The organism is Exiguobacterium undae DSM 14481, assembly GCF_000620805.1.
In the GTDB taxonomy this organism is placed as follows: Bacteria; Bacillota; Bacilli; order Exiguobacteriales; family Exiguobacteriaceae; genus Exiguobacterium_A; species Exiguobacterium_A undae.
Map to the genome: position 1 here is coordinate 1,322,749 of NZ_KK211187.1, position 57,671 is coordinate 1,380,419.

General features: G+C 48.2%; 57 protein-coding genes (2 of these 57 only partly in view). 54 read left to right on the top strand and 3 right to left on the bottom strand.

Going from position 1 to position 57,671, the window contains the following annotated elements:
* From pnp to P397_RS0107400, 13 genes are all read left to right on the top strand, one after another.
* A protein-coding gene (gene pnp / locus P397_RS0107340) for a polyribonucleotide nucleotidyltransferase (RefSeq protein WP_028106036.1) crosses the window boundary here: on the top strand, positions 1-2,022 show its 3' portion. The gene continues 198 nt to the left of window position 1, outside the view; 2,022 of the gene's 2,220 nt are visible here — the last part of the coding sequence; the start codon falls outside the window, past its left edge; the stop codon is at positions 2,020-2,022.
* A 77-nt stretch (positions 2,023-2,099) separates the two neighbouring features.
* Complete coding sequence (locus P397_RS0107345; RefSeq protein WP_028106037.1) at positions 2,100-3,323, top strand: M16 family metallopeptidase; 1,224 nt, start codon at positions 2,100-2,102, stop codon at positions 3,321-3,323.
* Positions 3,324-3,405: 82 nt separating this feature from the next.
* Positions 3,406-4,869 (top strand): UDP-N-acetylmuramoyl-L-alanyl-D-glutamate--2,6-diaminopimelate ligase, encoded by a 1,464-nt coding sequence (locus tag P397_RS0107350; protein ID WP_028106038.1) that lies wholly within the window; start codon positions 3,406-3,408, stop codon positions 4,867-4,869.
* Complete coding sequence (locus tag P397_RS0107355; RefSeq protein WP_028106039.1) at positions 4,866-6,125, top strand: lipid II:glycine glycyltransferase FemX; 1,260 nt, start codon at positions 4,866-4,868, stop codon at positions 6,123-6,125. Before P397_RS0107350 ends, P397_RS0107355 begins: the two co-directional genes overlap by 4 nt.
* Positions 6,125-6,787 carry a M15 family metallopeptidase gene (locus P397_RS0107360; protein WP_026832675.1) on the top strand — a complete coding sequence of 221 codons (663 nt, stop codon included), beginning with the start codon at positions 6,125-6,127 and terminating at the stop codon, positions 6,785-6,787. The genes P397_RS0107355 and P397_RS0107360 overlap by 1 nt, the downstream gene beginning before the upstream one ends.
* Before the next feature lie 153 nt (positions 6,788-6,940).
* On the top strand, positions 6,941-8,605 hold the full coding sequence (locus P397_RS0107365; RefSeq protein WP_026832676.1) for a ribonuclease J: 1,665 nt from the start codon (positions 6,941-6,943) through the stop codon (positions 8,603-8,605).
* Between the two features lie 68 nt (positions 8,606-8,673).
* A complete protein-coding gene (locus P397_RS0107370) occupies positions 8,674-10,848 on the top strand; it encodes a DNA translocase FtsK (RefSeq protein WP_028106040.1) in 2,175 nt (724 codons plus the stop codon).
* 234 nt (positions 10,849-11,082) lie between these two features.
* Complete coding sequence (locus P397_RS0107375) at positions 11,083-12,099, top strand: BMP family lipoprotein (protein WP_028106041.1); 1,017 nt, start codon at positions 11,083-11,085, stop codon at positions 12,097-12,099.
* A gap of 222 nt (positions 12,100-12,321) precedes the next feature.
* Positions 12,322-13,041 carry a GntR family transcriptional regulator gene (locus P397_RS0107380; RefSeq protein WP_026832679.1) on the top strand — a complete coding sequence of 240 codons (720 nt, stop codon included), beginning with the start codon at positions 12,322-12,324 and terminating at the stop codon, positions 13,039-13,041.
* Positions 13,042-13,168: 127 nt separating this feature from the next.
* Positions 13,169-14,242, top strand: a complete 1,074-nt coding sequence (locus tag P397_RS0107385; RefSeq protein WP_026832680.1) for a BMP family lipoprotein — start codon at positions 13,169-13,171, stop codon at positions 14,240-14,242.
* Positions 14,243-14,307: 65 nt separating this feature from the next.
* On the top strand, positions 14,308-15,837 hold the full coding sequence (locus P397_RS0107390) for an ABC transporter ATP-binding protein (RefSeq protein WP_026832681.1): 1,530 nt from the start codon (positions 14,308-14,310) through the stop codon (positions 15,835-15,837).
* The gene (locus P397_RS0107395; protein ID WP_028106042.1) at positions 15,834-16,907 is read left to right on the top strand and encodes an ABC transporter permease; all 1,074 of its coding nucleotides are present in this window, start codon (positions 15,834-15,836) and stop codon (positions 16,905-16,907) included. The genes P397_RS0107390 and P397_RS0107395 overlap by 4 nt, the downstream gene beginning before the upstream one ends.
* Positions 16,907-17,866, top strand: a complete 960-nt coding sequence (locus tag P397_RS0107400) for an ABC transporter permease (RefSeq protein ID WP_026832683.1) — start codon at positions 16,907-16,909, stop codon at positions 17,864-17,866. The genes P397_RS0107395 and P397_RS0107400 overlap by 1 nt, the downstream gene beginning before the upstream one ends.
* A gap of 110 nt (positions 17,867-17,976) precedes the next feature.
* Here P397_RS0107400 and P397_RS0107405 read toward each other — a convergent pair whose 3' ends face one another.
* Complete coding sequence (locus tag P397_RS0107405; RefSeq protein WP_012370689.1) at positions 17,977-18,225, bottom strand: ferredoxin; 249 nt, start codon at positions 18,223-18,225, stop codon at positions 17,977-17,979.
* A 262-nt stretch (positions 18,226-18,487) separates the two neighbouring features.
* Between P397_RS0107405 and P397_RS0107410 the strand changes: the two genes are divergently transcribed.
* The 8 genes from P397_RS0107410 to P397_RS0107445 all read left to right on the top strand — a co-directional run bounded on the left by P397_RS0107410 (position 18,488) and on the right by P397_RS0107445 (position 26,396).
* Positions 18,488-19,501, top strand: coding sequence for a helix-turn-helix domain-containing protein (locus P397_RS0107410; protein WP_028106043.1), 1,014 nt, complete (start codon positions 18,488-18,490; stop codon positions 19,499-19,501).
* The gene (locus P397_RS17160) at positions 19,501-20,931 is read left to right on the top strand and encodes a RecQ family ATP-dependent DNA helicase (protein ID WP_035414100.1); all 1,431 of its coding nucleotides are present in this window, start codon (positions 19,501-19,503) and stop codon (positions 20,929-20,931) included. Before P397_RS0107410 ends, P397_RS17160 begins: the two co-directional genes overlap by 1 nt.
* A 37-nt stretch (positions 20,932-20,968) precedes the next feature.
* On the top strand, positions 20,969-21,163 hold the full coding sequence (locus tag P397_RS17165; protein ID WP_035387602.1) for a hypothetical protein: 195 nt from the start codon (positions 20,969-20,971) through the stop codon (positions 21,161-21,163).
* Between the two features lie 71 nt (positions 21,164-21,234).
* Positions 21,235-22,119 carry a MerR family transcriptional regulator gene (locus P397_RS0107425; RefSeq protein ID WP_028106044.1) on the top strand — a complete coding sequence of 295 codons (885 nt, stop codon included), beginning with the start codon at positions 21,235-21,237 and terminating at the stop codon, positions 22,117-22,119.
* Between the two features lie 57 nt (positions 22,120-22,176).
* A complete protein-coding gene (locus P397_RS0107430; protein ID WP_028106045.1) occupies positions 22,177-22,767 on the top strand; it encodes an adaptor protein MecA in 591 nt (196 codons plus the stop codon).
* 179 nt (positions 22,768-22,946) lie between these two features.
* Positions 22,947-23,891, top strand: a complete 945-nt coding sequence (locus P397_RS0107435; protein WP_028106046.1) for a D-alanine--D-alanine ligase — start codon at positions 22,947-22,949, stop codon at positions 23,889-23,891.
* Positions 23,892-24,025: 134 nt separating this feature from the next.
* Positions 24,026-25,291, top strand: coding sequence for a Glu/Leu/Phe/Val family dehydrogenase (locus P397_RS0107440; protein ID WP_026832688.1), 1,266 nt, complete (start codon positions 24,026-24,028; stop codon positions 25,289-25,291).
* A gap of 115 nt (positions 25,292-25,406) precedes the next feature.
* Positions 25,407-26,396, top strand: coding sequence for a YpdA family putative bacillithiol disulfide reductase (locus P397_RS0107445; protein ID WP_026832689.1), 990 nt, complete (start codon positions 25,407-25,409; stop codon positions 26,394-26,396).
* A 74-nt stretch (positions 26,397-26,470) separates the two neighbouring features.
* On the opposite strand, the gene P397_RS0107450 is transcribed toward P397_RS0107445, so the two are convergent.
* Positions 26,471-27,436 carry an asparaginase gene (locus P397_RS0107450; protein ID WP_026832690.1) on the bottom strand — a complete coding sequence of 322 codons (966 nt, stop codon included), beginning with the start codon at positions 27,434-27,436 and terminating at the stop codon, positions 26,471-26,473.
* A gap of 152 nt (positions 27,437-27,588) precedes the next feature.
* On the opposite strand from P397_RS0107450, the gene prsW reads away from it, so the two are divergent.
* The 26 genes from prsW to P397_RS0107580 all read left to right on the top strand — a co-directional run bounded on the left by prsW (position 27,589) and on the right by P397_RS0107580 (position 48,592).
* Positions 27,589-28,248 (top strand): glutamic-type intramembrane protease PrsW, encoded by a 660-nt coding sequence (gene prsW, locus P397_RS0107455; RefSeq protein WP_028106047.1) that lies wholly within the window; start codon positions 27,589-27,591, stop codon positions 28,246-28,248.
* Between the two features lie 25 nt (positions 28,249-28,273).
* On the top strand, positions 28,274-28,930 hold the full coding sequence (locus tag P397_RS0107460) for a flagellar brake protein (protein WP_035387603.1): 657 nt from the start codon (positions 28,274-28,276) through the stop codon (positions 28,928-28,930).
* Between the two features lie 77 nt (positions 28,931-29,007).
* Complete coding sequence (cmk, locus tag P397_RS0107465) at positions 29,008-29,679, top strand: (d)CMP kinase (RefSeq protein ID WP_028106048.1); 672 nt, start codon at positions 29,008-29,010, stop codon at positions 29,677-29,679.
* A complete protein-coding gene (locus tag P397_RS0107470) occupies positions 29,676-30,275 on the top strand; it encodes a lysophospholipid acyltransferase family protein (protein WP_028106049.1) in 600 nt (199 codons plus the stop codon). Before cmk ends, P397_RS0107470 begins: the two co-directional genes overlap by 4 nt.
* A 93-nt stretch (positions 30,276-30,368) precedes the next feature.
* Positions 30,369-31,502, top strand: coding sequence for a 30S ribosomal protein S1 (gene rpsA, locus P397_RS0107475; protein WP_028106050.1), 1,134 nt, complete (start codon positions 30,369-30,371; stop codon positions 31,500-31,502).
* Positions 31,503-31,626: 124 nt separating this feature from the next.
* A complete protein-coding gene (gene der / locus P397_RS0107480; protein WP_026832696.1) occupies positions 31,627-32,937 on the top strand; it encodes a ribosome biogenesis GTPase Der in 1,311 nt (436 codons plus the stop codon).
* A gap of 17 nt (positions 32,938-32,954) precedes the next feature.
* Entirely contained in the window at positions 32,955-33,980 is a 1,026-nt protein-coding gene (locus P397_RS0107485) for an NAD(P)H-dependent glycerol-3-phosphate dehydrogenase (RefSeq protein ID WP_028106051.1), read from the top strand.
* 39 nt (positions 33,981-34,019) lie between these two features.
* Positions 34,020-34,196, top strand: coding sequence for a DUF2768 domain-containing protein (locus tag P397_RS17765; RefSeq protein ID WP_035387604.1), 177 nt, complete (start codon positions 34,020-34,022; stop codon positions 34,194-34,196).
* Positions 34,193-34,927 (top strand): hypothetical protein, encoded by a 735-nt coding sequence (locus P397_RS0107495; protein WP_026832699.1) that lies wholly within the window; start codon positions 34,193-34,195, stop codon positions 34,925-34,927. The genes P397_RS17765 and P397_RS0107495 overlap by 4 nt, the downstream gene beginning before the upstream one ends.
* An 85-nt stretch (positions 34,928-35,012) precedes the next feature.
* Entirely contained in the window at positions 35,013-35,285 is a 273-nt protein-coding gene (locus P397_RS0107500) for an HU family DNA-binding protein (RefSeq protein WP_012370671.1), read from the top strand.
* 142 nt (positions 35,286-35,427) lie between these two features.
* Positions 35,428-36,006 carry a heptaprenyl diphosphate synthase component 1 gene (locus P397_RS0107505; protein ID WP_028106052.1) on the top strand — a complete coding sequence of 193 codons (579 nt, stop codon included), beginning with the start codon at positions 35,428-35,430 and terminating at the stop codon, positions 36,004-36,006.
* A 22-nt stretch (positions 36,007-36,028) separates the two neighbouring features.
* Positions 36,029-36,736 carry a demethylmenaquinone methyltransferase gene (locus P397_RS0107510; protein WP_028106053.1) on the top strand — a complete coding sequence of 236 codons (708 nt, stop codon included), beginning with the start codon at positions 36,029-36,031 and terminating at the stop codon, positions 36,734-36,736.
* Position 36,737: 1 nt separating this feature from the next.
* Positions 36,738-37,700 carry a polyprenyl synthetase family protein gene (locus P397_RS0107515; protein WP_035387605.1) on the top strand — a complete coding sequence of 321 codons (963 nt, stop codon included), beginning with the start codon at positions 36,738-36,740 and terminating at the stop codon, positions 37,698-37,700.
* A gap of 92 nt (positions 37,701-37,792) precedes the next feature.
* Positions 37,793-38,209, top strand: a complete 417-nt coding sequence (gene ndk / locus P397_RS0107520; protein WP_026832703.1) for a nucleoside-diphosphate kinase — start codon at positions 37,793-37,795, stop codon at positions 38,207-38,209.
* Positions 38,210-38,348: 139 nt separating this feature from the next.
* Entirely contained in the window at positions 38,349-39,122 is a 774-nt protein-coding gene (locus P397_RS0107525; RefSeq protein WP_028106054.1) for a CheR family methyltransferase, read from the top strand.
* 21 nt (positions 39,123-39,143) lie between these two features.
* Complete coding sequence (gene aroC, locus P397_RS0107530) at positions 39,144-40,298, top strand: chorismate synthase (protein ID WP_028106055.1); 1,155 nt, start codon at positions 39,144-39,146, stop codon at positions 40,296-40,298.
* Positions 40,295-41,353 carry a 3-dehydroquinate synthase gene (aroB, locus tag P397_RS0107535; RefSeq protein WP_028106056.1) on the top strand — a complete coding sequence of 353 codons (1,059 nt, stop codon included), beginning with the start codon at positions 40,295-40,297 and terminating at the stop codon, positions 41,351-41,353. The genes aroC and aroB overlap by 4 nt, the downstream gene beginning before the upstream one ends.
* Complete coding sequence (gene aroA, locus P397_RS0107540; RefSeq protein WP_028106057.1) at positions 41,344-42,588, top strand: 3-phosphoshikimate 1-carboxyvinyltransferase; 1,245 nt, start codon at positions 41,344-41,346, stop codon at positions 42,586-42,588. The genes aroB and aroA overlap by 10 nt, the downstream gene beginning before the upstream one ends.
* A 53-nt stretch (positions 42,589-42,641) precedes the next feature.
* Entirely contained in the window at positions 42,642-43,904 is a 1,263-nt protein-coding gene (locus P397_RS0107545; RefSeq protein WP_026832708.1) for a tetratricopeptide repeat protein, read from the top strand.
* A 28-nt stretch (positions 43,905-43,932) separates the two neighbouring features.
* Entirely contained in the window at positions 43,933-44,460 is a 528-nt protein-coding gene (locus P397_RS0107550) for a ReoY family proteolytic degradation factor (protein ID WP_026832709.1), read from the top strand.
* Between the two features lie 189 nt (positions 44,461-44,649).
* Entirely contained in the window at positions 44,650-45,090 is a 441-nt protein-coding gene (locus P397_RS0107555; protein ID WP_028106058.1) for a DUF2487 family protein, read from the top strand.
* A gap of 104 nt (positions 45,091-45,194) precedes the next feature.
* The gene (locus P397_RS0107560; RefSeq protein WP_028106059.1) at positions 45,195-45,701 is read left to right on the top strand and encodes a ubiquinol-cytochrome c reductase iron-sulfur subunit; all 507 of its coding nucleotides are present in this window, start codon (positions 45,195-45,197) and stop codon (positions 45,699-45,701) included.
* A 3-nt stretch (positions 45,702-45,704) separates the two neighbouring features.
* Positions 45,705-46,376: a menaquinol-cytochrome c reductase cytochrome b subunit gene (qcrB, locus tag P397_RS0107565; protein WP_012370658.1), complete on the top strand. Its 672-nt coding sequence runs from the start codon at positions 45,705-45,707 to the stop codon at positions 46,374-46,376.
* 40 nt (positions 46,377-46,416) lie between these two features.
* A complete protein-coding gene (locus tag P397_RS0107570) occupies positions 46,417-47,208 on the top strand; it encodes a menaquinol-cytochrome c reductase cytochrome b/c subunit (protein ID WP_028106060.1) in 792 nt (263 codons plus the stop codon).
* Between the two features lie 56 nt (positions 47,209-47,264).
* Positions 47,265-47,870 (top strand): DUF1405 domain-containing protein, encoded by a 606-nt coding sequence (locus P397_RS0107575; protein WP_028106061.1) that lies wholly within the window; start codon positions 47,265-47,267, stop codon positions 47,868-47,870.
* 41 nt (positions 47,871-47,911) lie between these two features.
* Positions 47,912-48,592: a zinc metallopeptidase gene (locus P397_RS0107580; RefSeq protein ID WP_028106062.1), complete on the top strand. Its 681-nt coding sequence runs from the start codon at positions 47,912-47,914 to the stop codon at positions 48,590-48,592.
* Positions 48,593-48,660: 68 nt separating this feature from the next.
* Here the strand turns inward: P397_RS0107580 and P397_RS0107585 are convergent, their stop codons facing one another.
* Entirely contained in the window at positions 48,661-49,548 is an 888-nt protein-coding gene (locus P397_RS0107585; RefSeq protein ID WP_026832714.1) for a YitT family protein, read from the bottom strand.
* 173 nt (positions 49,549-49,721) lie between these two features.
* On the opposite strand from P397_RS0107585, the gene bshA reads away from it, so the two are divergent.
* The 7 genes from bshA to dinG all read left to right on the top strand — a co-directional run.
* The gene (gene bshA / locus P397_RS0107590) at positions 49,722-50,864 is read left to right on the top strand and encodes an N-acetyl-alpha-D-glucosaminyl L-malate synthase BshA (protein WP_026832715.1); all 1,143 of its coding nucleotides are present in this window, start codon (positions 49,722-49,724) and stop codon (positions 50,862-50,864) included.
* On the top strand, positions 50,851-51,996 hold the full coding sequence (locus P397_RS0107595) for a CCA tRNA nucleotidyltransferase (protein ID WP_028106063.1): 1,146 nt from the start codon (positions 50,851-50,853) through the stop codon (positions 51,994-51,996). Before bshA ends, P397_RS0107595 begins: the two co-directional genes overlap by 14 nt.
* A complete protein-coding gene (locus P397_RS0107600) occupies positions 51,957-52,928 on the top strand; it encodes a biotin--[acetyl-CoA-carboxylase] ligase (RefSeq protein ID WP_028106064.1) in 972 nt (323 codons plus the stop codon). The genes P397_RS0107595 and P397_RS0107600 overlap by 40 nt, the downstream gene beginning before the upstream one ends.
* 241 nt (positions 52,929-53,169) lie before the next feature.
* A complete protein-coding gene (panB, locus tag P397_RS0107605) occupies positions 53,170-54,009 on the top strand; it encodes a 3-methyl-2-oxobutanoate hydroxymethyltransferase (protein ID WP_028106065.1) in 840 nt (279 codons plus the stop codon).
* Entirely contained in the window at positions 54,006-54,836 is an 831-nt protein-coding gene (panC, locus tag P397_RS0107610; RefSeq protein WP_028106066.1) for a pantoate--beta-alanine ligase, read from the top strand. The genes panB and panC overlap by 4 nt, the downstream gene beginning before the upstream one ends.
* 2 nt (positions 54,837-54,838) lie before the next feature.
* Entirely contained in the window at positions 54,839-55,222 is a 384-nt protein-coding gene (gene panD / locus P397_RS0107615; RefSeq protein WP_026832720.1) for an aspartate 1-decarboxylase, read from the top strand.
* Between the two features lie 100 nt (positions 55,223-55,322).
* A protein-coding gene (dinG, locus tag P397_RS0107620; RefSeq protein WP_028106067.1) for an ATP-dependent DNA helicase DinG crosses the window boundary here: on the top strand, positions 55,323-57,671 show its 5' portion. It continues 465 nt past the right edge of the window; 2,349 of the gene's 2,814 nt are visible here — the first part of the coding sequence; it begins with the start codon at positions 55,323-55,325; its stop codon lies beyond the right edge, outside the window.

The following is a 57,671-nucleotide window of genomic DNA, read 5'->3' on the forward strand; positions in this document are numbered from 1 at the left end:
TTATATGCTGCCGGTAAAATTCCGGGTGGCTTCCTAAAACGTGAAGGACGTCCAGGCGAAAATGCGATTTTGACATCACGCTTGATTGACCGTCCAATCCGTCCGTTATTCCCAGACGGATTCCGTCATGACATTCAAGTCGCAACGACGGTATTATCGTCAGATGAAGATAACTCACCAGAAGTCGCAGCGATGATCGGGGCATCGATTGCCCTGTCGATCTCAGACATTCCGTTTGATGGTCCGATTGCAGGTGTGACAATTGGTCGTGTTGACGGTGAATTCATCATCAATCCGACATTGGCTCAGGCGGATGCGAGTGATATCGACTTGCAAGTCGCTGGAACAAAACACGCGGTCAACATGGTTGAAGCGGGTGCGAAAGAAGTATCAGAAGAAGCGATGCTGGAAGCGATTCTCCTCGGGCATGATGTCATCAAGACATTGATTGCCTTCCAAGAAGAAATCGTCGCAGCGGTCGGAAAAGAAAAATTTGAATACACGGTTTCTTCGTTTGACGAGACGCTTGTCTCACGTCTGAAAGCTGATGCACTGGCGGAAGTGACGACGGCCGTTCAAGTCGAAGAAAAACAAGCACGTGATATCGCAATCAACGAAGTGATTTCAAAATACATCGATCAGTACGCAGCAGATGAGTCTATTTCGGAAGCGCAACTGTCTGAAGTATCAGGTGTCTTGAATAAATTCGTCAAAGCTGAAGTCCGTCGTTTGATCACAGACGATAAAGTCCGTCCGGATGGTCGTGGTCTTGCTGAGATTCGTCCACTTGATTCAGAAATCGGTCTCTTGCCGCGTGCCCACGGTTCAGGTCTCTTCACTCGTGGTCAAACACAAGTCTTGTCTGTTGCGACACTTGGTGTTGCAGGGGATGCTCAAATCATCGATGGTCTCGGATTAAAAGCGGAAAAACGTTTCATGCACCATTACAATTTCCCGCCGTTTTCTGTTGGGGAAGCACGTCCGATGCGTGCACCGGGTCGTCGTGAAATTGGTCACGGAGCACTCGGTGAACGTGCCTTGTTACCGGTTCTTCCTTCGGAAACGGATTTCCCGTACACGATTCGTCTTGTGTCAGAAGTTCTTGAATCAAACGGTTCATCTTCACAGGCGTCAATTTGTGGATCAATCCTTGCGATGATGGATGCCGGTGTGCCGCTTAAAGCACCAGTTGCCGGGATTGCAATGGGCTTGATCAAAGAAGGCGAAAACTATTCGATTTTGACAGACATTCAAGGGATGGAAGATCATCTCGGTGACATGGACTTCAAAGTTGCAGGAACAAAAGACGGCGTTACGGCGCTTCAAATGGACATGAAAATTGGCGGCATCACGCGTCAAATTCTAGAAGAAGCACTTGAACAAGCACGTCTTGGCCGTCTGCATATTCTGGAACACATGAACTCCGTCATCGCAGAACCACGAACTGAACTGTCGAAATATGCGCCGAAAATCGTCACGCTGAAAATCAATCCGGATAAAATCCGTGATGTGATTGGACCCGGCGGTAAAGTCATTAACGGCATCATCGATGAGACTGGTGTTAAGATTGATATCGATCAAGACGGAACCGTCTTCATCGCGTCAACGGATCAAGACGGCATCAACCGTGCCCGTCAATTGATCGAAGACATCGTCCGTGAAGTCGTGATCGGCGAAGAGTTTGACGGAACGGTTCGTCGGATTGAGAAATTCGGTGCGTTCGTTGAACTGTTTAAAGGAAAAGATGCCCTTGTGCATATTTCAGAACTTGCGCTTGAGCGTGTCGGTCAAACAGAAGACGTCGTCAAATTAGGTGACAAGTTGAAAGTGCGTGTCACGGAAGTTGACGATAAAGGACGTGTCAACGCGTCACATAAAGTCCTCCTTGTTGAAGGCATGACTCCGGAAGATCGCGCATCTTACGAAGAAAAGAAAAAAACAGAGCGTGAAAACCGCCCGCCGCGTCGGGATACTGGATCTCGCCCACCACGTGACGGACAACGTCCACCACGTCGTAACTAATGAAAACAAGGTGGCTCAACGGTGCGAAAACGTGCATCGAGAGCCACCTTGTTTCATATTTGAAGGAGGAGCAAGTCATGATTGAACAGATTACATTACCAAACGGTGTCCGGATTGTCAGTGAACGGATGTCGAATACCCGCAGTGTCGCCACCGGTATTTTCATTAAGGCCGGCTCACGTACGGAAACGATGGAAGAACACGGGATCAGTCATTTGATTGAACACATGATGTTTAAAGGGACCGCACAGCAATCCGCGAAAGAAATCGCCGTTTATTTTGACCGGCTTGGTGGTAATATTAATGCATTCACGAGTAAGGATCAGACGTGTTATTATGTCAAGACATTAGATGAACATGCGCGGGCTGCATTTGACGTTCTGGCGGATATGTTCCTGGACTCGAAGTTTGAAGAAGAGGAACTGGAAAAAGAAAAACGTGTCGTCATTGAAGAAATCAAGATGTATGAAGATACACCGGACGACCTCGTTCACGAACTGCTAGCGATTGCGGCATATGGCGACGATGTCATGGCACGTCCCATCCTCGGTACGGAAGAGAGTGTCCTAAAAATCAATCGTCAGATGATTATGGAGTATGTCAAGGAAGCGTATGCTCCGGATCAAATCGTCATCTCACTGGCGGGGCATGTGACGGATGAATTGATTGCTCAGGTCAAAAACCGCTTCAGCATCATCGAACCGAGTCAAACGACCCGCCATATCCAAGCTCCCATTCTCAAAAGTGATACCGTGCGGAAGGAAAAAGACACGGAGCAAGTGCATGTGTGTTATAACTTCCCATCCATCGCGTCGGCCGACGACCGTCTACCGACGTTGGCTTTGTTAAACAACGCTTTCGGAGCGACGATGTCCAGTCGTCTGTTCCAATCGATTCGCGAAGACCGTGGTCTCGCGTATTCCGTCTTCTCGTATTACACGACATTTGACGACCATGGGACGTTTACGATTTATGTCGGGACATCAAAAGAAACACTGGAAGAGGTCGAAACCGTCTTAGCAGCTGAAATCAAGACGTTATTGGCCGATGGTCTGACAACAAAAGAAATCGAGGACGGCATCGAGCAATTAAAAGGATCGCTCATCCTTGGAAATGAGAGTACATCAAGCCATATGAACCGAAATGCGCGAAATGAAATTCATTTAGGGACACATCCGACGTTAGAGGAAGTCCTGGCGGAAGTGGAACAGATTACAGCAACGGACATTCGGGAAATGATCACACATATCTTCAGTCAACCGCCTGCAAAAGCGTACATCTTGCCGGAAATTGAAGGATGAGACCTTGAAACAGAACGGAGCTTCCCCTACACTGAGATAGCATGTAATTGAAAAACAAGATGTTGAGAAAGAAGGAATACCCTTGAACTTAGCTGAATTAATCGGAGTCATTCAGACTCAAAAAATTGAACGTATGGTAGATGCGCACGTGGTCTCCTTAACAACAGATTCACGAGATGTGAAGCCAGGGACGTTATTTGTCGCCATTAAAGGATATACAGTGGATGGACACGATTATGCGCAACAAGCCGAGGCACAGGGGGCCGTTGCGATTGTCTCAGAACGTCTGCTCGACGTGACGATTCCTGTTATTCTTGTACGGAGTACGACACGAGCCATGGCAGAACTGGCTGGTAAGTTTTATGACTATCCTTCTGAAAAGATGCGGATGATCGGCATTACGGGCACGAACGGTAAGACGACAACGACGACGATTGTGCGTGACGTTTTGGCCCAGTTGGGACGAAAAACGGGAATCATCGGAACGGTTGAAGTGAAGATTGGTGACCGGGTCGTTCCGAGTCGGAATACGACACCGCAAAGTTCCGAACTCCAAGCCTTTTTCCATCAGATGCAACAAGAAGGTGTCGAAGATGTCATCATGGAAGTCTCTTCCCATGGATTAGAGCTCGGACGGGTGACCGGTACGGACTTTGATGTCGCCGGGTTTACGAACCTGACACACGATCACCTCGATTTCCATAAGACATTTGAAAATTACGCCCGTGCTAAAGGGCTGTTGTTTGCCCAACTCGGACAACGGTTATCTGATCAAAAGGTTGCCGTCTTGAATGCGGATGATGAAACAAGTGCCATGTTCGAGATGATGACAGGTGCTCGTGTCCTGACTTACGGGATTGATCAACCGGCCGACTTGCAAGCGAAAAACATTACACAGACCCTGCAAGAAACGACATTTACGATGGTGTACCAAGAACAGGCGATCGAATTGACCGTTCAATTCATCGGTCGATTTAATGTCTACAATTTATTGCTTGCGACAGGCATCTTGTTATCGATCGGGTACAGTTTGACTGAGATTTCGAATGCGATCACTCAGATTCAACCTGCTAAGGGACGGATGCAACGTTTACCGATTGAAGGGTACAATATTTATGTCGATTATGCGCATACGCCGGACGGAATTGAGCAATGTCTCAAAGCATTAGTCGATGTGCCAAAAGAAAACATCATCTTTTTAATCGGGACAGGTGGAAACCGGGACGTGACCAAACGTCCGATGATGGGACAACTCGCGTCGACGTATGCGGGAACCGTCGTCATCACGACGGATGATCCACGTTTTGAATCCTACGAATCGATTACGAGCGGTATCGCTTCCGGCATGTTACATGATCAGTTTGTTGAAATTGGAGATCGGGAGGAAGCAGTTCGTTATGCAGCCAGTCTGGCCCGTCCGGACAACATCGTGATCTTGGCAGGAAAAGGGCATGAAAAATATCAAATCATTGGGGATGAAAAAACACCCCTCGACGAAGAACAACTCGTCAAAGAGATGATACGCCAATTGGAGGAAAAGAAGTGACTTACCAACAACTAGAATTAGAGCAGACACAATTTGAAGCCTTTGTTAAAACACATCCTAAAGGGGATTTGTTACAATTGCCGGCCTGGGGATCCGTGAAAGCGGCAACCGGTTGGACACATGAACGGATTGCCGTCGGTACGGCGGACGGACAACCGGTTGGGGTAGCCCTCCTGTTGTTTAAACAAGTTCCGAAACTGCCTTTTACATTATGTTATGCTCCGCGTGGTTTCGTCGTCGATTACAGTGATCAAGCGGCTGTTGCCGCTTTACGGGATGCGGCGATCCAGGTTGCGAAAAAACGAAAAGCGATCGCCATCAAACTTGATCCGAACGTCGATCGAACAGAGTATCCGAACTTGTTACAAGAGATGCAGACACTTGGCTTTAAACATAACGGATTTGGCGGCGGTTTTGATTATGCACAACCCCGCTTTACGATGGAAACGAGCCTGGAAGGAACGGAAAAAGAAATTTTTGATCGATTCCATTCGAAGTTCCGTTACAATGTCCGGTTGGCTGAACGAAAAGGGATCGTCTGTTATGAAGCGTCACGGGCGGAACTCAAGACGTTCGCTAAACTGATGGTCGAAACAGGCGAACGTGACGGGTTTTCCATTCGCGGATTGGATTATTTCGAGAATCTATACGACCACTTGCATCCAACCGGAGACGCAGCGTTGTTCCTGACGAAACTCGATGTCGTCCGAGCACTTGAAAATACAGAAGCGGCCTTACTCCAAGCGGATAAGGAGCTAACGAAAATTCATCGTCAACTCGAGAAAGAGACGGTTGAGAAAAAGCTCAACAGCTTAAACAATCGATTGGAACAGACGACAGCTCAGATGGTCAAAGCAGAAAAATCGAAAACCGAGTTATTGACCATTGCGGCGAAACATCCGGACGGTGTGATTTTATCCGGAGGTCTCTTGACATTGGCCGGTCGACGTTCGTATTACCTTTACGGGGCTTCATCAAATGAATACCGGGAGTTCATGCCGAATCATTTGATGCAGTGGACGATGATGCGTCATGCCAAGGCAAACGGTGCTCTTTCCTACGATTTTGGCGGTGTCAGCGGTTCGACGGATCCGGACGATCATTACGCCGGATTGTATGCCTTTAAATCGGGCTGGGGCAGTGAGATGATCGAAAAGATTGGTGAATTTGATTACGTCTTGAACAAGCCATTGTATCTCTTGCTGGAAACGGGCTTGCCAATCCTTCAAAAAATTCGGAAGAAGTTACGCCGTTAATGAAACGGGGGACAATCTTCATCTGGATTTTGTTCCTGTTCGTCATGTTTGCCGTAGGTCTGTTTCTTGCTGCATCGACTGATCGGATGCCGAGTATTCTGGTGGATCAGCCGGATTTAGGAATTGACAGTTGTCCACGCGACCAAGCAGGAGAAAATCGTCTCATTAATGACAGTGCCGAAAACTTAAAAAATCTTCATCCTGCAGTTGAGGCGGGCGCAAAAGATTTGATTCGCCTCAGTCACTCCTGTTACAACATCGATATTCGGATTACGCAAGGATATCGGACAAAGAAACAACAGGACGCTTTGTATGACCAAGGACGTTCCCGTGCTGGAGAAATCGTCACCAATGCGCGTGGTGGCGAATCGATGCACAATTACGGTCTTGCTTTTGACTTCGTTCAGATGGTAGATGGGGATATCTCCTATGATCTGGAGTACGACGGAAACAATTCCGGGAAAAGTGACTGGCGGGAAGTCGCGGCGGTCGGGAAGGCACTTGGCTTTGAGTGGGGCGGTGACTGGAAACGATTTGTCGATTATCCGCATTTTGAAATGACGTTTGGGTATTCCCTTGACGATCTTCAAGCGGGTGAACGACCGAGCCGGCAAGAAAAAGCAAACCGGACGGAAGAAATCGAGACGCTTTTGGCGCCATAAACTAACATCGTGTTGCCCTTTGGATAGGCAATACGATGTTTTTTTTTCGTTTTCATGGTCCCTGTTGTTGGCAGAACGGCAAAGTTCGGCTAGAATAGTGATAGTGATAAGTGGACGGCTCACGAAAAGTGAATATAAATAGGAGGTCATGTTGTGTCAAAGAAAAAGACGGAAAAAGTAAGCGTCTTTGCTCTTGGTGGAGCCGGTGAAATCGGTAAGAACATGTACGTCGTCGAACTCGACGAGGACATCTTCGTAATCGATGCCGGATTAATGTTCCCAGGAGACGAGATGCTTGGAATCGACAAAGTCATTCCAGACATCAGTTATTTAAAGGAAAACAAAGAACGGATTCAAGGGATTTTCATCACCCATGGTCATGAGGATCATATCGGAGCGCTCAGTTACGTCTTACGGGACTTAAAAGTACCTGTTTACGGGACACGTTTAACACTTGGATTAATTGAAATTAAACTAAAAGAAGCCGGTTTATTGAAAAAGGCAGATCTTCGTCCAATTGATGCCAAGACGAAATTAACCGTAGCGGGACATTTCATTACCTTTTTCCGCGTCAATCATTCGATTCCGGATGCCGTCGGGGTATGTATCCAGACATCGCAAGGCGCAATCGTCCATACCGGAGACTTCAAGTTTGATTATACGCCGGTTGACGGGAAACAAGCGGATTTCGGGAAGATCGCGGCCATCGGTCAGCGTGGTGTCCTTTGTCTGTTGTCTGATTCGACGAATGCCGAACGTCCTGGTATGTCCGGCTCAGAATCAACAGTCGGTTCTGAATTAAACGATGTCATTTACGAAGCACCGGGTCGTGTCATCGTCGCATCGTTTGCGTCAAATGTACACCGGTTGCAACAAGTGTTTGCAGCAGCAGAAGCTAACAATCGTAAAGTAGCGGTTGTCGGTCGCAGCATGGTCAATATCGTAGAAGTGGCGCAACGTTTAAACTACTTACGATTTAAACAAAAAACGTTGGTCGAACTGTCTGATATCAACCGTCTGGATGACAATCAAGTCGTCATCTTGACGACGGGTTCGCAAGGGGAACCGATGGCAGCACTCACGCGCATGGCGCGTAATGCCCATAAACAGGTGAACATTCGTCTGAACGATACGGTTGTCGTCGCGGCTTCACCGATTCCGGGAAATGAGAAGTCTGTCTCGAAAACGATTGACCTCTTGTTCCGCGCGGGAGCGAACGTCATCTACAATCAACGGAAAGTCCACGTATCCGGTCACGGTCATGCGGAAGACTTGAAATTAATGCTGAACTTGATTAAGCCTAAATTCTTTGTGCCGATCCATGGTGAGTTCCGGATGCAAAAAGCACACAGCCGTTTAGCCCAAACTGTAGGTGTCAATGCCAACAATATCTTCATCATCGAAAATGGGGATGTCGTTGAATTTGAAAAACGAAAAGCACGGATGTCACGTAAAGTGAACGCCGGGAACGTCTTGATTGATGGAATCGGTGTCGGAGATGTGGGGAACATCGTCCTTCGTGATCGTCGTCTCTTATCGCAAGATGGTGTCGTCCTCTGTGTCATCACCATCAGTCGGAAAAATAAAACGATCGTTTCGGGACCAGAAATCATTTCACGTGGATTCGTCTATATGCGGGAATCTGAAGATATGATCAATGAAGCCAATCGAATCGTTGCGAAGCAACTGCAAGGGAAATTGAATGGTGAACTCGATTGGACTGAAATGAAGTCGCTGATTCGTGATAAGCTCAGTTCTTATCTGTATGAACAGACAAAACGCCGTCCAATGATCTTGCCGATTATCATGGAGATTTAACAAGAAGAGCGACTCAGAAAGGCCGATCCATGGTCAGCTGGGTCGTTTTTTTATCAGGAGGTATACACATGGCAACAACGAAAAAGGGACCTGTCCGGAAGGCGCCGGCTCGAAAACGCCCGCCCGCGAAAAAACGCCCGCCGGTCAAGAAACAGCGTCAACCTATCGAGTACCGTACATATGCCGCCATCATTGCGGTTCTTTCGTTGCTCGCATACGTGCTGGCACTTGGGCGGTTTGGACGGGTCGGCGAAGTACTGGCTCAGTTTGCGCAAGATCAAGTCGGACAATTTGGTTCACTTCTTTACGGACTATTGGGAGGAATCTTGTTACTCGTCTTGTCGAATCAGCCACGTTACGCTAAATGGGCCTGGTCGTTTCTGACTCTCGGCAGCTTGATTTGGATTGATTTAATCCTTGGACAACCACGCGGTGCCGTCAATGCCTGGCTCTATCAAGGTTCCTCTTATTATATTTCGAGTTTTGGTGCGTTTATGATCGGTCTGTTTCTGATAGCGAGCGGCATTCATTTACTTCAGCCGTCGTTTTTTAGTGAGTTGCTGTTTGGAATCAAAGAACGCATTCAAGAATTCCGGCAACGGGAACGGAGTGTTTCACCGAAACGAGAACGTCCGTTGAAACGGAAGCAAGAGGAAACGAAACCGGAACAAAACGAAACCGTGGCTGAGCAAAAGAAGACACTGAAAAAACAAGCTGTCCGAGAAACGGTACCCGAGGAAGCGCCGGTCAACCTCCAGGATGTCCCGATCATCGGTTTTGCCGATCATATCGAACCACAGGCAAAAGAGACACAAGGTCCGTTGACGATGACCGAGACACCGGACGGTTATCAACTGCCGTCGCTGGACTTATTGGCGGAACCCGTGACAAAAGATTTGTCGGGGGAAAACAAACGTCTGAAAGACAATGCGACAAAATTGATCGCCACTTTAAAATCATTCGGAATTGGAGCCAAGGTCTTGAAGATCCATCTTGGTCCGAGTGTCACGAAATATGAGATTGAACCCGACCAAGGCATCAAGCTCAGTCGGATCACCGGACTGGCCGACGATTTGGCGTTGGCGCTAGCAGCCAAAGATATCCGGATTGAAGCACCGATACCAGGGAAGGCAGCCGTCGGCATCGAGGTACCGAACCGCGAAGTCGCGATGGTGTCACTGCGAGAAGTGCTGGGGGCGGAAAGCGTTCAGGCTGATCCAGATCGACTGCTCGTCGCTCTTGGTCGAAGCATTTCGGGAGAAACGGTCACAGCAAAGCTCAACAAGATGCCGCACGTGTTAGTAGCCGGCTCAACGGGATCCGGAAAATCCGTTTGTATCAACGGGATGATCGTTTCGATTTTGATGCGGGCACGACCGGATGAAGTCCGTCTGATGATGATTGATCCGAAGATGGTCGAATTGAATGTCTATAACGGCATTCCGCATCTCCTTGCACCGGTCGTGACCGATCCGAAAAAGGCGGCACAAGCCTTAAAACAAGTCGTTTCAGAGATGGAGCGGCGTTATGAAATCTTCAGTCAAAACGGAGCCCGAAACATCGAAGGGTACAACGCGTTGATTGATAAGATGAATGCAGAAGAAAAAGTCCATCAGCGTTTGCCGTACATCGTCGTCATCGTCGACGAGTTGGCCGATTTGATGATGGTCGCGTCGAACGAAGTCGAAGATGCGATCATGCGACTCGCGCAGATGGCCCGGGCAGCAGGCATTCATATGGTCATTGCGACACAGCGTCCAAGTGTTGACATCATTACGGGTGTCATCAAAGCGAACATTCCGTCACGAATTGCGTTCAGCGTGTCGAGCGGAACGGACTCGCGGACAATCCTTGATACAAGTGGAGCCGATAAACTACTCGGACGAGGCGACATGCTGTTACTCGGAAACGGAATGAATAAACCCGTTCGTGTCCAAGGGGCCTTCTTATCAGATGAGGAGGTCGAGACGATCGTCAACCATGTCATCTCGCAACAAAAAGCACAATATGTCGAGGCGATGATTCCGAAGGATGTACCGGAAGGTGAAACGGAAGTCGATGACCCATTATACGATGAAGTCGTTCAGTTCATTCTGACCCAAGAAACAGCATCAACTTCGATGATCCAACGGAAATATCGGATTGGGTATAATCGCGCCGCCCGACTGATTGACGCATTGGAAGAAAATGGACTGATCGGTCCGTCTGAAGGATCAAAACCACGACGCGTCATGGGACGTTGAGTAAAAAAGAGGAGGGAGCCGGCATCGGATCTGTCCTCTTTTTTTGTTCAAAATCCAAAAAATAAAAACTTAAACCGTTTTCATAAAAATAGTTGTCAGACGTCTGTTGATTTTAGAAAGGATATTTGTCATACTCAGTCATATGAGTTGGCGTACCAGATAACGGTACGTGAGCGACTTTTTCACAAATAGATAATGAAAGCGCTCACATAACAGGAAGAGGAGATGGCTAGAATGAAAAAACAGTATGCGTTCGTATCTGCGATGACAGTCGCAACAGTTGGTTTGGCAGCATGTGGAGGATCGGAAGAAAACAGTTCGAGTAAAAAAGATCAGTTCTCGGTGGCGATGGTTGCCGATAAAGGCGGAATCGACGACAAATCGTTTAACCAGTCGGCATGGGAAGGGCTGCAAGCGTACGGTCAAGAACATCAGCTTAAACAGAATGACGGCTACTCATATCTTCAGTCAAAATCACAGCAAGACTATCAACCTAACTTGTCGCGCCTCGCACGTGGTGGCGAAAGTCTGGTCTTCGGAATCGGGAATACATTTAATGAAGACATTGAAACGGTAGCCAAACAATTTAAAGAGACACAATTCGCTATCGTCGATAACGTCGTCCCTGGCGATAACGTTACATCGATTACATTCAAAGAAAATGAAGGCGCCTACTTGGCTGGAATCGTTGCCGCCATGGAAACAAAAACAGACCACATCGGTTTTGTCGGCGGAATGAAGATGGACGTCATCGAACGGTTCCGTGCCGGATTTGAAGCTGGAGCAAAATCGGTAAATCCAAAAATCAAAGTGGACGTTCAATATGCGGAAGACTTTGCTGCACCGGAGAAAGGACAAGCAATCGCGGCCGGCATGTACGGAAAAGGCGCGGATATCATTTTCCCGGCAGCCGGTGGTACAGGAAACGGTGTCTTCACAGAAGCGAAGAACCGTAAGAAAAATGGAGAAGCGGTTTCAGTTATCGGTGTGGACCGCGATCAAAAAGAAGAAGGAATGCCAGAAGACGTAACATTGACGTCTGTCATCAAACGCGTTGATCGTGCCGTTCAAGATACAGCCAACGCAGCAAAAGACGGCAAATTAAAAGGCGGCGAAACGATTCGTTACGGATTAAAAGAGCAAGGTGTTGACTTAGTGGAATCGGACAAGCTGTCGAAAAAAACGTTAGAGAAGGTTGAACAAGCAAAAGAAGCAGTCATTGAAGAAAAAACAACGGTCCCTGAACAATAAGAGACGGGAAGAGAACGGGTATTCTTAGGTAGAATGCCCTATTTTCTTCCAATCTTATTTGCGTTATGAAAAGGGTTACAAAAGCGCCAGAAGTCAGACTTCTAACCTGTTACAAAATGATTGCAGGATTGTGTCCGGCATCATATACTTATCTTGGCTGGAGTTCTCATACGTCAGAAGTCTGAGCACTGGTTACAACTAGATAGAGGATGGAGATGCGTCATGTCGATTAAATTAGATCATCGTTTGCTTTATTTACGTGTGATTGAAAAAATCAAGTCCGACATCGATGACGGCGTTTACAAGGAAGGCGAGAAACTACCTTCAGAGTTTGAACTTTCAAAGCAACTTGGCGTTAGTCGAGCGACTCTTCGAGAGGCTTTACGAATTCTTGAAGATGAGAACATCGTCATCCGTAAACACGGTGTCGGTACGTTTATCAATGCAAGACCACCATTTACTTCCGGAATCGAAGAACTCTACAGTGTCACGGAGATGATTGCGCGTGCTGGTATGATTCCGACATCCGAAGTGTTGTCATCAGAAATGGTGCAACCAACCGAACGGGACCGGGAACGCTTTCAATTAGGTCCGGATGAACTGGTTTATCGAATCGAACGAATCCGCTTTGCGGGAGATGTTCCTGTCGTCTATTGTGTCGATAAGATTCCAAGCCATTATATTAAAAATGAAGAACAGTTTACGTCTTCGACATCACTGTTTGACGCACTAGAAAAAGAATTAGGACGCCGTGTCACCCATGCGGTCACGCATATCGAGCCGCGGATCGATCCAAAAATCGCTGAACAACTACATACGGATCAACCGCTACTCGTACTGCGGCAAACGCATTATGATGAACTCGATCGATCCGTTCTTTATTCAGCGAACTATTTCCGTGCGGATAAGTTCGATTTCCACGTCATCCGTAAGCGTGTCTAACCACTCGTTTTAGGAACTTTACTGAAAGCGCTTCCGCCTACCTACGTAACGCTCCTCATCACCAGCCTCAGGTGCTTGACGTAGTCAGGAACTTTGTATGACCATATTCGAAAGGGGATTATTTCAGATGAAAAAGAAGTCACTTCTCGCACTAGCAGCAACAGGTTTAGCAATGAGTTCGGTACTCGCAGCATGTGGCGGTAACGACGAGTCAAAGGATTCAGGCAGCGGTAACGAAAAAGAAGGCTTCAAAGTAGGTATGGTTACAGATACAGGCGGTGTAGACGATAAATCGTTTAACCAATCAGCGTGGGAAGGGATTCAAAAATTCGGTAAAGACAACGACTTAAAAGAAGGTACAGGCTACAAGTATCTTCAGTCGGCGAAGCAATCGGATTACCAACCGAACCTTCAGCAATTGGCACGTGCGAAATACGACTTGATCCTCGGAATCGGGTTCTTGATGGCTGAAGATATCGGAAAAGTAGCGGATCAGTTCAAGGACAACAACTTTGCCCTCGTTGACATGGTTGTCGACAAACCAAACGTCGCGTCAATCGTCTTCAAAGAAAACGAAGGATCATTCCTCGTTGGTGTTGTTGCTGGTCTGACAACAAAATCAGATAAAGTCGGTTTCGTCGGTGGCGTTAACTCTGACTTGATCAAAAAGTTCGAAAATGGATTCAAAGCCGGCGTCAAAGCCGTTAATCCGGATGCTGACATCGAAGTTCAATACGCAGAAGATTTCAACGCTGCTGAAAAAGGACAAGCAATCGCATCAGGTATGTACGGTAAAAAAGTTGACGTCATCTACCACGCTGCTGGCGGAACAGGACAAGGTGTCTTCACAGAAGCGAAAAACCGTAAGAAAAACGGTGAAGATGTTTGGGTAATCGGTGTTGACCGTGACCAAGTCGAAGAAGGTATGCCGGAGAACGTCACGTTGACGTCGATGGTCAAACGTGTTGATACAGCTGTTGAGCAAGTATCAAAAGATACGAAGGACGGCAACTTCCCAGCAGGTGAAGTCGTAGAATTCGGATTAAAAGACGGCGGTGTTGATATCGCACCTTCACAAGACAACATCAAAGAAGATGTCTTGACAAAAGTAGAAGACTACAAAAAACAAATCATCGATGGCAAAATCACAGTTCCTGGAACTGACGATGAGTTTAAAGAATACGAAGCAACACTTAAATAAACTGGAAGCGGGGGTCGCTAGTACTGCGGCCTCCCCTTTTAAACTAAACATGGGAGTGGATTTTCTTGGAATACGTCATTGAGATGCTAAACATACGAAAAGAGTTTGGCAGTTTCGTCGCAAATGATAACATCACGCTCCAGCTTCGGAAAGGTGAGATTCACGCTTTACTTGGTGAAAACGGTGCCGGAAAATCGACGCTGATGAACGTCTTATTTGGTTTGTATCAGCCTGAGGCTGGAGAAATTCGTGTACGTGGCGAGAAAGCAAACATTACGAGTCCAAACGTCGCGAATGATCTTGGGATCGGGATGGTGCATCAACATTTCATGCTCGTTCAAAATTTCACGGTCACAGAAAATATCATCTTAGGTGCAGAGCCGAAAGCAGGGCTCAAAATTGATCGGGCGACGGCGCGGGAAAAAGTGCGTCAAATCTCAGAACAATATGGTTTGGCAGTTGATCCGGATGCGAAGATCGAAGACATTTCGGTGGGGATGCAACAGCGTGTCGAAATTTTAAAGACCCTTTACCGTGGCGCTGATATTCTAATCTTTGATGAGCCGTCAGCTGTTTTAACACCACAAGAAATCAAAGAATTGATTCAAATCATGAATCGACTGATTGCGGAAGGGAAATCGATCATCTTGATTACCCACAAGCTGAAGGAAATCATGGAAGTCGCTGATCGTTGTACAACGATTCGCCGCGGAAAGTATATCGGCACTGTCGACATCGATGAAACGATGACCCAATCAAGATTAGCTGAAATGATGGTAGGGCGTGAAGTAAACTTTAATGCGGAGTATTCCAAGGCAAATCCACAAGAACTGGTACTGGATATTAAAGATTTAGTCGTCAAAGACAGTCGGGGCATCAAAGCCGTTGACGGATTGAACCTTGATATCCGCGCAGGAGAAATCGTTGGGATCGCCGGGATTGATGGAAATGGACAAACGGAATTGATTGAAGCGATTACCGGTCTTCGTAAAGCGGACAGTGGTGAAATCTTCCTCAACAACAAGTCGATTAAAAACTTGAAACCACGGAAAGTGACAGAGTCAGGTGTCGGTCACATCCCGCAAGACCGTCATAAGCATGGTCTTGTCCTTGACTATTCAATCGGTCATAACATGGTGTTACAAACGTATTATCAAAAACCATATTCGAAAGCCGGTATCATGAACTATGGTCAAGTCATGGAGAAAGCAAAAACCTTAATCGAGAAGTTCGACGTCCGAACTCCAAGTCCGGAAACGTTTGCCCGCGCCTTATCAGGCGGGAATCAGCAGAAGGCGATCATTGCACGAGAAGTAGATCGTTCACCAGATCTGTTGATTGCGGCGCAACCGACACGTGGACTTGATGTCGGGGCGATTGAGTTCATTCATGAACAGCTTGTATTGGAACGTGAAAAAGGGCGCGCAGTCTTATTGATTTCGTTTGAGTTGGAAGAAATTCTTCAAGTGTCGGACCGAATTGCTGTTCTTTACGAAGGACGGACCGTTGCTTTCCTCGATCCAAAGGAAACGAATGAGATTGAACTCGGCTTCCTGATGGCTGGCGGTAAGAAAGAGGAGGTTGGTCGTTCATGAAATTAGAACGTTTTTACGGGATATTAATTCCGATTCTTTCCATCATTTTAGGGATGGTCGTTGGTGCGATCGTCATGCTTGCTGGAGGATACGATCCGATTGCCGGATTTGATCAATTGTTTTATGGGATTTTTGGTGAGCCATACAGTATTGGGGAAACATTACGTGCTGCTGCTCCGTTGATTTTTGCCGGTCTTGCGGTGGCCTTTGCCTTCCGGACCGGGTTATTCAACATCGGAGTTGAAGGACAAGTACTTGTCGGCTGGATGGTTGCCGTCTGGATCGGGATTGAGTTTGACTTGCCGACAGCAATCCACTTACCGCTTGCATTGATTGGTGCGGGACTTGCCGGTGCACTCTGGGCCTCGATTCCGGGGATTTTAAAAGCGCGTTTTCATGTGCATGAAGTCATTACATCGATCATGATGAACTACATCGCACTTTATGTGACGAATGATATTCTCCGGAATGTCATCGGTATTGAAAATGAACGGACGGAATCCGTCAAAGAAACGGCTTCGCTCGCTTCACCGTTCTTGCAAGAATTAACAGACTTCTCTCGTCTGCATAACGGAATTTTCATCGCCGTTCTAGCCGCACTCGTCTTTTGGTTCATTCTTTGGAAGACGACACTCGGTTACGAGTTACGAGCTGTCGGCTTCAATAAGAGTGCTGCCGAGTATGCCGGTATGGGTGTCAACAAGAACATCGTTCTGTCGTTCGTCATCTCGGGTGTATTTGCAGGACTTGCCGGAGCAATGGAAGGATTAGGAACGTTCCAGAACATGACGTTGAACGCATCGTTTACCGGTGTCGGATTCGATGGGATCGCCGTTGCCTTACTCGGAGCAAACAATCCGATCGGAGTCGTTCTGGCTGCCTTACTGTTTGCGGGTCTCAATATCGGTGGTCTCTCGATGCAACAAATTGGAATACCGCCTGAATTAATCAAAATCATCATTGCGTTCATCATTATCTTCGTAGCTTCTGGTTACGCAATTCGTCTCTTGATCGAGAAGTTTACGGTCAAAAAGACAGAAACCAAAAAAGTGAAAGGAGCCGATAAATAATGGGCTTTCTAGAAGTACTTTATATTATCGTACCAATTGCACTTGCCTATTCGGCTCCGTTGATCATTGCAGCACTCGGTGGGATCTTCAGTGAACGTTCAGGTGTCGTCAACATCGCGCTTGAAGGATTGATGGTCATGGGTGCATTCTCCGGAATCGTTTCTGCCCTGACGTTATCGAAAATGGGACTGGGTGCGGCAAGTCCATGGCTTGCGATGCTGATTGCAATCGTCGTCGGCGCCGTCTTCTCGCTGTTCCTCGCGATTCCAGCGATTTTATTCCGGGCCGACCAAACGGTTCTTGGAGTAGCGATCAACATGTTGGCAGTAGGTCTGGCGATTTTCCTTGTCCGCGCCTTGTATGACAAAGGTCAGACGGATTCGATTCCAAACCGGATCTCGAAGGAGAACGTCCCGTTCCTCTCTGATATCCCGGTCCTCAAAATGTTTTTCGCAAACGTCTATTACACATCGTACATTGCGATTGCTTTAGCGTTTGTCGCCTGGTATGTCATCTTTAAAACGCCGTTTGGTCTCCGCCTTCGGTCAGTCGGGGAACACCCGATGGCTGCGGATACGATGGGAATCAATGTCACGAAAATGCGTTTCATCGGTGTCATGATCTCTGGTGGCTTCGGTGGTCTTGCCGGTGCAGTCTATGCGACATCGATTTCCTTGAACTTCAGTGTCACGACGATTCTCGGACAAGGGTTCTTGGCGATCGCGGCGATGATTTTCGGAAAATGGAATCCGCTCGGAGCGATGGGCGCAGCCCTGTTCTTCGGATTCGCTCAAGCGATTTCCATCATCGGGCAACAGTTGCCGCTCCTCGATCAGATTCCACAGGTCTACTTGCTGATCGCACCGTACCTGTTGACGATTCTGGCGCTTGCCGGTGTTGTCGGTCGTGCCGATGCGCCAAAAGCAGTCGGTGTGCCGTATATCAAAGGAAAACGTTAACAATCATTTACAGGACATCACTCGGCGGCAGGGAAACTTGTCACCGGGTGATGTTTTTTATGTGCCATAAAAAAAGCAACACCTGGTGAGGTGTTGCCGGAGTGTTGATTCTATTCGTATTTTAATGCGTCGCCTTCAAATGATTCGTCGGCTACTTTGATGGAGTCGGTCGGGCATCCTTCGAATGCATCGATCATATCATCAAACAAGGCTTCTGGAATTTCAGCTGTTCCCTTGTTATCATCTAAAATGACATACGCCAATCCCTCATCATCATAATCATAAATATCCGGTGCAGCTGCACCACAAGCACCACATGCGATACATGTGTCTTTGTCAACAATTGTAAATTTCGCCATCATTCATTCTCCTCTCTATTCGAAAACATCAGAAGCTAAGTACTGTTCTCATCTATAAGTCATTGTATCGGACTCATGCACGCATTTCAATGAAGAAGAGGTAGAAGTATCGGAAGATTACGATGCTTGAGGAAAAAATAAGACCTCGTATAAGACTGGATGGATTCAAAATGGTGGAATTTACGCAAGAAATGTAAAATGAAGTACAACAGGATTTGTATTCAAAGGTCCGAACAGGGTGAAGGTGGAAGGGGGGCGACATATGGAACGGACGGTGTTGAAACAAGTAGTGCTGGAAGCGATTATTCGATTACGAAATGAACGGACGGACCGGAGTCTGTACCATATCTTTCAAGGGAAACGATCGGCTACGTCTTTACAAGACGCTCATTTTTATGAGTTGGAATCCGTTTTTGGGATGTTGCCCTTTAAAAAAGAACGGTTTGAACAAGTTTTGGCAGAACTTGAACAAGACGGTTGGATTGAAAAACAGCAGACGTTGCTAGTGACGGAGGAAGGCCGACGTCATGTCCGTTCACCTTTCCTGATCGATGATTTAGGCGGCGAGTTACGCGGCTATCCGGTCGTGTTATGGAGACGGATCAGTTTACTGTTGCAAACTGTCATTTGTTTAGAACAACGAATTTCCTTTGTCCCGGTTCAACAAGACAGTGCGACAAAAGACTGGGTTCGCAACCAGCTGTCCTCCTTAACGGAACGGTCGGCTTGGCTTCGTGCCGTGTATCAAGAACTCGAGCAGGCATTGATGCAATTGAGCGAACGAGAAGCGATTTTAATCAGTTATCGGTTGTCCGGACGAAAAACCGGCTTGAGCTATCCGCAATTAAGCGGATACCTGGAAGCGGATACCGGATCCTTACAGTTGGAATTTCTGATCGCCTGGCGTAAATGCATCCGGCACCTGCCGGAAGCGGGACTGCTCATGTCCTACGGAATAGACATCGATCAGTCGAAGATGACACAGTCGGCTAAAAAGACATGGGAGATGCTGAAACAAGGATATGCCGTGCCTCAGATTGCTGAACGGCGGCACTTGAAAAAAAGTACGATGGAAGACCATTTGGTTGAAATTGCGATGTACGCCGCTGTTTTTCCGTTGAATCAATTTTTATCAGAGGAAGAATATCAGGACGTCGTGCGAGTGTCTGATCGGTTGCAGACGTTCTCCTTGAAGCGGATTAAACAGGAGTTGACCCATGAGATCGATTATTTTCAAATTCGGGTCGCACTCGCGAGAAAGGTGGTTAATCGGTGATGGAAAAAGTACTAAGACGTTTTTTTCGATACGACCATTTTCGGACCGGGCAACAAGAAATCATCGAATCGGTTCTTTCCGGTCAAGATACGCTGGCGATTTTGCCGACAGGTGGAGGAAAATCGATTTGTTATCAGCTACCGTCCTATCTTCAACCGGAAGGATTAACGTTGATCTTATCACCGTTGCTGTCACTGATTGAGGACCAAGTCATGCAAATCAAACAACGCGGAGAGCGGTCCGTTGCCAAGTTAACGTCACTCGAAACACGTGAACAAAAAGAGCAGGTGTTACATCAGTTACCGCGATTACGTTATCTGTATCTCTCGCCGGAGCAATTAGCCGTACCGCAAGTCAAGCAACGTTTAGCTGACGTGAAAATTAATTTGTTTGTCGTAGACGAGGCCCATTGTATCTCGCAGTGGGGGCATGAGTTCAGGACAGATTATGCCAAATTGGGTCATGTCCGGCGTCAACTCGGGAATCCGCCGTGTTTGGCATTGACTGCGACCGCAACCAAACGGGTGGAACAAGACATCGTCGAGGGACTCCTGTTGCAGCAACCGAATCGAATCCGCCACTCGGTCAATCGTCCGGAAATTCAGTTGATTGTTGATCAGGCGGAACAAGACGATAAGGACCGGCTTTTAGAGGCATGGTTAAAAAAAGTCGAACGACCTTGTGTCATCTATACGACGACGCGCCGGGAAGCGGAACGGATCGCGCAACAGATCACAAATGCAGCCTATTACCATGCCGGGCTGGAAGCAGAAGACCGGCAATTGATTCAACAGCAGTTTCTATACGATGAAATCGACTGTCTGGTCTGTACGAGTGCTTTTGGCATGGGTGTGAACAAAGGGAACGTCCGAACCGTCATCCATTACACGATGCCGGCGACGATCGAAGCGTATATGCAGGAAATCGGACGTGCCGGACGCGACGGAAAACCATCGACTGCCATCTTGCTTTATGCACCGGGTGATCAACGCCTGCAGCATTTTTTGCTCGAGAAGCAATATGCCCCCTCCCTCTGGATTGATCAAGTGGTGGAGGGACGCCGGCGGCATGAATCGTTTGAGACGATGGAACACCGTTTAGGTCTCGATCCAGACGATCCCGCCTACCGCTTACTCAAAGTTCAATTGATGGACGGTAAAAGTCGATCGGACATCATCGACTGGCAGGAAGCCCGAAAAAAAATACGTTTACGTGAACTTATGCAGATGATAAATTATATTCAAAATACATTATGTCGGCGTGCCTTTATCTTGCATCATTTTGATGAGACAGCTGTTGTGCAAGACCGATGTTGTGATCTTTGCGGTAACTTGACGGAAGATAAACCAATCATCCAGACGGAAGACGACCAACTGAACTGGAAACGCCGATTAGAAGAAGTCTTTTTTTCATCCCGTCATTCAGTGTAAACTAGTAGTATCCTTATTTTTAGAAAAGGTGATGAAATTGAGTAAACACGATCAACGAAAAAATCGGCAAGATGAACAACGGACCACATTGCCTCCACGTTCATCACGCATTGAACACGTTCGCAATGAACGTTTGAAACAACCATTTGCTAAAAACCCCTTGGCCATTACACTGACGGTTCTTATGATTACGATCATCATCGCCTTCGTCTCCATCGGTTTCATGATGTAAGCGCACATTGTGAACGGAGATTTTTTTCCTTTACGGGTATACTAAAGGGAAGAAGAAAGGAGGCACGATGCATGGATCGTGGGAAATACAATATCAAAGCAGTTGCTGCATTGGTGGGACTCAATCCGACGACCATTCGTGCTTGGGAACGACGTTATCAAGTACTGGATCCAGATCGAAGTGAATCGGGTCATCGGATTTACAGTGACAGCGATGTAGCGAAGCTTCGATGGATTGTCGACAAACAAAAAGAAGGGTTATCGGTTTCGAAAGCCATTCAACTATATGAAATGCCGGTCAATCGAACAGAAGTCCCGACTGATTATGGGATTGAACTACGAGATCAACTGTTCGAGGCCTTGACGAACTTTGAGGAACGACATGCACACGACATCATGAACAAAGCCTTTTCGATGTTTAGTTTTGACAAGGTGATCCAGGATATCGTCGGTCCGCTTTTACATGAGATTGGGATGAAGTGGGAAAAGGGTGCGATTACAATTGCGCATGAACATTTTGCGACGGCTTTTTTACGCGCACGTCTCTCGACATTATCCCTTCAAATGCCGATCAATCCCTTTTTACCGCGGATTTTATGCGTCTGCGCACCGGAAGAGGAACATGAACTAGGGTTGCTCTTTTTTACACTCTATTTACGCCAGTCCGGGTTTGACGTCATCTTTCTTGGTGCCGGTATTCCGGTACAGGACCTTGTGACTGTAACGAAACAATTAACGCCCCGAGCCGTCGTCTTGTCCTGTACGATCTCGGATCATCTAAAGGACTTGGACGAAGCCATCGCTCAGATTCAACTGGAAGTGCCGCAAACCGAAATTGGTTTAGGTGGTTATGCCGTCGATCAGCATCCTGAAAAGTACGGTGATTTGTTGCTCGGATCGCACGATGCGGCTTGGAAAAGTTGGTTAAGTCGACTCACTCCAACAACTGGTGTATAGTGTGTGTCATATTGAACGGAGAGTATGTACTCTGCCGAGTGACTGGAGGAGTCAATTATGAGGTTTGAACAATTTAAACAAGGACATTTACGGGTATTCGTCTCAAGACAAGAACTGTCCGTCCACGACGTTCGACCGGAGACCTTGGCTGTCGGCAAAGGACAAGCCTTATTGCGCAATCTGTTGGAAGAAGCGGAATCGAACTATGGATTCCAGGCCGTTGGGACATTGGAGTTTTTCGTGACGTTTTTCCCGAATGACGGCATGCTCGTCGACGTTCGGCGTGAAGGCACTGTCCCGGAAGAAACATTTGAAGAATTTGATCAAGTCGAAATCCGGATGACCGTGGATATCGTCCATCATGTGTTGTATCAACTGGATAACTTTGAAGACGTCATTCAGGCAAGCCACGGCTTACGGCGTCATATGGATCAGACAGAGACCGGTGGTACGCTGTATCTGTTTGAAGGTACTTATTATCTGTACTTCCAAGAACAGATGAAACAATCGGTGGAACGAACCGTAACGACGATTTTATCGGAGTATGGTCAACCAAGCCCGAAAAGTCCACTCGTGATGGCAGAGTATGGTCAGACGATTATGGCGGAACAAGCCGTTTCGACCCTTGCGACAACCTTTTCGCAGTGATGTTCAGTCACATTGTTTTGAATAAGTGCGGATGATTCTTTCGGAAAAGCCACTTCACCGAGCTGTTGTCGGGAAGTGGCTTTTTTGTATCCGTGTAAGGATTGCGACCATTTTGTATTTTTTCGTATAAAAAGTGATGGTATGATAAACAGTGAACGTAAGATGAAGGAGTGAACAGTATGAAGGTGGCAGTATTATTTGGCGGGATTTCTGGAGAACGTGAAGTTTCATTAAATAGCGGGAAATCAGTTGTGGAAGCATTGGAAAGTAAAGGGCATGATGTCGTGGCCGTTGATTTTCATCCGGAACGGGCGGAAGAAATCCTGACGCTTGACGTGGAGGTGGCCGTGATCGCCCTCCATGGTAAATTTGGAGAGGACGGTCGTGTCCAAGCGTTGCTTGAAATGGCGGAAATTCCGTATACCGGTTCAGGTGTATTGGCTTCAGCTCTTGCAATGGATAAGGCACGTTCAAAAATCCACTTTGAAAAAGCAGGAATCCGAATTGCCCGTGATGTCTTGATTGAGCGGGGGGACGATATCGAACAAAAAATGACGCAATGGGACCACCAGTTTCCATGTGTCGTCAAACCAGCACAAGAAGGATCTTCGAATGGCTTGACGATTGCGATGGATGAACAGATGTTGCGTCAAGGGATTGAACTGGCTTTTCAGGCGGACGATGCCGTGCTGATTGAGCAATTCATCAAAGGACGCGAAGTGACGGTCCCGGTGATCGGTTCGAAAGGTCAGGAAAAGGCCCTGCCTGTCATCGAAATCATTCCAAAAAATGAATTTTATGATTATGAATCGAAATATGCGATCGGTGGATCGGAACATATTTGTCCGGCACAATTTGACGCGGCGACGACTCAGACATTACAGGAATGGGCGATTCTCGCGCACCAAGTATTGGGCTGTGCCGGCTATTCGAGGACAGACTTTCTTGTCCCGGAATCCGGACAACCGGTCATTTTAGAAACGAACACGTTGCCAGGTATGACGTCGACGAGCCTGTTCCCGGATGGCGCACGGGCAGTCGGGATTGAATATCCGGAACTTGTCGAGACATTTATCGAACTCGCACTCGAACGACATCAGTCCGCTGCAAAGAAACGAAAATAAATGAAAAGAACCAGACGATAGAAAGCGCTTACAAATATAGTGGCAACCCCTTTCATTACGGTTCAGAAAAGGGTATACTTTATCCGAACAAGGAAACGGCATAGGGGATGCCACTTATGGGGAGGAACGTTGGAATGATCACTGACCAACAACACGCAAATCATCGCAAGAATGTACTCGAAGCTACACAAGAAATCGTCAAAGAAGCACTTGAGAAACTCGGTTACCCGGATGAGATGTATGAACTGTTAAAAGAACCGCTTCGCATGCTGACAGTTCGGATTCCGGTCCGCATGGATGACGGATCAACGAAAATCTTTACGGGCTATCGCGCGCAACACAACGATGCCGTCGGTCCAACAAAGGGCGGAATTCGTTTCCATCCGAACGTGACGGAAATCGAAGTCAAGGCATTGTCGGTTTGGATGAGCTTAAAAGCTGGAATCGTCGACTTACCGTATGGCGGTGGTAAAGGTGGTATCATTTGTGATCCGCGCGAAATGAGTTTTCGTGAAATCGAACGTCTCAGTCGCGGGTATGTTCGGGCGATCAGTCAAATCGTCGGACCCACAAAAGATATTCCGGCACCGGATGTCTTTACGAACTCACAAATCATGGCATGGATGATGGATGAATACAGCCGGATTGATGAATTCAACTCACCTGGATTCATCACAGGGAAGCCGCTTGTTCTCGGTGGTTCGCATGGACGGGAAACCGCGACGGCAAAAGGTGTCGCCATCATGATTCGGGAAGCTGCCGCGAAAAAAGGCATTACCCTCGAAGGCGCACGTGTTGTGGTACAGGGATTCGGAAATGCGGGAAGCTTCTTGTCGAAGTTCATGCATGATCTTGGGGCGAAAGTCATTGCGATCAGTGATGCCTACGGTGCGTTACATGACCCGAACGGTCTGGATATTCCATACCTACTCGATCGTCGCGATTCGTTTGGTACAGTCACGACGCTCTTTAAAAATACGATTTCCAATAAGGAACTGTTAGAGCTGGAATGTGATATTCTTGTTCCGGCGGCCATTGAAAACCAAATCACGGAAGATAATGCGCATGATATTAAAGCGAGTATCGTCGTCGAAGCGGCAAATGGACCAACAACCAATGAAGCAACGAAGATTTTGGCAGAACGCGAGATTTTAATCGTGCCGGACGTTCTCGCTTCAAGCGGTGGGGTAACGGTATCTTACTTCGAATGGGTTCAAAATAATCAAGGGTATTATTGGACGGAAGAAGAAGTCCACGAAAAGCTTGAGAAAGTGCTTGTAAACTCCTTTAATCAAGTCTATCAAACAGCACAGACACGTAATGTCGATATGCGACTAGCCGCCTACATGGTAGGTGTCCGGAAAATGGCGGAAGCGTCACGCTTCCGCGGTTGGGTCTAAATCAGACGAAGCTCACTTCATCTTGAAGTGGGCTTTTTTTGTAATGTTATTCCTTTCTTCAGTTCAAAAGATTTGCTAAGATGATAAAAAAGCAAGTGGAAGAGGCGAAAGACATATGTTGGATTGTATCATCATTGGCGCAGGTCCCTGTGGGTTGTCGGCAGCGATCGAAATGCAGGACCGAGGGTTATCGGTCGAAGTGATTGAAAAAGGAAATATTGTAGAAGCCATCTATCAGTACCCGACCCACCAAACCTTTTTTTCGAGCAGTGAAAAACTGGAAATTGGCGGTGTTCCTTTTATAAATAAAGAATTAAAACCAAGACGTCAAGATGCACTCGTCTACTATCGGGAAGTAGTCCGGCGTAAAGGGGTCATCATCCGACCGTTTGAGACGGTAGAACACGTCGGACGGACTGCAGATGGATTCGAAGTCAAATCGGTCCGTGGAGGGCAAGCGGTGACGAGAAGCGCGCGTTCCGTTGTCCTTGCAACCGGTTATTATGGATTACCGAACAAAATGAACGTAGCCGGTGAAGACATGCCGCACGTTTTTCATTACTTCAAAGAAGGTCATCCGTTTTACGGTCAGGATGTCGTCGTGATTGGTGGCAAGAACTCCAGTGTCGATGCAGCGATTGAACTTGAAAAAGCGGGGGCCCGTGTGACGATGCTGTACCGTGGAGAGGCCTATAGTCCATCCATCAAACCATGGGTATTGCCGAACTTCGAATCGCTGGTACGTGCCGAAAAAGTGAAGATGGTGTTTGATGCGACGATCGAAGAAATCACGAACACGGACGTCATCTATTCCATTGGCGGTGAACGGTTGGCGATTAAAGCTGATTTTGTGTTTGCGATGACCGGTTATACACCGGATGTCGGATTATTTGCCGATGCCGGAATCGACATCGATCCGGACACGGGGATTCCGGTGTTTGATGAAGCAACGATGGAATCAAATGTCGATGGCATTTATATCGCCGGTGTCGTTGCGGCCGGGTATGACGCCAATAAGATTTTTATTGAAAACGGTCGTTTCCACGGCGCTTTGATTGCGGACAGTCTCGTGCATCGACTGGAGCGGGAGACAGCACAACCATAAAAACCAGACATCAAAGGGAGAGGCTGACCACTGTTCAAGTGGAGGCCTCTCCCTTTTGTATAAAAACCGGTGATTCATTCGACCCGGAAGGATTCTTCGAGCGCGTGATGCGTGGCGCCGATTTCAAGCTCGATCATTAATTTAAGGCGGGCTTTTTGCGAATTCAAACCGTTTGAAAAAATCAGACCGAGTTCCTTGAGCTGTTGACCGCCACCGGCATACCCGTATACATCCTGAACGATGCCGTTGAAACAGCGGCTGACGATCACGATCGGCATTTTTTCGGTCAATGTTCGAATGGCGTCAACGATGCCGGGTGGAACATTCCCTTGACCAAGTACTTCCAGCACAAGACCGTCGTAACCGAGTTCGCCGACGGCTAGCAGCAGATCGGGTTCCATGCCGGCGTACACTTTTAAGACCGAGACCCGTTTGCTTAACGTCGTCACCATATGCGTCGGTTTTAAGAGCGGGGTGTTAAACAAATACACATGGTCTTTTGTGACCATCCCCAAGTTTCCGAAATGAACTGATTTAAAAGTATCGACGGAAGACGTATGCGTTTTCGTGACGTTAAAGGCAGAATGAATTTCCCCGTTGAAGACGACGAGTACCCCTTTGCCTTTTGCTGCGTCACTGACGGCAACACGAAGTGCCGTGATCAAATTGAATTCACCGTCCGAGCCCACTTCATTCGAAGAACGCATGGCGCCGGTCAGCACGATCGGAATCGGGGCACCGAGTGTCACTTGGAGAAAATATGCCGTCTCCTCTAACGTATCCGTACCATGAGTGATGACGACTCCGTCATATCCGGCTTGTAATTCATCTTTGATGAAGTGCGCCAGTCTGAGCATGATGTCCGGTGTCATGTGGGGAGAGGGAAGATTGGCAAAGTGTCGTGTCGTGATGTCGGCGATATCTGTTGCCCGCGGCAGTGAGGCGTCCAGTGGATTGATATCATTCGGTAAAACGTGACCGGAATGGTTTTGAGCCATTGCGATCGTTCCTCCAGTGTGAATCAAAAGTAATTTTTTCATAATGCGGTCACCGTCGGGTCGACAGGAAACCTTCACCTTCTTTCCGTTCATTTTCATTAACATTGTACCCTTTTTTTTAAGAGATACAATGGGTGCGGTTTTCTTTTCTGCGAGAAACCTTTATTCTAAGAGAATAGGAAGGGGGAGGAGACGTGTTACCAATCGTTTTCTCAGGAATCGCCCCAGGAATTGCATTGTTGACGTACTTCTACTTACGACATGAACATGAATCGGAACCGGTCGGTTATATCCTGCGAAGTTTTATTTTCGGGATTTTACTCGTTTTTCCATTAATGTTCATCGATTATATCATCCAGAGTGAATTCGGGGGACTCGAATCCGTGCGACTGATCCGATCAGCCGTGACGGAAGAATTTGCAAAATGGTTCGTTGTTTTTTATACGGTCTATATCCACCAACGGTTTAATGATTACTATGACGGAATCATTTATGCCGTCGCCTGTTCGCTGGGTTTTGCCACACTGGAAAACATTCTTTACCTGATGGTCAATGGGACGGTCGAACATATGATTTTCCGGGCGCTGTTACCGGTTTCCGGACATGCCTTATTTGCGGTCATCATGGGATTTTTTATGGGGAAAGCCAAGTTCTCTGCTCATCCTTACCGGTGGTTGGGGGTCTCGATTTTAATACCGATGATTGCACATATAATCTTTAATTTGTTAATATTGGAAAATGGTGGCATTTCAATCATTCCGATTTTATTTATGGTGATTTTATGGACGATCGGATTGTACCAAATCCGAAGTGCCAATCGATTGAACCAGCGTTATAACAGAAAAAGCAATTGAATAGAATGAATTAGGAGAGAGTGACATGATACAAAACGGGGATTTAGTAATGATAACCAATCAAGAGGATCGTCAAGGACGGACGAAAGTGACGGCTGTGACGAATCGTCTGATTTGGATTGAGGCACCAAGTGAGGTCTCGACGTTAAAAACATTTATCTTATCGGATCATGAGCCAGTTGCCTTTTACTTTTTTAAAGAAAAAGGAAAATTATACGGATTCGAAACAGAGGTCGTCGAACGTCAAAATGATCCGCTGCGGGGACAACGTTATGCGCTGAAACGTCCGAGTGAAGAATTGATTCAGCGCGTCCAGCGCCGGCAATTTGTTCGCGTGCCGCAACTGCTGGATGTGGCGATCCACCCGCATAAGACAGAGTTTGAACCCTTCACCTCGGTGACGTTGGATCTATCGGCCGGTGGTATTCTTGTGTTAGCGAACCAAGTCCCGGTTGATGTCAAACAAGAGCTGGAGTTGACCTTCTTGTTGCCGACAGGGGACGGTGCCACCCATACAGTGGATGTCTTGGCGGAGCTCGTCCGCGTCGATTCAAGAGAAACGCGTTATGAACTGGCGTTTCAATTTACCCGAATCAATGACCGGAGCCGCGAACTTGTCCTGCGGCACTGTTACCAAGCGCAGATGAAAAATTCGCGACGAGGCACGAATCCATTCACGTGAGCCCTTTTTTTTGCTATGATAACGGTCGAAACTATACACCATGTGACATGGTGAACACGGAAGGAACGAATCTACTCATGAAGAACATTCAAATTGCCCTAGACGGACCTGCAGGTGCCGGAAAAAGTACGATTGCGAAACAGTTGGCAGCGCAGCTGGATTATGTCTATATCGATACCGGTGCGATGTATCGTGCGATCACGCTGGCAGCACTCGAACAAAACCTGAATTTAGAAGACGGACAAGCGCTTGGTGAGCTGATGAAGTCACTTGACCTCCGTCTGACACCGGGGGACCAGGGACAACGTGTCTTCATCGGAGAACGGGAAGTGACGGAAGCCATTCGGACGAACGAAGTGACGAACAACGTATCGTTTGTTGCACGTCAAGCAGAAGTCCGCACGGCCCTTGTCGTGGCCCAGCGGAAATTAGCAGAACGCGGCGGAATCGTCATGGACGGTCGTGATATCGGAACAGTTGTTTTACCGAATGCGGAACTAAAAGTCTTCTTGACGGCATCCGTCGAAGAACGGGCGAGTCGCCGTCATCGTGAAAACATCGCGCGGGGCATGGACAGTGATTTGCCGTCGTTGCAAGCAGACATCGCTTTACGTGATAAACGGGACAGCGAACGGACCGTTTCTCCCTTGAAACAAGCAGAAGACGCGATTTATCTCGATACGACAGAAATGAACATTGATCAAGTCGTGACGCGTCTGACAGAACTGGTAGAAGGTGTCCTCCAATGAAACGGAATGACTTCGTCTATCGACTTGCCCGGTTGATTGTCCTCATCATCGCAAAAACGGTGTTCCGTTTGAAAGTGACGGGAAAGGAAAATATTCCGACAGAAGGATCGCTGTTGGTCTGTGCGAATCATAGTTCGAACTGGGATCCCGTCTTTTTAGTCAGTGCGATTCCAACGAGCCGCTCCGTCCGTTACATGGCGAAGGAAGAATTATTTAAAATTCCGGTCTTGAAGCAGATCATGATTTCTGCAGGTACGTATCCGGTAGGGCGTGGACAAGGTGACCGTCAAGCCTTAAAGCGGACGATTGAATTACTGAACACGGACGAAACGGTCGGTATCTTCCCGGAAGGCACCCGATCAGCTCCCGGTGAGTTTACTTCTGCCCAACCGGGTGTCGGATTTTTTGCCTTACGTTCCCCGGCACACATCCTGCCGATTGCGATCATCGGTGATTATCGTCCGTTTCGACGCATGTGGGTCGTAGTCGGCAAACCTGTTGATATTACGGATTTAAGAGATCAACGAGGCGCAGCGAAGGCGATTTCTGAACGAATTTTAGAAGAAATCAAAACCGTCTACTTCAATCACGCGTAATGCCTTGACAAATAGTCAGAATTGTAAGAAGTTAGAAGAAGGATAAACGTATTCATACGTTTCTTGTACTCATCGTGAGGAGGTTGTGTTGGAATGGTCGAAGAAATGAAAGATATGCCTGATTTTGAAATTCATCGGGACCAGGTAGTAACCGGAATGGTCGTGAAAATTGAAGACAAGCAAGCACTCATTGATATCGGATACAAAACAGAAGCAATCCTGCCGATCAGCGAAGTTTCGAGTCTCCATCTGGAAGACATTCGAGGTGTGTTAAAAGTCGGTGATGAACTACAAGTAAAAGTGAAGAAAATTACAGACGAGGAAGTTGTTGTCTCAAAACGTGAAGTCGATGCCTTGCAGGCATGGGGAAAAGTCGAAGCGAAATACGAATCGGGTGAAATCTTTGAAGTTGTCGTGAAGGACATCGTCAAAGGAGGACTTGTCGTCGATATCGGCGTTCGTGGATTCATCCCGGCATCACTCGTAGAGCGGCATTACGTGGAAGATTTCTCTGATTATATCGGTCGTTCGATTGAAGTCAAGGTCGTCGAGTTAGACCAAGAAAAAAATCGCGTCATCCTTTCGCACAAAGCTGTGGTCGAAGGTGAACTGAACGCGAAGAAAAAAGAAACACTTGAACAGTTGGAAGTGGGTCAAATCTTAGAAGGAACCGTCCAACGCCTGACAGATTTTGGTGCCTTTGTCGACATCGGCGGTGTCGACGGGTTGGTGCATATCTCCGAGATGGCCCACCACCGCGTCGAACGTCCGTCTGATATCGTCACGGAAGGACAAAAAGTCGAAGTGAAGGTACTCGGCGTCGATCGTGATACGGAAAAGGTCAAGTTATCGATCAAGGAAACGCAACCCGGTCCATGGCAACAGATGGAAGGGAAAATCGAAGCCGGTGATATCGTCAAAGGGCGCGTCCGACGGATTGTCCAATTCGGTGCTTTCGTCGAACTTGCACCACAAGTCGAAGGACTGCTTCACATTTCGCAAATCGCAAACCGTCACATCGGTTCGCCGTCAGAAGTGTTGGAAGAGGGGCAAGAGATTGAAGCGAAAGTGCTTGAAGTGCATCTTGCGGAGCACAAGATTTCCCTCTCGACCCGGGTGCTGGAACAAGAAGAATCATCGGAAGATGATTATTCACAGTACACGGATCAAAATGAAGGCTTCTCAGTTGCGGACCTCTCTGAAAAAGAGTCCGATTCAAAAGAATAATCGATTGGAAGTGGACACGATTCGTGTCCACTTTTTTTATGTTACGGATAGATATGGTATAAAACCGCTTGATTTGATACAATAGAACGGCTATGAAGCGAGAGAAGAGAAAGAAGGTGTTGGGATGGCAATTCCAGTAGTGGCGATCGTAGGTCGCCCAAATATCGGAAAGTCGACGATTTTTAACCGGGTGATTGGAGATCGGGTTTCGATCGTAGAAGACAAGCCAGGCGTTACCCGCGACCGTATATACGGAACTGGAGAATGGCTGAATCGTCATTTTCATTTGATTGATACAGGTGGAATCGAAGTCGGGGATGAGCCCCTACTTCAAATGATGCGTCATCAGGCGGAGCTCGCCATCGATGAAGCAGACGTAATTATTTTTATGGTTAACGGACGTGAAGGCATTACGGCGGCGGATGAAGAAGTCGCAAATATGTTGTTCCGTTCAAACAAACCCGTTGTCATTGCGGTCAATAAAGTCGATAACTTTGAAATGCGGGATTTGATGTATGAGTTTTATTCGTTAGGATTCGGTGATTTGTATCCGATTTCCGGAACGCATGGTTTAGGACTCGGAGATATGCTTGACCGTGTGCTGGAACTGGCACCGGATAAAGAAGACATCGAATACGATGAAGATACCATTAAGTTTGCCTTAGTCGGACGTCCGAATGTCGGGAAATCAAGCATGACGAATTCGATTCTCGGAGAAGAACGTGTCATCGTCTCAAGCATCGCCGGTACGACACGCGATGCGATTGATACACCGTTCTCACGGGACGAACAAGAGTATGTCATCATTGATACAGCCGGTATGCGTAAACGCGGAAAAGTCTATGAGTCAACAGAACGATTCAGCGTCATGCGGGCTCAAAAAGCAATCGAACGGGCAGATGTCGTCTGTGTCGTATTAGATGGCGAAGAAGGCATCATCGAACAAGATAAAAAAGTCGCGGGATATGCTCATGAAGCCGGACGCGCAATCGTCATCGTCGTCAATAAATGGGACGCTGTCGAAAAAGATGATAAAACGATGAAAAAAATGGAAGAAGAAATTCGCGAAGAATTCCGATTCCTGGATTATGCACCAATCGTTTTCGTCTCGGCGAAAACAAAACGTCGTTTACAGACGTTACTTCCTGTCATTAAACAAGCGGCGAAGAGTCACGCACAACGGATTCAGACAAGTGTCTTGAATGATGTCATCGTCGATGCAGTAGCGATGAATCCTGCACCAACAGATAAAGGGGTTCGTTTACGCATCAATTACGCGACACAAGTCGCATCACGACCACCGACGTTCGTTCTGTTCGTCAACGATCCGGAATTATTGCACTTCTCATATAAACGTTATCTGGATAACCGGATTCGTGAAGCCTTTGATTTTACAGGAACACCGATTCGGATTCTGGCACGTCAAAAACAATAAGGACAAGGTGAATCATGATGAAAAAAATCGCAGTCATTGGAGCCGGGAGTTGGGGAACGGCACTTTCGCTCGTTTTAGCAGATAACGGTCATGAGGTCGTCCTCTATGGCCGCGACCAAAAAAATGTGGATGCCATTAATCAAAATCATGAAAATACGCAGTTCTTACCAGGTGTGACGTTGCCGGTCTCACTCCGGGCCACAACCGATTTAAAAGAAGCAGTTGTTGGGGTGTCGCATATTTTGATCGTGACCCCTTCTTCTGCGATTCGTTCCGTTTCCCGCCAATTAAATGGCTTGTTGACGGATCCGGTCGTATTGATTCACGCGTCCAAAGGGATTGAACCAAAAACACACTTGCGTTTATCCGAACTGATGGAAGCGGAAATTAATCCGTCCAAGCGCTCTGCCATCTGTGTCTTGACGGGACCTTCGCATGCGGAGGAAGTCGCATTACGTAAACCGACGACGGTGACGGTTGCTTCAACTGATATGGAAGAAGCGGGACGTGTCCAGGAATTGTTTACGAATGACAATTTCCGCGTATACCTGAATGCCGATATCATCGGTGCTGAGCTAGGCGGGGCATTTAAAAATATCATTGCCTTAGCTGCCGGTATGGCAGACGGTCTCGGGTACGGCGATAATGCGAAAGCGGCGTTGATTACTCGGGGAATGGTTGAGATCGCTCGACTTGGTACGTTGTTTGGCGCCAATCCGATGACCTTCACCGGTCTGACGGGCATGGGTGATTTGATTGTCACCTGTACATCCGTCCACAGCCGCAACTGGCGGGCGGGCAATGCGATTGGTCGTGGTGAAAAGCTGGAAACCGTCCTTGAAAACATGGGGATGGTCGTTGAAGGTGTTCGTGCGACGCAGGCTGCTTATGATTTGGCGGAGACGAAGCAATGTGAATTACCGATTACGACGGCACTTTATCATGTCTTGTTTGACGGGCATACCCCGGCAGAAGAAGTACAGAAGCTGATGCGTCGTCCGCAAAAAAATGAGATTGAACATCTGTTTACGATCAAAGATTAACGGAGTGGGGTGGAAACCTTGAGTCCAGGATTAATAAAAATGTGGATTTCGTTCGCCGGGATCGGTTTGTTTGCCATCAGTGTCTTATTGGTAACGATCAGTCGAACGAAGTTATCCGGAGCTTGGCAGTTTTTGATGTCGACTCTCGCCTTTCTTTGTTTTATCGTGGCGTCGATCATCATGGTCTTTATCGTCATGGCAGGACCAAGCGCATGAAAAAAATAGCGATTATCTTGATGCTCGTCCCAGTGATGTTGCTATCCGGTTGTTTATTCCCGGATAGTCAAAAACCGTCGAATCGTGTCCCGTATCCGGAGCAAATTCGGACGGTCCAAACTGCGGTCGAAGCCTATCAAAAAGATACAGGTGTTTTACCAATCAAAACCCGGGAAGCCGATACGCCGTTGATGGAACGGTATCAGATCGAACTCGGTCGTCTCATTCCGCGATATATGAGTGATCCGCCTCCGAACAGTTTTGAAGGTGGCGGAACCTTTATTTATCTGCTGGTCGATGTTGATCAAAAACCGACCGTCAAGTTGATGGACTTACTCGTAGCAGAGGAACTTCAAAAACTGCAAGTTCGGATTGATACGTACCGGAAGAAAAATGAGAAGTATCCGTTTAAAGGATCGATTGGTAAAAATCAGTTTACGCTCGATTATAAAAAACTGTTTATTAAAGAAGAGCCGACTGTTCCGAGTCCCTATTCGGATGAACAGCTCTCGATCTATGTAGACGGACAAGGGCAACTCTTTATCAACTATTTGCCTGAACTCGAAAAAGCGGTCCAAACCGCGAAGAAAAAGCCGAAAGTCGGTCAAGATATTCGTCATTTGCTCTATGATGACCAACCTTTTGTTCCCGCTTACTCTCAAAGCTATACAATTAACAAAAAAGGCGAACCTGTGTTTTCTGAGGAATCGATCGAAGAATCAGAAAATTGACGGTAATTCTAACGAAAATGTTGTAATATCAACGTTTATAAGTTATGATTAGCCTCGAAGAAGTGATTGGGAGGGGGTGAACGTAATGAACAAAACTGAACTCATTCAAGCAGTTGTCGAAAAATCAGGTCTGACTAAAAAAGACGTGACGAAAGTTGTTGAATCAACATTCGAATCGATTACTGAGACACTTCAGTCTGGAGAAAAAGTCCAATTGATTGGCTTTGGTAACTTCGAAGTCCGTGAACGCGCAGCTCGTAAAGGTCGCAACCCACGTACAAAAGAAGATATCGAAATCCCAGCAAGCAAAGTACCTGCTTTCAAACCAGGTAAAGCATTGAAAGATGCTGTCAAGTAATCCGGCTACATAGTCGTTCGAGGAATTCCTCGGACGGCTTTTTTTGTGGGCATTGAGAGACGAGAAAAGAGATTGATTATGGTATATTAAAAAAGAAGAACATCCATCAACGAGATGGCACTGGAGATCGGGGGGTAAAAGCATGAATCATCAAGAGCTGCTCGTGGAAGAAATGATCACCGCACTCACTACGAAACAAACAACACAATTGGCTCGACATGTGGATTTCCCTTCCATCGATCGTGAACAGATCAGTTGGTTGATCGATGTCGCCCAAAATGAAACGTTCGCATGGCAATCGCTGGTCAAGAGCGTTCATCATGCGCAAGTTGCCTTGTTGTTGCATGAGCGTGTCGGGGAAACGAAAAGAGGCTCCAAAGAACGGCAATTGCTTGTTTTAGCAGGTGATTTGTTCTCGAGCTACTTTTTTGAGGAGTTAGCGTCTCTTCCTCAAACGGCCCTTGTTTCATTAGGACGGACCGTTCAGCGTGTCAATGAAGCAAAGTGTGCGCTTCATGAAGAAAACTATGTGTCGACCGAAGACTACGTTTTGCTTTGGTTGACGGCAGAATTTGGTCTTGTTCAAGGGTTGGCAACAATCAGCGGCAAAGACTGGTTAACCGAGCAGGGACAACGATTGATCCGGAAGCGGGCACAGGTATTGAATCCTGGTGCGCAACAACTGTTATTATCACATTTGGAACAGATGGCAGTAGCGTAATATCTTTGAAAGGGTGAACTGCGTGCAGACACAAGAAAAAGAGAAAAAAGTATATGAAGTATTCCAATCAATTTCGACCAATTATGATCAAATGAATTCCATCATCAGCTTCCGCCTGCATAAATTATGGAGAAAAGAGACGATGCGCCGGATGAACGTTTTTCCGGGAGCCAAATGTCTCGACTTATGTTGCGGAACGGCAGATTGGACGATTCAATTAGCAAAAGCAGCCGGACCGACGGGTGTCATCAAAGGTCTTGATTTTTCAGAGAACATGTTGGAGGTCGGCGTTGATAAAGTCGAAGCACTGGGCATGAAGAATGTTGAACTGATTCATGGGAACGCGATGGAGTTACCGTTTGGTGATCATTCATTTGATTACGTGACGATCGGATTCGGATTACGAAATGTGCCCGATTATCTTCAAGTGATTAAGGAGATGCATCGTGTATTAAAACCGGGCGGGACGGTTGTTTGTTTAGAGACAAGCCAACCAACTGCGCCGTTGTTTAAAGAAGCCTACTCGCTGTACTTTGGGAAAATCATGCCGCAAGTCGGCCGTTTGTTCGCGAAATCGTACGACCAATACAACTGGTTGCAGGAATCAACGGAAGTGTTCTTGGACCGCGTTGAACTAAAACAATTGTTTGAACAAGCCGGTTTCATGCAAGTGGAAGTGAAAGCATTTGCAGGTGGGGCGGCTGCGATGCACCTCGGAAAGAAGTGGTGAGATGTCACTGCATTCAATTTATCGTGATGTAACAAAAGAAGTAAACCTCGTCGATCGCTTCCTGGTCAGTCACATCGCCTCCGACGACCCGACGATTGATGCCGCAGGCCAACAGTTGTTGCAAGCAGGTGGAAAGCGGATTCGACCAGCCTTTGTCTTGCTTGCTTCTAAATTTGGTCAAGCCAACCGTGACGAACTGGTTCGTGTCGCGGCAAGTCTGGAATTGATTCATATGGCTTCACTCGTTCATGATGATGTGATCGATGATGCGGAACTACGGCGGGGTAAACCGACCGTCATGCAACATTTTGATGAAGAGGTCGCACTTTATTCCGGCAATTATTTGTTTGGAGAAGCCGTCAAACTGATTGGGGAAGTCGGAAAACCGGAGCTGGTTCAAGTGATGGTCCATGCGATGCGTGAGATTTGTGAAGGCGAAATCGAACAGATTTACGATCAGTATGATTGGGAGCAATCCATTAAACGCTACATTAAGCGGATTGAGCGGAAAACAGCGATCCTGATCGAAGCAAGCTGTCATCTAGGGGCAATTGTCGCCAACTGTTCGCCGGCAGATACAAAAGCTTTACGTCAATTTGGACGTGACATCGGTCTGGCTTTTCAAATTGCAGATGACTTGCTTGATTTTACGGCGAAACGGACCGAACTCGGGAAACCGGTCGCCGAGGACTTGCGGCATGGACACAAGACGTTGCCTGTCTTTTATGCAGCGGAAAATCCAAGTTTCTTTCAGGAACTTCAGAAAATCCAGTCGATGCCGACACATCAAGAAGTAGCGCCAGTGCTTGAGCTTCTTCACCAAACGGATGCGTTGGAGCGAACGCAACGCACGGTCGACTTGTATATCCAACGGGCCATTCACCGGCTCGACCACCTCCCTAAATCCTCGGCCAAACGTTCCCTCGAAGAAGTGGCACGTTATGTGGGAAAACGAAAAGGGTGAAAAACTGTAAAAAATTTCTTGCCGCTCGTCTCATTACACAGTAAACTAGCTATGTAAGCGCTTTTATCTGTATTTCATAGGGGGAACTAGTAATGGAGCAAACATTCTTAATGGTAAAACCAGACGGCGTTGAACGAGGATTGATCGGGGAAATCATTGCTCGCATCGAACGTAAGGGGTTTGTGATTCGTGAGATGAAGATGATGCAAGCAACGGAAGAATTGGCACAAGCACACTATGCAGAACATGCGGAAAAACCATTTTTCGGAGAGTTGGTCACTTTCTTGACATCAGGTCCGGTCGTTGCGTTGCGTGTTGAAGGTACGGACGTCGTCACCGTCTCACGGATGATGATCGGGAAAACAAAACCAACAGAAGCAATGCCGGGGACGATTCGTGGGGACTTCGCCAACACGATGAGTGAGAACGTCATCCACGGCTCGGATAGTGTTGAGAGCGCGGAGCGTGAACTCAGTCTTTGGTTTCAAGGACAGCCTCTAAACGTATGATGGAATCAAAACGGTTGAGCCAGTGCTCAATCGTTTTTTTTGTTTTTTGGAAAGGAAATGGCTTTATGCTAAAATAGAAAACAAGACAGGGGTCAAAGTAAGACGTGACCCGACAGAGAGAGGATTTGTGAGGTGGATTATGCAAGATTATGAGCTTTTCATCCAACGTTTCTTAAAAAAATCAGGAATTGATTTAGGACAATATAAAGAAGCACAGATGAAACGACGATTAACCGCATTACGTGATAAAAAAGGGCACAGTACATTCGCGTCTTATATGCAAGCGATGGAAAAAAGTTCAACATTGTACGAAGAGTTTTTGGACCGGATGACGATTAACGTCAGTGAGTTTTTCCGCAATCCAATCCGCTGGCAACAGTTGGAGCAAGATATCTTACCGGTGTTACAAGCGCGGGCGCACGGACGGATCCGGACGTGGAGTGCTGCTTGTTCGACAGGAGAAGAACCGTATTCGTTGGCGATGATTTTAAACGAAAAAATGGATCCGGCTCAGTTTACGATTCAAGCGACGGATCTCGATGACATCGTGCTCGAAAAAGCCAAGCAAGGTCGCTACGGAGCGTCGGCACTAAACGAAGTGGTGGAATCCCGGAAGAAACGATACTTTATCGAACAAGACCAACAGTTCGAGGTCGTACCGGAAATCAGACGCCTCGTTCGATTCAGCAAACATAATTTATTAGGCGACCGTTACGATACGGGATTTGATCTCATTATTTGTCGTAATGTCCTGATTTATTTTACAGAAGACGCGAAAGCGCATGTCTACCGCTCTTTTGTCGAGGCACTGAAGCCGGGCGGCATTTTGTTTGTCGGCGGGACGGAGCAAATTTTCCAACCCGAACGATTTGGTCTGAAAATGAGACAAAGCTTTTTCTACGAAAAAATTTAACCGGATGAAGGGATGGAACATATGCGCTACATGACAGCAGGAGAATCACACGGTAAAGGATTATCAGTCATCATCGAAGGTGTTCCTTCTGGGTTAACGATCGATTTTGAACGGATTCAACGCGAAATGAAACGACGTCAAGGTGGATACGGGCGAGGACGACGGATGCAAATCGAGCAGGATTCGGTGGATGTCCGTGGTGGGATTCGGCACGGCTATACGACAGGCGCACCGATCAGTCTGTTCATTGAAAATAAAGACCATACACACTGGACACAAGTCATGCAGGCTGAACCGTTGACGGAAGAACTGGAACGTCCGCGGACGTTGACTCGACCAAGACCGGGACATGCCGATCTCGTCGGAGGATTAAAATTTGGTCACCGGGATTTGCGGGATGTCCTGGAGCGTTCATCCGCTCGCGAAACGGCAGCACGTGTCGCCGTCGGGGCAATCGCCAAACAATTACTCGATCAACTCGGTGTCGATGTCTTCTCGCACGTCCGTTCGATTGGCGGAGTCGATGCTTCGGTCGTGAATCCGATGGAACACCGGGAGACGATTGAAGCCTCTCCTGTTCGTTGCGCTGACAGTACGGCAGCCGATCACATGATGCAGGCGATCGATCGAGCCAAAAAAGATGGGGATACGTTAGGGGGAGAAGTCGAGGTCGTCGTGACCGGTCTTGTTCCCGGTATCGGTTCGTTTACGCAAAATGAAACGAAACTCGACAGCCGGATTGCCCGGGCAGTCATCAGTGTCAACGCGATGAAAGCCGTCGGATTCGGAGACGGGTTTGACCTGGCGCGCCGTAAAGGGAGCACGGTCCAAGATGAGATTCTCCATGATGAGACCGGATACTTCCGCAAGACGAATCATCTGGGAGGAATCGAAGGTGGTATGTCGACAGGGATGCCGATTCGTGTCCAAGTGGCGATGAAGCCGATTCCGACGTTGTATCGTCCGCTTCAGTCCGTCGATATTGAGACGAAAGAACCGTTCGTCGCGCAAATCGAGCGCAGTGATGCCTGTGCCGTTCCGGCGGCGGCCGTCGTCTTGGAAGCTGTCGTAGCAGTGGAAGTGGCGGGGGCAGTGCTCGAGATGTTCGGCAGTTCGACGCTCGAACGTCTGAAACAAAGTATTACGGCTTATCGGGAGGAGGTGCGTCTCTTTTGACGCATCTGCAGATCCAGGCAAGCCGTCCTTATACGGTATACATCGAACCCGGTGCCGTCAACCGGTTGACGGAAGTGCCGGCAGCCCATGAGGCAGATCAATTTTGGATCATTACCGATCAAAGAGTGGCGGAATTACACGGGACGACGTTACACGAACAACTGGAGCAATGTTTTCCGGAGAAGACACGGTTACTCAGCCGTGTCGAACCGGGAGAAACAAGCAAGTCTTTGTCGGTGTATCAAACGTTACTCGAGGACGGCGTCAAACAAGGCGCGACACGACGCACCTTGATTTTGGCGGTCGGCGGAGGGATGATTGGTGATTTGGCAGGGTTCGTGGCTGCAACTTTTTTGCGGGGGGTGCCGTTTGTCCAAATTCCGACGACCTTGCTCGCTCATGATTCGAGTGTCGGGGGAAAGGTTGGATTAAACCTGCGTTGGGGTAAGAACTTAGTAGGGGCATTTTATCAACCGTCTGCTGTTTTATATGACGTGACGTTTTTACACACTTTATCTGACCGCGAATGGAGAAGCGGTTTTTTTGAATTACTCAAACACGGTTTTCTGGCTCGCCCGTCGTTTGCTCCTGCTCTTTTGGGCCTCGACTTGGAGGCGGTCAAACAGTTACCGATGGAGGAGTGGCTTGCATCAGGCATTGCCGTCAAACAACGCATCGTCGAACAGGATGAGCGGGAAAGCGGCATCCGTGCTTTCTTAAATTATGGTCATACATTCGGGCATGCCGTCGAATACGCCAGTCCCGGCTTGTCCCATGGGGAAGCAATCGGAATTGGTCTGGTGTTCGCGTCGTTGCTGGAAGATAATGAACGGCAGGCGGAGCAGTTGGTTGGGCTGATGAGACGACTGGGAATGGTGTTACCGAAACGACATCCATTCGAGGTCTATTTGGATTTCATGAAACGAGATAAAAAAAATAATGCATCGATTCGATTTGTCTTACAACGGCAGGGTTCATTTACCTTGGAAGAAATCGAGGAAACACGACTACGTGATACGTACGATCAAACGGTGAGGTGTTTACAATGGGATTAAGAGGAACAGTCAAGGTACCAGGTGATAAATCGATGACGCATCGCGCCTTTTTAATGGGTGGGATTGCAGAAGGCACGACGGTCATCACGAATGCGTTGATGGGAGCAGATTGTCTGGCTTCTCTCGCAGCAGTAGAGGCAATCGGTGCTCGAGTGGAACGAACGGAGCAAGACATTCAGATTACAGGAACAGACCAGTTAAAAGCGGCCACCATCGATTGTGGGAACTCAGGAACGACGATTCGTTTACTGAGCGGTATCTTAGCCGGCGGTCAGGAAACCTACACGTTGACGGGAGACGCTTCGTTGCAGAAACGTCCGATGGATCGGGTCACGGTTCCCTTGACGACGCTTGGTGCGACAATCGAGGGGAACTATGCCCCGTTGACAATCCATGGGCAGCATTTAGTCGGGACAAGCTACACGTTACCAGTTGCCAGTGCGCAAGTGAAGAGTGCGGTTCTGCTGGCTGGATTGTTTGCGACCGGAGAGACGACGGTCATTGAACCCGTGTTGTCGCGTGATCATACAGAACGGATGTTGCCGAAGTTTGGGGTTGAAGTCACCATTCAAGAGCAGGAGCACGGGCGGCAAATCCGCTTGCAGGGACCGGCTCGTCTGCAGGCGACGACGATCGATATTCCCGGCGATCCGTCTTCGGCTGCTTTTTGGTGGACAGCGGCGACACTCGGGCAAGACAGCTCGATTACGACGGAACATGTTTTGATGAATCCGACGCGGATTGGTTTTCTTCAAGTGTTACGCCAGATGGGGGCGAGTGTCGAAATTTCAAACCGGCAAGAAACGGCCGGAGAAGAAACGGCAGACGTCACCTTAGCGACGACATCACTTCAGGCGGTGACGATCGAAGGCGAACAAATCCCGTCGTTGATCGATGAAATTCCGTTGCTTGCGCTCCTTGCGACGCAAGCGGACGGGCGGACGATCATTCGGGATGCAGCGGAATTACGGGTCAAAGAAACGGATCGAATCGAGACCGTGGTGACGACACTCCGCCAAATCGGCGCGACGATTGAAGCGACGGAAGACGGGATGATCATTGATGGTCCGACACCGTTGACAGGTGCGACCGTCGACAGTGCCGGTGACCATCGTCTGGCGATGATGTTGACGATTGCTTCGACATTACAGCCGGAAATTCAAGTACTCGGGAATGAAGTAGTTGAAGTCAGCTACCCAACGTTTTATGATGATTTAAAGACCTTACAACAATAAGCAAACCTCTCCGTGCAATAGAAATTGAAATAGAAGAAAGTGAGGCGTTTGCCTTGAACGAAGACGTATTAAAACAGATAGTCGAAAGCCTGGAACACGGTCACACGTCAGAAGCCTTGGTGGCACTCGAACAACTCGAGAAAACAGGAACGGACGAAGACCGACTGGCAGTGGCGGATCTTTATATCGAACTGGGATTATCCGATCGTGCGGTTGACATACTCGCGCCCCTGTATGTCGATTATTCAGGAAATGCCGGCGTTGCCTTGTTGCTCGCTGAATGTTACATCGATTTGGACCGGGAAGAAGAAGCCATCACCGTCCTGGAGCAGGTGGATACATCCGACATCGAAAACGGTCCGCGGACATTGGTTTTGTTAGCGGATCTTTACCAGTCGCAAGGACTCGATGAAGTGGCGTTAGCCAAATTGAAGGAAGCACGGGATTTGGCACCGGATGAGCCGTTGCTCGCATATGGACTGGCAGAATTGTACATGACGTTAGGCGCCTTTGATCAGGCGGTTCCGTTGTTTGCTGAAATTGCCGCCAATCCCGTTCTCCGCGAAGAATTGCCGCTTGATGCGCTCTACGCAGAATCGTTGGCGATGATCGGAGAATTCGAAGAGGCGATTCCGCTGTATGAACGTGCCGTCGCTGAACGCTCCGATCTGCATACGCTGTTTGGTTTGGCGATGACCGCACACCGGGTCGGTCAGCACCAAAAAGCGGTCGAGACGTTCAAACAGTTGATCGCACAAGATCCGGACTACACGTCGGCGTATGTACCGTATGCGGAGAGCCAGTCGGAACTCGGCTTGACGAAGGAAGCGTTAAACGTCATCAAACAAGGGATCGAGCGGGATGACTACAATGATGAATTGCGGACGATGGAAGCCCTGTTCTTGTTGAAGCTGGGTGATCGCGAAGGCAGTGTGAAAGCATTACGTGAGGCACTCGCCTTGAATCCGGAATCCTTGCTCGCCGCTGAACGGTTACTGGCGTTACTGGCTGAGGATGAAGATCATGAAGCGACACTTGAGACGATTTCCGCCATCGAAGAACATGTCACGGCTCCGATTTTGACGTGGTACCGGGCCCGTTCCCTTTATGCATTAGAGGAATATACAAACGCGATGGAGAAATATGCACAAGTCGAGTCTGCCTTTGCGGACGATGCGTTGTTCTTGAAAGAATACGGGTATGCCTTAGTAGAAGAAGGCCGCCGTGAAGAAGGCCAAACGTTGTTACGTCGAGCGGCAGGCTTGACACCAGAAGATGCAGATTTAGTCGACTATGTCGAACGAATGGATGGATGACTTCACGGGAGAAGGGAGTAGGATTGAGATGACAGAGAGAAAGCAGCGTTTCTTGCGCCGCATCTTGACCTATTATACGTTGAAACGTCGGGAATCGAAATGGATCATTGATTATTGGCTTCGCAATGAATCGAAGCTGGATCGTGTTCATTTCGTTCAAAATGCCATGTTTGCGCCAAAAGCGATGATCATCACGACATATGGATTTGATGCCGACCCTTTTCTGTTTAAAAAAGGTGAAGTCAAAACAACGGATCCCGAAAAAGCCTATCACGACATCCGCTTGACGGATGAAGACGTTTATATCGAACTGAACTTCCAAGGGATGATGATGGATGATGAGTACCTGTCCTTGTTGGAAGAAAATCCGTTCCGTCCAGAAGTCGCCGTCGAACCGAAATTAGTGGACGAAGCGATGAACTTTATTGCGGCGACCGTTAACCGGCAGGAGGAAGAACGTCTGATCCGATTGATTGATGAGGCGCTTGACGCCCGTGATAAAAATCGTTTCCAATCCCTTTCGGACGAATTGCGTCTGATTCGCAGCCAACTGTAAGAATTGAAGATGATGGCCCCCTTCATAAAACAAGAAGGGGGTTTTTTGAGAAATTGAAAGTAAGGGTAAAATATGAAGAAAAATTGAATGGAATTTCATAAAACGTTCACATTAGGCAAGCAGTTATAAATGCGGATATGATACATTAAATGTGACGAATTGTATGTGAACAGGAAAGGGGGAAATGACTTGCGTTTCAAACCATCCGATGTTCAAAGGACGAGAAACGAACAGGCGTACATCGATACGTTGATTGTCCCATTGATTCCCGTCGGATTTGACGAAGCGATGCATGCTTTTGCAGAATGCGCAGACATGACGATGACCGTCGCGACAGAAGTCGAACGGCAATTGTCAGGTCGGGCGATGCTCGTCCCGCCGATGACGTACATCGGTGTCCCGTCAGTCGATCAGTTAACCAGTTGGAAGCAAGCGGCATCTGCCGAACAATTTCGATTTGTGACGTTCATTACTGCCGATTTACGGTGGAAAGAGACATCGGTCGAGGACATCATTTATGTCCCGCGTTTATCGCTTGAGACGATGAGTCGCGATCAACAAGGTCAGATGGTCGGGAATTTTGTCGGACAAGTCCTAGAGCAGTTAGGAAACCGTTGGACCGCGCTATGAAGCGGTTGACGCAATGATTTTATTAAGATACTATTACCATGTGAGAAATTTGTGTGAAGTACTGTGGTCTTGGGGCACAGCGTACATCACGAGGGGGGATCGAGATGGCTCAAAACGGGTCTAACGTAACACGTCGTCAGTTCTTGACGTATACATTGACTGGAGTCGGCGGCTTTATGGCGGCGACAATGGTCATGCCGATGGTCAACTTCGCAGTTGATCCAGTCCTGAAGAAATCAGGGGCAGGCGATAAAGTAAAAGTAATGAAGTTGTCGGATATCACGACAGAACCAAAACGGGTTGACTTCAAGAAACAAACACAGGATGCATGGTATGAGTTTGAAGAAACATTGTCTGCATGGGTGTTTAAAAACGATAAAGGTGAGATTTTAGCATTATCACCGATTTGTAAACACTTAGGTTGCCAAGTCAGTTTCGGATCTGATCCGACGCACCCAGAAGATTTCTATTGCCCGTGTCACTTCGGACGTTATACGAAAGATGGCGTCAACGTACCAGGTACGCCTCCGACGAAACCGCTCGATGGCTACGAAATGCAAGAGAAAGATGGTTTCCTTTACTTAGGTAAACCAGTCGAAAGAGGTGCGTAAGCGATGATGCAGAAAATTTACGATTGGATTGATGAGCGGGTAGACATCACACCGCTTTGGCGAGACATTGCTGATCATGAAGTTCCAGAACACGTTAACCCGGCCCATAACTTCTCCGCATTCGTTTATTGTTTTGGCGGGCTGACGTTCTTCACGATCGTCATTCAGATTCTTTCGGGAATGTTTTTGACGATGTATTACGTACCGGATATCATCAACGCGCATGCGTCCGTCTACTATCTTCAAAATGAAGTGGCACACGGTCAAATCGTTCGTGGTATGCACCACTGGGGCGCATCTGTCGTCATCGTAATGTTGTTCTTACATACATTACGTGTCTTCTTCACAGGTTCATATAAAAAACCACGTGAATTGAACTGGGTCGTCGGCGTTCTGTTATTCTTCGTTGTCTTAGCGCTCGGTCTGACAGGATACTTGTTGCCATGGGATATGAAAGCATTGTTCGCAACGAAAGTTACGATTCAAATTGCCGAAAGTATTCCGGTCATCGGTGGTATCGCAAAAACACTCCTGGCGGGTGGAGAAATCGTCGGTGCAAGTACGATCGCTCGATTCTTTGCGATTCACGTCTTCTTCCTTCCTGCAGCATTGTTCGTCTTGCTCGGGGCCCACTTCATGATGATCCGCAAACAAGGGATCTCTGGACCACTTTAAACCGACAATTACTTTAGACAACTAAAAGGGGGAGAACACGATGCATCGTGGTAAAGGAATGAAATTCGTCACCGATTCACGGGTGTCGATCAACAACCGGATGCCGAACAAGTCAAAAGACTATTCGGAATATCCAGGTCGGACGGAAGCGTTTTGGCCAAACTTCTTACTTCGCGAATGGATGGTAGGAGCGGTCTTCCTGATCGGCTTCATGACACTGACAATCGTTGAAGCAGCACCACTTCAAAACATTGCTGACCCGACGAATACGTCGTACATTCCACTACCGGACTGGTACTTCCTATTCCTCTATCAGCTCTTGAAATACCAATTTGCAGCGGGTCCGTACATTTTGATGGGGACCGTCATTCTTCCAGGTTTAGCGTTCACGGCACTTCTTGTTGCCCCGTGGTTAGACCAAGGATTGGAACGTCGCCCGGCAAAACGTCCAGTCGCTGTCAGCATGATGCTTCTTGCAGTCGTCTCGATTGTCTTCTTGACATGGGAATCTGTTCAAACAACACACTGGGATACCATCCATAAACAAGGTGAGTTGACGATGAACGAAGGTCCGGAAATCGATACGGCCGCTAAAGGATTCGAGATCTACTCGAATCAGTCATGCGTCAACTGTCACGGGAAAAACCTTGAAGGTGGAGCAGCAGCTCCGGCCCTCGTCGGTACCCAAAAGACAGAAGAAGAAATTTATGAGATTTCTGATAAAGGAATCGGATCAATGCCTGCTGGACAGTACAAAGGTTCAGATGCAGATCGTAAAGAACTCGCTAAATTCATCGCTTCTTACGGTGAAGGCGGAGAGAACAATAAATAAGACAACCGACCGGGGGAATTTTCCTCCGGTCTTTGTCTATCATGAGGTGAATTGACGTGCCCTTGTTCCATCTACTCAAACACAAAGCGGTGCTTTGGCCGCTTGCCTTGATCAATTTAGCCGGTACTTTATACGGGTATTACTGGTATGAGCCGCAACTGGCGATGTCGAAGTGGTATTACTATCCTTTCATTCCGGACAGCCCGACCGCGTCACTCTTTTTTACAATCATCCTGTTCCTGTGGATTTTTAATCGTCGTTCCCGTTTGTTCGAGGCCCTCGCCTTTGTCACCTTAATCAAATACGGGGTCTGGGCAGTCGTCATGAATGCCTTGATGCTGAATGAACTCGGCACCAGTGATGCTTATTTGACGGCCATGGCGCTGATGCTGATGGTCTCCCACGGAGCGATGGCGTTCCAAGCTCTTCTGTATGTCCCGTTGATGACGTTTCGTGTCAAAGAACTGGTCCTCGTCGCCATCTGGGTCCTTCATAACGATGTCGTTGATTACGTGCTCGGACAGTGGCCGCGTTATCCGGCGCTGGCAGAACACATCCAGTGGATCGGATACGGTTCGTTTTGGTTGACCGGATTATGTCTTTTGATGGGATATCGACTTGTTGCACGCGATTCAATTGACAATAAGTTCACTCGAACATAAAATAAGAATATAATCTTTTTTTATGGAGGGGTAGATGCCACATGGCGAACTATTTGATTTATTTGGCCATCATCATCATCGTGCCGATTTGGGCACAGATGCGCGTCAGAAAAACGTATAAAAAGTATCAACAAGTTCCGATTCAGAGTGGAGTCACCGGAGCCCAAGTCGCGGATTTCATCATGAAACAAAACGGAATCACGAATGTGCGTCTTGAGCCGATTGGCGGAACGATGTCCGATCATTACGATCCGACGAACAAAGTCGTCCGCTTGTCGGAAGATGTCTACTACGGTTCGACGGTCTCAGCAGTTTCAATCGCGGCCCACGAAATCGGACACGTCATCCAAGACGCGACCGATTACGGTATGATGCGTGTCCGTCACCGGATCGCACCAGTCGCTTCGATCACATCGAACCTATCGTTCCCGTTATTGTTGATTGGTTTCTTGGCTGGTATGAGTGGTCTTGCGATGCTTGGTGTCATCTTGATGCTCGGAGCGGTCATTTTCCAACTCGTGACGTTACCGGTTGAGTTTGATGCTTCAAAACGTGCGATGACCCAGTTAACGGAACACGGCATCATTGATGCAGCGGAAGAACGCGGATCACGTCGCGTCTTGAACGCTGCTGCGTGGACCTATGTCGCTGCGACGCTCGTTGCGGTTGCCGAGTTCATTCGATTGGCATTGATTGTGTTTGCACCATCAAGTGATGATTAAAACGAAACAATACAACAAACGGCGCGGAATCCGAAAGGACTCCGCGCCGTTTGTTTTCGTATTAGAGATCATGTTTCTTTAATGGGGACACGATTTTCATCGAACGTAAATCCTTCCCCCGTCACTTCGTACACATCATGCAGCGTGATGAAAGCGTGTTGATCAACTGATTTGACGAGTGTCTTCAGTCGTGTGATTTCATTTCGGGCTACGACGACATATAAGACTTCCAAGTCGCGGCCCGAGTAGCCGCCTTTGGCGACGAGACGAGTTGTTCCCCGGTTCATCGTCGCATGAATCCCGTCTGCAATTTCCGTCCGGTGATCACTGATGATCATCGCGGCTTTTCCGGCATACGTTCCTTCCTGCATCCAATCAATGACACGGGCACCGACGTAAACGGCGAGCAGCGTATACATCGCTTGCTTATAGTCGAGATAGGTCAACGATGCGATGATGACAAAAAAGTCAAAAATCATGAAGGTCCGGCCAATCGACCATCCGAAGTACCGTTTTGTCAGGCGGGCGATGATATCGACTCCGCCGGTCGTCCCGCCATTATTGAAGATGATGCCAAGCCCGACACCGATAAAAACACCGGCAAACAGGGCGGCAAGAACCATATCGTCTTTCAGAAGGATTTCAAGCGGCGAATACTTCGCAATCAATCCGTACCAAATCGAAAAACTGAACGTTCCGATCAGTGTGTAGACGAATGTCGTCCGGCCGAGTAGTTTATAGCTGACAAGGAACAGCGGAATGTTCAAGACTAAGTTCGTGATGGACGGCGAAAACCCGAACAGCCCTTTTAAAATCAAGGTGATGCCCGTGAAGCCGCCTTCAGCCAACTCGTTTTGAACGTTAAAATGATAGATACCAAAAGCAAAAATGAATGATCCGATTAAAATCCAGATGATGTTCTGGATCCGGATCGGAAACTGGAATGGGGGTGCCATCTGTTTACTCCTCTCTGACATGACTCTTTCTCTAGGGTAACGGCAGACGCCGGAAAAGACTAGTATTTCTGATGAAAATCGCTCGAAAAGTGACGGATGTAGTTTTTAGTCGGTAATTTGATTACAATGAGCAGGGAACAGGACATTACTTAATGAAGAGAGAGTGAGCAACTATGAAAAAAGCGATTGGGATTCTCTGTTATCCATCGGTCGGCGGTAGTGGCGTCGTGGCGACGGAACTCGGGATGAAATTAGCGGACCGGGGACACGATGTCCATTTTATTACATCGAGCATTCCATTCCGTTTGACGGAATACCGGCCGAACATCACCGTCCATCTCGTCGAGGTGAACCAGTATTCGGTCTTCAAATATCCTCCATATGACATCACGTTAGCGTCGAAAGTCGCGGAAGTCATCGACTTGTTTGATTTGGATATCATCCATGCGCATTACGCGGTCCCGCATGCGGTCTGTGCGGAACTGGGGCGGAACATGGCGAAGAAAAAAGGGGTCGGTGTCGTAACGACGCTGCACGGCACGGACATCACAGTCATCGGCCAGGACTTGGAGATGCAGCCCGCCATCCGCTACGGGATTGAAAGCTCTGACGCTGTCACGGCAGTGTCAGAAAGTCTGGCTCTTGAGACGAACATGACGTTAAACGGACAGTACACGATTGATGTCATTCCAAACTCGATTGACGAGAGTGTCTACTATCCGATGCGCGATGATCGCCTGAAGCGGCATTACGGAATCGAGCCGGATGAGATCGTCGTCATCCACATTTCAAATTTCCGACCGGTCAAACGGATTGATGATACGCTGGCAGCCTTTGCGATTGCATCAAACGGTCGCGCCATGCGGCTACTATTAGTTGGTGACGGTCCAGAGATGGGGCAGACGCGGCGCCGTGCCAAGGAATTGGGGATTTACGACAAAATCATCTTCGCCGGGAAACAAGAACATGTCGCCCAGTTACTGGCAATCAGCGACATTCATTTGCTGTTATCGGAAAAAGAGGCTTTTGGTCTCGTCGTGCTTGAAGCGATGGCGGTCGGCGTTCCGAGTGTCGTCTCCAGTGCCGGTGGATTACCGGAAGTGATCCAGGACGAAAAAACAGGCTTCATTGTTCCAACATACGATGTCAAAGCAGCAGCAGAGCGGATCGGACGGTTGGCGGATGACGCGAGACTCCGGGAAGAGTTCGCGGAAGAAGGCATTCGTGATACCCGCAGACGATTCGATTCCAACCAAGTCGTCCGAGCGTATGAACTTTTGTATGAACGGGTGTGTGCACGTTATGAAAATGCTTGAGTATGCCAATCATATCATTCGGACGATTGAGCAGTCCGGGGGCGAAGCGTATATCGTCGGCGGAGCAGTCCGGGACATGTTGCTGAACCGATCTCCCGGTGATTACGATCTGGCCACGTCGCTGTTGCCGCAGGACGTCATGAAGCTGTTCCCTGTCGTCATCCCGACCGGACTCGATCATGGGACGGTCACGGTCGTAATCGACCATCTGCCGTTTGAAGTGACGACGTTTCGTTCCGAAAGCACCTACAGTGACCGCCGGCGTCCGGATGAGGTGACACTCGGGGTCAGCTTGGAGGAAGATTTGACACGTCGTGATTTTACGATCAATGCGATGGCGCTCAAGCCGACCGGTCTCGTCGATCTGTTTGGCGGTCAACATGACTTGGCAGCCAAAATCGTCCGGACGGTCGGTCGGGCGGAGGAACGGTTCGACGAAGATGCGTTGCGGATGATCCGCGCCTTTCGATTCATGAGTCAACTCGAGTTTTCACTGGATCGTCAAACGGAACAAGCAATTCTTGTAAAAAAACAACACCTCTCATCGGTGGCAATGGAACGGATTGCCGTCGAATTTGAAAAAATCTTACTCGGACCCGGTCGCACGACAGCATTACAAGCGATGATCCGGACAGGTATCCCTGAGTATTTGCCGCATCTCGATCCATCGATCCTTGAACGTTTGATCGAAATGCCGTTAAACGGCGTCTCGACCGACGACGTCTGGACCCTCGTCGTTGTCGCCGGAATGCGACCGGAAGCGTTACGGGCATGGAAGCGTTCAAAAAAACAACAAACCCGTGCGAAAACATTGGCTCCCCTCGTCAAGGAAGAAACGTTATCCGATTGGCAACGGTATTGTTTGTCAGATGAAGAATTATTGCGGCTAAACGAAATGACCGGACGTCATCACCAAGACCGGTCGACGCTGCCGATCCGGCAATTAAAAGATTTGACCGTCAACGGACGCGATATGATGACCCTCGGATTACAGAAACAAGCAATCAAAGAAGCATTGGCCCACTTGGAGCAGCAAGTGGTGGTCCACCGGCTCGCCAATCAACGGGAGACTTTACTAAGGGAAGTGATGATGTGGAAAAAACAACACGGGACCGGATCCTCCATGCGTTGATGCAGACGGACTGGATATCAGGTCAAGAACTGGCGGATCAACTAAATATTTCACGTACCGCCATTTGGAAACAAATCGTTTCTTTAAAAGAAGCCGGGTACGCCATTGAATCCCATAAGAAAACGGGGTACCATCTCATCGATCAAGGAGATCGCCTGACCCCTCTTGCCATCGAACAACACCTTCAGACCAAACAATTAGGTCGCAAGATTCTCCATCTCGAGGAGACGGAGACGACGCAACGCATCGCGCACGAACAAGCGCAGCAAGGAGCACCGGAAGGGACTTTGATTGTCTGTGATTATCAAACAAACGGACGGGGACAGCTCGGCCGTACCTGGCATGAAGCACGAGGTGCAGGGATTGCCATGAGTTTGATATTACGTCCGGAGGCGCCGTTGCATCAAGCCGGTCAATTGACGTTAATCGCAGGCATCGCTTTAGCAAAGGTGCTGCGGACACTTCAGGTACCTGTGACCATCAAATGGCCAAACGATTTGTTGATTGCGAATCGAAAGGTGGCCGGCATTTTAACAGAGATGCAGACCGAGGCCGATCGGATCAATTCCGTCATCATCGGGATCGGCATCAATGTCCAACATAAAGATTTTCCGGAAGTATTAGCGGACCGGGCGACCTCGTTAAAGCTGGCAACGGGACAATCGTTTGCCCGTGCAGAAATCGTGGCCTTGTTTTTAAACGAATTCGAACACATGTATCAGCGCTGGCTGATAGACGGGTTTGCGTCATTCGTCTCAGAATGGGAACATCACGCCGACCGGTTGAACCAAGAAGTAACGCTTCGGACCCGGCAAGTATCTGTGACCGGATATCTCCGGGGAATCCAATCAGACGGGACGTTACAAGTCGAGACAGCGGAAGGAATCAAAACGTTCCATTCTGCGGAATTGATCTACTGGGCGGAAACGTAAGACGGGACGTTTGCAGTCTGCTTTTTGAATCGGGTATACTGAAAACGAGGATGATATCCGTTCGGAATCATACCGGTTGAAGGCTTTGATTGATCATTTATTTTTTAACTGCCTTGATCCCACTCGGACAGGGACAGAAGGACGATGTTGCACTTATTCACGCCTTCTTTCCTATGGATTGCTTTAGGAAAAGAAGGCGTTTCCTTTTGTCCTCTCTAAATCAAGTAAGGAGAGAACACACATGCATACAATGACACCTTTATTAAAAAAACAACAGGCTGGAGAAAAGCTGGTCATGCTGACCGCCTACGATTATCCTTCGGCGAAACTGGCGGAAGCGGGACAAGTCGACCTGTTGCTCGTCGGCGACTCGTTAGGAAACGTGATTCTCGGTTATGACTCGACGATTGCCGTCACAGTCGATGACATGGTTCATCACGCCCGTGCCGTCCGTCGGGGGGCACCTAACACGTTTATGGTGGTGGATATGCCGTTTGCGAGTTACCATGGATCGTTTGACCGGACGCTTGACGCGGCAGCGCGCATCTTCCAAGAAAGCCAGGCCGATGCTTTGAAACTAGAAGGGGCAGGTGACATCCTGACAACGATTCGTCGTCTGACCGATGCCGGCATGCCGTGTGTTGCCCATTTAGGACTGACACCTCAATCGGTTGGAGTTTTGGAAGGGTTTAAAGTTCAAGGAAAATCGCTTGCAGCAGCGGAACAGTTGATTGCCGACAGTTTGGCGGCTGAACAAGCCGGAGCGAAGATGCTTGTATTGGAATGTGTCCCACATCCGTTGGCAAAACGTGTCCAAGAATTGTTGACGATTCCCGTAATCGGAATTGGTGCCGGTCCTGACGTCGCCGGACAAGTTTTGGTTTATCATGATATTCTGACGTACGGCGTGGGACGTCTGCCGAAATTCGTCAAGGCGTATGCTGATTGGAACACATCCGGAACAGAAGCAATCGCTGCTTACGTCAAAGAAGTCAAGGCGGGCGCGTTCCCTGAACTTGCACACTCGTTCATGATGGACGAGGAACTGATTGGCGCCTTGTACGGAGGAACAAAAGAATGAAAATCATCCGGAACATCGAACAATTACGACAGGAATTAGACGGGCAGACCTCAATCGGATTCGTTCCGACGATGGGCTTTTTGCATGAGGGTCATGCCTCGTTGCTGAAGCAGGCGCGTCAAGAAAATGACATCGTCGTCCTGAGCATCTTCGTGAATCCGACTCAGTTTGGTCCCAATGAAGATTTAGACCGTTATCCGCGTGATGCGGAGCGGGATCAAGCACTGGCGGAAGCTGCTGCGGTCGACTATCTCTTTTATCCGACAAACGAGACGATGTATCCACTCGATATGGCACGGGTCACGGTACGTTCAGGAGATGACGTCTTATGCGGCGCCTCGCGTCCAGGACATTTTGACGGGGTATTGACGGTTGTCAGCAAACTGTTTAATATCGTTCGTCCGACCCGCGCCTACTTTGGTCTGAAAGATGCCCAACAACTGGCGTTGATTGAAGGATACGTCGCGGACTACTTTGTTCCGGTCGAAATCAGACGCTGTCCGATCATCCGTGAAACGGATGGTCTGGCCAAGTCATCTCGAAACGTCTATCTGTCTGATTTGGAACGGGAACAGGCACCCGGGATTCAACAGGCATTGGTGCAAGCCAAGTCGTGGTTGGATGACGGGCAACCGATCGAACAGGTCGTGGAACAAACACGCGCGTTGCTTCAGTTTGAAGGGACGTCGATCGATTATGTCGAAGCGGTTTCCTATCCGGCACTTGGGCCGGTCACAGCAACAACCGAAACAATTTTATTGGCTGTTGCCGTTCAGTTCCAATCGGCACGGTTGATTGATAACTTACTTTATACGAGAGGAGCATGAACATGTTACGGACATTCATGCACGCAAAATTACACAAAGCCCGCGTGACGGAGGCCAACCTCCATTACGTCGGCTCGATTACGATTGACGAAGATCTGCTTGATGCAGTCGGTATTCTTGAAAATGAGAAGGTTCAGGTAACGAATAATCAGAACGGGGCACGGATTGAAACGTATGCGATCAAAGGAGCACGCGGGTCAGGCGTGATCTGTTTAAACGGGGCAGCAGCCCGTCATTTCCAAATCGGGGATGAAGTCATCATCATGGCGTATGCTCAGTTGACGAATGAAGAAATCACGACACATGTCCCAAAAGTAGCGGTACTGGATCAGGATAACTCGATCAAACAGATGTTATCGCAAGAAATCGCACATACGATCTTATGATTTTGAGGGACCCGAGATACATTCGGGTCTCTTTTTTGTTAAGATGGAACTTGAGATGCCATATGCTGAAGCTATGGATGGTTAAAGGTGGAGATAAGTCGTGGAAAAGAAGTTTGTTGTAGTGGATCTAGAAACGACCGGACATTCGATTAAATCCGGCGATGAAATGATTGAAATCGGAATGGCGGTCATCGAAGAGGGACGGATTACCGAGCGTTTATCGGCTTTTGTCCGACCACAAAAACCGATTCCGCCGTTTATTTCTCAATTAACCGGGATTACGGACGAAGATGTCGCAGAGGCTGAGACATTTGATGTCATTGCCCCACGTGTTCTTCAATTGCTTGATGGAGGCGTCTTCGTCGCCCACAACGTCCAGTTTGATTTGACCTTCTTGAACGAAGCCTTGGAAGAAGAAGGGTATCTGCCTTATACCGGTCCTGTCATCGATACGGTCGAGTTGGCACGAATTTTGTTACCGACAGCTGAGAGTCATTCCTTGTCGCACCTGACAGACTTGTTGGAGCTGACGCACCATGAAGCACACCGGGCGGGGAGTGATGCCGAGGCGACAGCCGAACTGTTGCTTCATCTTCTGGCACGGTTGGAGGATCTGCCGCTGGATACGTTGCGGCATTTACGCCGCTTAGCGGGAAAACTCTTCAGTGCGATCGAACAAGAGATTGAACAGGCGATTCAAACCGTTGGACTGGAAGCCGATGAGCGGTTCGACAGTTTCCGGAAAATCGCTTTGAAAAAACGGCTTGAACCAACCGAACAGACCGCAGCATCCCAACTGGAGCCGTTCAGCCCGTTTGTTGATCGTCTCAACGAGTCGGTATTCCCCAAGCTGTTTCCCGGATATGAAGCACGGACCGGGCAACTGGAGATGATGCGGCACGTCTATCAATCACTCGACCAGGAAACACCATTGCTCGTCGAAGCAGGAACCGGAACAGGGAAATCGCTCGGTTATTTGGTGCCGGCTGCTCATTATGCGATTGAACACGAGACACCGATCATCGTCAGTACACATACGATTCAGTTGCAGGAACAATTATTTGCGCGGGATTTGCCGCTCTTACGCCAATTGTTTGACGCACCGGTCGAGATTACATTATTAAAGGGTCGCAGCAACTATATGGATTTACGGAAATTCGAGTTTTTCCTCAGTGAGACGGAAGAGCCGTATAACTTTACGTTAGCGAAAGCGATCTTGCTCGTCTGGTTGACCCAGACGGAGACAGGGGATCTGGAAGAAGTCAGTTTACCGGGAGGAGCGGCCCAAGGGAACATTGCCATCAAACAGCTGATTCAGTCGGACAGCCAATCGCAACTGGGACGATTTGATCCGTGGTACAGCCGTGATTTTTTCCATCATGCCGTCCGCAGAGCAAAGGATGCGACCATCATCGTGACGAATCATGCGTTGTTGTTCAGTGATATTCAGTACGAGGCCGGCGTCTTGCCTAAAGGCTGTCCGTTGATTTTGGACGAGGCCCATCAAATCGAAGAGGTGGCGAGCCATCATTTCGGATTAGTTTTTGACGGTCACTCTTTTGACCGGATCTTCAGACAACTGGGGTTTTCGTCCGATAAAAAATTATTGACGCGTCTGGTCAGTCTGTCGGATCAATTTGATTTGACGGAATTGGTCGAAGCGCACAGCGAAACGATCGACGAGACATTAACGGAGTTGTTGGAAGAAGCCGACGGTCTGTTGACGATCATTCAAGCGTACGGGCTGGAGCTCGCTTCCCGGAAAGAACGGCGGGAAGGGCGTGTCACGGTCCGCTTCAAACGACTTGATCAGTCGATGCGGGCAGTGCAGGAGAGCGCGAAACGTGTGGAACTGGTTTTACGGCGGCTCCGCCAGGCGATCCGGGCCATTCATAAATTGTTCCATGATCAACGGGAACATATGAGTTACCGGGAACGGTCCGTCGTCGCGGATTTAAAGACGGTGATCGGACAGTTGGAAGATGTTGAGCAAGCGATTTTTGAAACGATGCTTGCCCCGCATGACGAAACCGTTTCCTGGATTGAAACGACCGTCAAAAACCGTAAATTGACGCGGATTTACACGCAACCGATCGATATTTCCGACCGTCTCCACCGGGAAGTCTTCTCGAAGCGGACGTGTATCCTGACATCAGCGACGTTAACGGTCTCGAATAAGTTCCAGTTCATCGAAAAACGACTCGGTTTGTCGGAACTTGAGACACGGCGGTTCATCGTCCCGTCTCCGTTTGGATACGCGGAAAAAGTCCGGCTGATGATTCCGACGGACTTGCCGTTGTTGCAAGATGTCCCGCAAGCGACGTATTCTGAAGTCATCGCAGATGCCATCATTCGGATTGCGGAAGTGACGGAAGGACGGATGTTGGTGCTGTTCACCTCAAACGAGATGTTACGGCAAACGCATGATGCGACAAAAGCCGCGTTACCG

Bases quoted from the DNA above. Each gene is read 5' to 3' on its own strand.
- P397_RS0107445 (WP_026832689.1), top strand. From the start codon at position 25,407: ATGTTGGATTGTATCATCATTGGCGCAGGTCCCTGTGGGTTGTCGGCA.
- aroC (WP_028106055.1), top strand. From the start codon at position 39,144: ATGCGCTACATGACAGCAGGAGAATCACACGGTAAAGGATTATCAGTC.
- P397_RS0107360 (WP_026832675.1), top strand. From the start codon at position 6,125: ATGAAACGGGGGACAATCTTCATCTGGATTTTGTTCCTGTTCGTCATG.
- P397_RS0107380 (WP_026832679.1), top strand. From the start codon at position 12,322: ATGTCGATTAAATTAGATCATCGTTTGCTTTATTTACGTGTGATTGAA.
- P397_RS0107595 (WP_028106063.1), top strand. From the start codon at position 50,851: ATGAAAATGCTTGAGTATGCCAATCATATCATTCGGACGATTGAGCAG.
- P397_RS0107405 (WP_012370689.1), bottom strand. From the start codon at position 18,225: ATGGCGAAATTTACAATTGTTGACAAAGACACATGTATCGCATGTGGT.
- P397_RS0107375 (WP_028106041.1), top strand. From the start codon at position 11,083: ATGAAAAAACAGTATGCGTTCGTATCTGCGATGACAGTCGCAACAGTT.
- P397_RS17765 (WP_035387604.1), top strand. From the start codon at position 34,020: ATGTGGATTTCGTTCGCCGGGATCGGTTTGTTTGCCATCAGTGTCTTA.
- P397_RS0107460 (WP_035387603.1), top strand. From the start codon at position 28,274: ATGATACAAAACGGGGATTTAGTAATGATAACCAATCAAGAGGATCGT.
- bshA (WP_026832715.1), top strand. From the start codon at position 49,722: ATGAAAAAAGCGATTGGGATTCTCTGTTATCCATCGGTCGGCGGTAGT.
- P397_RS0107495 (WP_026832699.1), top strand. From the start codon at position 34,193: ATGAAAAAAATAGCGATTATCTTGATGCTCGTCCCAGTGATGTTGCTA.
- P397_RS0107440 (WP_026832688.1), top strand. From the start codon at position 24,026: ATGATCACTGACCAACAACACGCAAATCATCGCAAGAATGTACTCGAA.
- P397_RS0107470 (WP_028106049.1), top strand. From the start codon at position 29,676: ATGAAACGGAATGACTTCGTCTATCGACTTGCCCGGTTGATTGTCCTC.
- der (WP_026832696.1), top strand. From the start codon at position 31,627: ATGGCAATTCCAGTAGTGGCGATCGTAGGTCGCCCAAATATCGGAAAG.
- P397_RS0107550 (WP_026832709.1), top strand. From the start codon at position 43,933: ATGACAGAGAGAAAGCAGCGTTTCTTGCGCCGCATCTTGACCTATTAT.
- P397_RS0107570 (WP_028106060.1), top strand. From the start codon at position 46,417: ATGCATCGTGGTAAAGGAATGAAATTCGTCACCGATTCACGGGTGTCG.
- rpsA (WP_028106050.1), top strand. From the start codon at position 30,369: ATGGTCGAAGAAATGAAAGATATGCCTGATTTTGAAATTCATCGGGAC.
- aroA (WP_028106057.1), top strand. From the start codon at position 41,344: ATGGGATTAAGAGGAACAGTCAAGGTACCAGGTGATAAATCGATGACG.
- P397_RS0107370 (WP_028106040.1), top strand. From the start codon at position 8,674: ATGGCAACAACGAAAAAGGGACCTGTCCGGAAGGCGCCGGCTCGAAAA.
- P397_RS0107395 (WP_028106042.1), top strand. From the start codon at position 15,834: ATGAAATTAGAACGTTTTTACGGGATATTAATTCCGATTCTTTCCATC.
- P397_RS0107435 (WP_028106046.1), top strand. From the start codon at position 22,947: ATGAAGGTGGCAGTATTATTTGGCGGGATTTCTGGAGAACGTGAAGTT.
- P397_RS0107425 (WP_028106044.1), top strand. From the start codon at position 21,235: ATGGATCGTGGGAAATACAATATCAAAGCAGTTGCTGCATTGGTGGGA.
- panD (WP_026832720.1), top strand. From the start codon at position 54,839: ATGTTACGGACATTCATGCACGCAAAATTACACAAAGCCCGCGTGACG.
- P397_RS0107410 (WP_028106043.1), top strand. From the start codon at position 18,488: ATGGAACGGACGGTGTTGAAACAAGTAGTGCTGGAAGCGATTATTCGA.
- P397_RS0107580 (WP_028106062.1), top strand. From the start codon at position 47,912: ATGGCGAACTATTTGATTTATTTGGCCATCATCATCATCGTGCCGATT.
- P397_RS17160 (WP_035414100.1), top strand. From the start codon at position 19,501: ATGGAAAAAGTACTAAGACGTTTTTTTCGATACGACCATTTTCGGACC.
- ndk (WP_026832703.1), top strand. From the start codon at position 37,793: ATGGAGCAAACATTCTTAATGGTAAAACCAGACGGCGTTGAACGAGGA.
- P397_RS0107400 (WP_026832683.1), top strand. From the start codon at position 16,907: ATGGGCTTTCTAGAAGTACTTTATATTATCGTACCAATTGCACTTGCC.
- P397_RS0107450 (WP_026832690.1), bottom strand. From the start codon at position 27,436: ATGAAAAAATTACTTTTGATTCACACTGGAGGAACGATCGCAATGGCT.
- P397_RS0107505 (WP_028106052.1), top strand. From the start codon at position 35,428: ATGAATCATCAAGAGCTGCTCGTGGAAGAAATGATCACCGCACTCACT.
- qcrB (WP_012370658.1), top strand. From the start codon at position 45,705: ATGATGCAGAAAATTTACGATTGGATTGATGAGCGGGTAGACATCACA.
- P397_RS0107560 (WP_028106059.1), top strand. From the start codon at position 45,195: ATGGCTCAAAACGGGTCTAACGTAACACGTCGTCAGTTCTTGACGTAT.
- panB (WP_028106065.1), top strand. From the start codon at position 53,170: ATGCATACAATGACACCTTTATTAAAAAAACAACAGGCTGGAGAAAAG.
- P397_RS0107525 (WP_028106054.1), top strand. From the start codon at position 38,349: ATGCAAGATTATGAGCTTTTCATCCAACGTTTCTTAAAAAAATCAGGA.
- P397_RS0107485 (WP_028106051.1), top strand. From the start codon at position 32,955: ATGAAAAAAATCGCAGTCATTGGAGCCGGGAGTTGGGGAACGGCACTT.
- P397_RS0107385 (WP_026832680.1), top strand. From the start codon at position 13,169: ATGAAAAAGAAGTCACTTCTCGCACTAGCAGCAACAGGTTTAGCAATG.
- P397_RS0107585 (WP_026832714.1), bottom strand. From the start codon at position 49,548: ATGGCACCCCCATTCCAGTTTCCGATCCGGATCCAGAACATCATCTGG.
- P397_RS0107500 (WP_012370671.1), top strand. From the start codon at position 35,013: ATGAACAAAACTGAACTCATTCAAGCAGTTGTCGAAAAATCAGGTCTG.
- P397_RS0107430 (WP_028106045.1), top strand. From the start codon at position 22,177: ATGAGGTTTGAACAATTTAAACAAGGACATTTACGGGTATTCGTCTCA.
- cmk (WP_028106048.1), top strand. From the start codon at position 29,008: ATGAAGAACATTCAAATTGCCCTAGACGGACCTGCAGGTGCCGGAAAA.
- P397_RS0107515 (WP_035387605.1), top strand. From the start codon at position 36,738: ATGTCACTGCATTCAATTTATCGTGATGTAACAAAAGAAGTAAACCTC.
- P397_RS0107345 (WP_028106037.1), top strand. From the start codon at position 2,100: ATGATTGAACAGATTACATTACCAAACGGTGTCCGGATTGTCAGTGAA.
- panC (WP_028106066.1), top strand. From the start codon at position 54,006: ATGAAAATCATCCGGAACATCGAACAATTACGACAGGAATTAGACGGG.